Raw genomic sequence first — 57,671 nt, 5'->3', positions numbered from 1 at the left:
GAGGAAATAGTCATGCCTCCAGTCTTGGGAATCATAGGCGGAACAGGTTTCTACAAGCTTTTCGACGACGTCGTTGAGGTAGAAGTAGAGACGCCATTTGGACAACCTAGCTCGCCAGTTAGTATAGGAACGATCAATGGACGCGAGGTCGCATTCCTACCGCGCCATGGAAAGAACCACGACTTTCTGCCATCTGAGGTCCCTTATAAGGCAAACCTCGCGGCGTTAAAGCAACTCGGTGTTAGCCAAATATTAGGCTTTAACACGGTCGGCAGTCTCCAAAAAAGCTATAGAAAAGGGGACTTTGTTGTCACAAGCCAGTTCGTGGACAGAACAAGAAGGCGCGAAGATACAATCTTTAGTGGCAAGCAAGGTGCGCATATCAGCTCCGCGTTTCCATATTGCGAACGTATGAGGGCTGCAGCAATTTCGGCGCTGAAAGACGCTGATGTACCCGCCCATCCTGAGGGTACGGTTGTCGTCATTGAAGGGCCGCGATTTTCGACCGCCGCGGAAAGCAAATGGTTTCATGACCAAGGCTGGCATACCATTAATATGACGCAATATCCGGAGGTGGTGCTGGCCAGAGAGATGGAGCTTTGTTATGCGAACATCTCCTACATTACCGATTACGACGTCGCCGCGAAGGAAGTTATCGCCGATGAAATCGCGAAACCTGTTTCGCATCGCGGCGTCCTGCAGGCATTTGCCGCTGATAGTCCCGCGATCTTGAAGGTGGTTCGCGCCATGGTCGATCATGTAACGGGCCATCCGAATTGTGGCTGCTCTTCTCTTGAAGAGGCACGCACATGAATTCGCTGGACAAAGAGCTTCTGGAAGCCGGTAGGCGTGCACTGAGTAACGCGGCAAAAGAAATGCCGGTTCTGAACGGTTTACTGGAATACGCGACTAGCTCAAGGCCGCTCGAAGGAGCACGCATTGCCGGATGTCTTCACCTCACTAAAGAAACGGGAGTCCTGATCAATCTTCTCCAGGTTGCCGGAGCAGAAATCGTGTGGACTGGAGGTGACGAGGTCTCTACCCAGAACGAAATTGCGGCTGTATTGCGTCAAAGAGGCGTCACGATTTTCGGTTGGCGTAACATGCTGACAGCCGAAGTCCAAGCTGCCCTGAGAAGCACCTTGGATCACTTTGTAGATGGCCCCACTATCATCATCGACAACGGAGCCAGATTGGTGAAAGCTGCGATTGATGCGCCGGAACGCTTTCCTAATTTGAAATTTCTGACCGAGAAAACGACAGAAGGGTGTGCAGAGCTTAGTGTCTGTTCAAGAATGGCGGGCGTGCGCGGGGTTGAGTGAAGGGCGGCAATCAGATTCTTTGTATTTTGCGACAAATACGGAGAGATCGAATGGCCTGGACACCCTTCACCCGGCGTCACCATGACAGAAGCCGCATGCGCTACGCAAGTGATCTGAATGACCGTGAGTGGAGCTTGATCGAGCCCCTCATGCCGAGGCAGCCTCGACTGGGCCGCAGACGCAAGACGTCGCTTCGGGCGGTGATGGACGCGATTTTTTATCTGCTGCAGTCAGGCTGCCAATGGGCATTGCTGCCGCATGATTTTCCACCGAAGAGCACGGTCTACCATTATTTCAAACGGTTTTGCCGGGACGGGACGTGGCGTCGTATCCATGACGCGCTCTACTGCCGAACGCGGCAGCTTGAGGGGCGAGAAGAGCAACCGTCATTTGCCATCATCGATAGCCAATCAGTGAAGACCGGCCCGGATGCTCGTCTCGATATCGGCTATGATGCGGGTAAGAAGATCAAGGGCCGCAAGCGGCACATTCTGGTCGATACTCTTGGCATGCTTCTGAAAGCCGAGGTCCACTCGGCAGGAATTCAGGATCGTGATGGAGCAGCACTTGTTTTCGACAGGCTCGCCAACCGTTTTCCCTTTATCGAGAAAATCTGCGGCGACGGCGGCTATCAGGGCACAACAGTAGAAGAGGCCAGCCCGCGACCGATGGAGATTATCAAACGAAACCAGGCCGGTTTCCAGGTGCTACCAAAGCGATGGATTGTCGAACGAACGCTGGCGTGGCTCGGCATAAACCGCCGAATGGCAAAGGATTTCGAGCGTTTCTCGGCCACAAGCCTAGCCTTCATCCAAACAGCAATGATCAAGCTCATGACAAGAAGGCTCGCTCGATACCCGCTTTCTTGAACAGACTCTTAGGGAGATCGCGAAGCGCCAAGTACTCCCATTTCCGATTCTATTAGTCAATGATGTCGTCACGAAATGGGAAGTGGACAATACTTTCGGCACTGGACAGTCGACAGTAGATGGAATTCTGCGAGCGACCGGAAAACTTCTTGCTGGTAAAGTTTTTGTAGTTTGCGGCTTCGGTCACGTCGGTCGTGGGATTGCCCTACGAGCAGCAGGACAAGGCGCACGGGTCGTAATATGTTGCCGTTCGGCCGAAACAGCAATTAAGGCGACGTTAGCAGGATATGAAGTGCTGCCCTTGGAAAAGGCTGTCTCAAAAGCCGATATTCTCTGCACAGCGACGGGAGTTCCAAACGTAGTACGCAGTGAGCACCTAGCTCTTGCTAAACATAACATCACGCTCTGCAATACCGGACATTCGGTTACTGAAATTGATGTCAGTGCCCTTGAGGCTATGGCCACGGCAAGAACGATCCGTACTGACCTCGTTACATCCTACACTTTGGCAAACGGAAATGAGCTAAATCTGATCGCGCGTGGCGGACTTGTTAACCTAGCTGCTGCTGCCGGTAACCCAAGTGAGGTGATGGACGTAACGTTTTGCAATCAGGCACTTTCCGTATTTGGAGCACAATTCGCACAAGGCGCGCTCGAGCCCAGATTGCATGAAATATCAGATGAACAAGATGAAGATGTGGCCGCTCGGAAGCTCCATGCGATGGGCCTGCGTTGCGACGAGTGAAGCGAACTGCAGAGGAGGTTACATGACCATACATGACGAAACTGGGCAAATAGATATGGCAAACGTGCGGCGAGCTCGCGCGACCACCGAAATGCCGGTGCTCGCTGCCATTAGCAAAAATTACCGAACAGAGATACCTTTCACCGGCGAAAGGATCGCTCTATGTGGTCACATCACGGAAGCAACGGCCGTACAGGTGGATACGCTACGAAGATTAGGTGCAGAGGTCGCGTGGTGCGCATCTAGCACGTCGACGACCGACGAAGGAATTAGGTTGGCCGTGATAGCCGACGGTGTTTTTGTTACAGGACGAAAGGGGATGTCAACCCAGGAATTAGATGCTGGCGTTAGGATGGTCCGAGATTACTGGCCGAGCGGACCAACTTTGATACTTGATGAAGGCGCACGCCTGATTCGAGACTTTCATTTGCCTGGATGTCAAACACCATTGCCACGGCTTGCGGCCGAAAAGACACCCGAAGGAATTTCGGCAATTGCCGGGACCCCCCTTAGAGTCTGTTCAAGAAAGCGGGTATCGAGCGAGCCTTTTTGTCATGAGCTTGATCATTGCTGTTTGGATGAAGGCTAGGCTTGTGGCCGAGAAACGCTCGAAATCCTTTGCCATTCGGCGGTTTATGCCGAGCCACGCCAGCGTTCGTTCGACAATCCATCGCTTTGGTAGCACCTGGAAACCGGCCTGGTTTCGTTTGATAATCTCCATCGGTCGCGGGCTGGCCTCTTCTACTGTTGTGCCCTGATAGCCGCCGTCGCCGCAGATTTTCTCGATAAAGGGAAAACGGTTGGCGAGCCTGTCGAAAACAAGTGCTGCTCCATCACGATCCTGAATTCCTGCCGAGTGGACCTCGGCTTTCAGAAGCATGCCAAGAGTATCGACCAGAATGTGCCGCTTGCGGCCCTTGATCTTCTTACCCGCATCATAGCCGATATCGAGACGAGCATCCGGGCCGGTCTTCACTGATTGGCTATCGATGATGGCAAATGACGGTTGCTCTTCTCGCCCCTCAAGCTGCCGCGTTCGGCAGTAGAGCGCGTCATGGATACGACGCCACGTCCCGTCCCGGCAAAACCGTTTGAAATAATGGTAGACCGTGCTCTTCGGTGGAAAATCATGCGGCAGCAATGCCCATTGGCAGCCTGACTGCAGCAGATAAAAAATCGCGTCCATCACCGCCCGAAGCGACGTCTTGCGTCTGCGGCCCAGTCGAGGCTGCCTCGGCATGAGGGGCTCGATCAAGCTCCACTCACGGTCATTCAGATCACTTGCGTAGCGCATGCGGCTTCTGTCATGGTGACGCCGGGTGAAGGGTGTCCAGGCCATTCGATCTCTCCGTATTTGTCGCAAAATACAAAGAATCTGATTGCCGCCCTTCACTCAACCCCGCGCACGCCCGCCATTCTTGAACAGACACTTAGTTTCCCAGTGCTAAAAAGTGATGATTCACTGGGGAAACGGCTTGTCGACAATCCACATGGAACTAGTCAGTCTCTTATCGCAACAATCCTGGACGTAACTCAGAAACTATTGGCGGGGAAAGTATTTCTTGTCTTTGGTTTTGGTCGAGTCGGCGCGGGATTGGCAGAAAAAGCACGAGGACTGGGCGCTCGCGTAATCGTTGCAGAAACTCGTCCCACGCGAGCGCTAATTGCTGCGCTAAGTGGGTTTGAGGTCAGCCCCTGTATGGAGTCGCTGCCTCTCGCCGACATAGTTTGTACCGTGACTGGGAGACGCGGGGTATTAGGTAGGCCGCATTTCGACCTTCTCAAAAACGGTGTCGTTCTCGTTAATGGTGGTCATTTACCTTTTGAGATCGACGTGGCAGCACTTAAGGAACAGGGGGCGGAACGGCCTTTCTCTCACGGCATGAGTGCGCATGCCCTGTCCGAAAATAGAACAATCTATTTGGTCGCGGATGGACACATCGCCAACCTCACCGTCGGAAAAGGAAATCCCAATGAAGTCATGGACGTGACGTTCGCTAGTCAAGTCATGGCTTTGGTTCACGCGAAAGGTCGAGAGTTCGAAGCGCGTCTCCACGACCTTCCAAAGGACAGTGAATCAGAAGTTGCGCACTATGTGGCGGAAACCTTGGGGCTTGACGTTTCTCGGCTTGCGTAGGGGCATAGAAAATGCGTGAGAGAGGCTCGACTGGAATTAGCTATTGCCCTTTGCCTGTGACATTCAGGCTTGCGATCGTGCGTCACGGCCAAACCAGAGCGAATCTTGAGGGTCGATTTTCTGGAAAAACCGAAGTTAATCTCACGCCTCTAGGACATAAAATGGCGGAGGCTGTGGCCGAGAGCCCATTAATGGCACATGCAAAACGCATTTTTTGTAGCCCGCAGCGTCGGGCGGTCACTACTGCGGGAACGGTTGCCAGGAAGCTCGCATTGCCAACTCCAACAGCACACGACGGGCTTCGGGAACTGGAGTTTGGCGATTGGGAGGGTTGCCGTCCTGCGGAGGTACAAAACACTGTTGCATACGAAAGGTGGAAAGAAAGTCCTTTCTTATTTGGTCCACCAAATGGTGAGGCCGGGCTGGTACTGCTTAGCCGAGCATTTAACGCACTCTGCCTCGCGTTAAATTCGGATCCGGACTGCGCAATCGTCACCCACAAATCGCCGGCCCGCCTATTATCAGCTGTGCTGACAAACAGTAATCTACACCGGTTTCGAGACCTTCCGGGCTACTTCGTTTCATCCGTCACTTACATTGAGATGGTTGACGGAAGGCTCTGTCGTTTCGTTCCGCCAAATGTAGATCATTTGCCAACCGCATGGCGGTCCGACCCCGATCGTCTCTCCCCAGAAGGAAAAACAAATGCAGATTGAACGCCCAATTTCGGCTCCAGTCCTTTTGTTGGGATTCAGCCTAGCACTTCTCCACATGCCAAGCGGCATCCCGGCTCCGTTTTACCCGCTCTACGAAGCTAGATTCGCCATTGGATCGATGACAATCAGCATGTTCTTTGCGACCTATATCTTGGGAGTGGTGCTCGCCCTGCTGCTTGCACCGAAGCTAACGTTCTTTCGCTATATTCTAGTTTTCTCTTGCCTCTTATCTGTCCTTGGAGATCTCGTATTCTTACGGGCTGGGAGCGTTTTCGAGATTTACATGGGCCATTTAATACACGGTCTGGTGCTTGGCGTGTTTACAGTAGTGATCCCGGTGGTGCTCGGCCGTATCGATTTTTCTGGAAGTTCAAAAATTGCGGGGAGGATTACCACGTCTGCTAATGCTATTGGATTAACTGCCGGTCCTCTTTGGAGTGGTTTGATGCTTGCGTATGTGCCTTCCGGAGATAGCTTGATTTGGTGGCTCCAAATCGGAATGACAGTCCTGGTAACGCCATTTATGCGGCTTAACCTAAGCAGAGGCGATCAAATCGCGTCAAAACTGAATGCTTCTCTCAAGTATCGTTGGCGAATTTTTTTTGAAGACCGACTAACTATCGCTGCTGTAATAGTGGGATTTGCATCATTCGCTTCTGGCGGCCTTCTGGCGGCACTTGGTTCTGTTCTCGCAAGCAGTGTGATGTTAGAGTCAAACTCCGCAATTCAGGGTTTCGCCGTCTCAATCGGCTTTGCCATGTCTGCTATTGCAGGCGGTCTTCACTTGCGCCGGTCGGACGCATCAACAATTTTTGTTGGTGTTGTTTTCATAGCGCTGGGAGTTGTCGGCTTGGCAATTGCGATCACGTGGGCTCACCTCCCCGTTTTCTTGCTCTCCGCTGGCATCTGCGGCGTTGGCCAAGGTTTGGGACTGCAAGGCGCGACTCAAGCTGTTGCACACCGGAGTTCGGCAGATCAAGCTAGTAAGTCAATCTCGTCCTTCTTTCTAATCTGCTATTCTGGTACCGTCTGCGCTAGTTTCGGTGTGGGTCTGATTATAGCCGCCAGTGACCTTGAAACCGCGAGTGTTCTATTTTGTGCTTTTCTCCTATTAGTATGCATTGTTGGTATAGCAATTATACCAAAAAACAAAGCAGCAACCTTCGGCCGATAGTAGAGCAACACCGCAGATGAAGGGCTTTGGGCGACTTGGCGACTGATACCAGTCGTCGGTAAGGCTGACTCTCTTGGGGGTTCCCGACGGCGGGCGAATCTGAATCTGTGGTGCAAACTGGAGGTTTGCGATGGGTTCAGCGCTTTCGTTGCGGTCGGATTTCGACGGGGTCAGGTTGCGGCGGCTGGCTCGTCAGACACGCGATGCCGATCAGGCGCGGCGGCTTCTTTCGCTCGCATCGATCTATGACGGCGGTTCACGCGCCGATGCCGCTCGGCTCGGCAGCGTGACAGTCAGATCGTGCGCGACTGGGTGGTGCGCTTCAATGCTCGCGGTCCCGACGGACTGATCAACGGCAAAGCTCCGGGAAAGCCCTCTCTCCTGAACGACGAACAGCGATCGGCCTTGGCGACAGCCATCGAGCGCGGACCTACACCCTATCTGGATGGCGTCGTTCGGTGGCGTCTATGTGATCTGGCCCAATGGATTTGGGAAGAGTTCCGCATTTCGGTGAGCGAGGAGACCTTGGGTCGCGAAGTGCGGGCAATGGGCTATCGCAAGCTCTCGGCTCGCCCAAGACATCATGCGCAGGATCCGGAGGCGGCCGAGGCATTTAAAAAACGTATGGCTCGCCCCGTCTGCAAGCGCTTTATGATCGATGTTTGAACAAGTCTGCGCCAACGTATCCGGTCTCAGGGAAAACCCTGGCCAAGATGGAGCTCCGCGCATTTCGATCCTCATAACTTCCTCGGCGGCTTGCGCCATTTTTTTAACCAGGATTTCGAAATGCCGTTCGACAGTCAGGCCATCTTTCACAACCACATGCAGATATCTTCAGCAGCGTCCGCCAGCGGCGATCGTTGCTGATTATTTGGTTATGCTTGGATTATCGAACCCAAGCCGTTTTCTTTGTAGGGACGGCCGCTTTGCAACACAGCCCACACGATACGCGCTAACTTTGCTGCGAGTGCAACGATCACTTTGTTCTTGTGAGCGCGACCAAGTAGACCCCGTAACCAGTCGCCAAGAGGCGTCGCAGATGATCGTGTCCCGCCGGGTGGTGTAGGTTGTGGAGGGTAGCAAAGGCGAGTGCCCGCGCGCTTCCATAGCGCTGTAGCGGGTGATCGGCTTTGCGGGCGGCCACCAGTGTTTTCCGTTAGGGTCGGGTTGTTGAAGACCAACCTGACGGAAAGATCACCGATGACCAAAGACATGATGGACGTGCGCTCGCTTGTTGAGAAGAGCGCGGATGCAGATTTATTGCGTGAGATGATCGGTTTTGCCGCCGAGCGGCTCATGGAGCTGGAGGTCGGCTCAGCCACAGGTGCCGATTTCGGCGACAAGAACCCGTTGCGGCTTGCTCAGCGCAACGGCTACCGTGACCGTGATTGGGAAACCCGAGCTGGGACCGTGGAGCTTCGCATTCCGAAGCTGCGCAAGGGCAGCTACTTTCCGAGCTTCCTCGAACCCCGCCGCATGGCAGAGAAGGCTCTGACGGCGGTCATCCAGGAAGCTTATATCCAGGGCATCTCGACCCGTTCAGTTGACGACCTGGTCAAGGCCATGGGGATGAGTGGCATATCCAAAAGCCAGGTGAGCCGTCTCTGCGAAGAAATCGACGTTAAGGTGAAAGCGTTCCTCGACAGACCGATCGAAGGCGACTGGCCATATCTATGGGTCGATGCGACCTACCTCAAAGTCCGACGCGGCGGACGGGTTGTCTCTGTCGCTGTCATCATCGCCGTCGGCGTCAACAGTGATGGCCGGCGCGAGGTCCTGGGTATGGAGGTTGGCACGTCAGAAGCCGAACCGATCTGGACGGAATTTCTGCGCAAGTTGAAACGCCGAGGATTGCGCGGCGTCAAGCTTGTCATCTCCGATGCCCATGAAGGTCTCAAAGCGGCCGTGACCAAGGTTCTCAATGCCACCTGGCAGAGGTGCCGGGTTCACTTTATGCGGAACGTCTTGGCGCATGCCGGAAAGAGCGGTCGGCGGGTCGTCTCCGCCTTCATCGCAACGGCCTTTGCCCAGGAAACACCGGAGGCGGCCAGCGCTCAATGGCGTAGTGTCGCCGACCAGATCAGGCCGAAAGTGCCAAAACTTGCCACCATCATGGACGATGCCGAAGACGATGTTCTGGCCTACATGACCTTCCCGAGAGAGCACCGGGCAAAGCTACACTCGACCAATCCGATCGAGCGTCTCAACGGCGAAATCAAGCGCCGCACTGATGTGGTCGGTATCTTTCCCAACGACGAGGCAATCGTCCGTCTTGTCGGGGCGCTGCTGCTCGAACAGAACGATGAATGGGCCGTGCAGCGCGCCCGGTACATGACCCTTGAGACCATGGCCCAAATGAGCGATGATCCCCAAATCAGTTTGCCAGCAGTGGCTCGCTGATATCCCCTCCGACCTCAGTCGGAAAGCACGGCAATCAGCCGCGACCTACACCACGTCCAGGGGCACGATCTCGCAGATTTGGAAAGCATTGGAAGAGCTGCGCGCGCGCCGTGGATGATCATCTTTCTTAGATATCCATTTCCTCGTTTGGTGATACCAAGCAATTTCGGTTTCCCCCCGGTTGTTATCTGTCGTGGCACAAGGCCTAGCCAAGCCGCCAGGTCTCTGCCGCGTCCAAAGGTTTGCGCATCCCCAACTGACGCAACCAACGCAGTTGCGTTCAGAGGTCCAATGCCGGGGATAGTGGCTAGAAGCCGGCATGGCTGATCAGACCGGGCATGGGCTTTGAATTCATCGTCAAATGCTGCGATGCGGCGGTCCATCTCACTCCACTGTGCACGCATATCCGCTATGAGGGTTATTGTCCGGCGACTGAGGGTGGGCTTTCCTTCATCAGTTTTCATGTCAAGCCAGATCTCGAGCTTACGACGACCTTGCGGAACGGTAAGGCCGCGCTCCAAGAGGATCGCTCGCAGTTGGTTGATCAAAGCAGTCCGTTCCGCGACGAGACGGTCACGCGCACGGTGGAGGGTCTGCATATCCAACTGGTTTTCGTCCTTGATTTCCACGAAACGCATCGTCGGACGCGTAGCCGCTTCCGCTATTCCCTCTGCGTCGCGGTCATCATTCTTTTGAGCCTTTATGTAAGGACGCACATATTCGGGTGACATCAGACGAACATCATGACCTTGAGACTGAAGTTGCCGACCAACATGGTGGGCGCCACAGCACGCTTCCATCGCCATTATGCACGTCGGCAGAGTTGAGCCGAGTTTGATGACACCCTCTCGACGCAACCGTCGCCGAAGTACGACTTGGCCACGCTCGTCAAGTCCAACCACACTGCAGCTATTCTTTCCAAGATCAATTCCTAACACAGCTATCTGCATTGCTCTGCTCCTTGTTAAGTCTCTTCATGCAAAATGCACGATGTGGGAGGGAGGGGCGAGCCATTCCATAACTTCACCGCCGCTGTGGCAGAAATCGCCGCCGGTCCCGCCAAGGGCAAAGTGATCGAAATCTGGTTTCAGATGCTATGAGGGCGGACACCAGCTGACCTCCAGGTCATAATGCGGCGTCCACAAACTAAGGAGCCGATCATGTCATTTACCAGTGATACTATCCTCGTTGCTCTCGAACTCAGTAACTCCCTGTGGCTTGTTGGCACTCGCGAGGCGGGTGCCCGGAGCAGCCAGATGCACCGCGTCAGTGCTGGCGATACCGCGACGCTACTGCGGTTATTGAATGGGCTGCGGGCAAGCGGACAGGAGCAAGGTACCCTGTCGCCCATTGCGGTTTGCTTCGAGGCGGGACGTGATGGATTTTGGCTTCATCGTCTACTGATGGCGCAAGATATTCCGACGTATGTGGTGGAGCCAACGAGCATTCTGGTAAATCGAAGGGCGAAACGAGCAAAGACCGATCGTCTGGATGCCGAAGGAATGTTGCGTGTTCTCGCCGCCTACATCGCAGGAGATAGCCAGATATGCAGCATGGTGCGCGTACCAACCCCTGATGAGGAGGATGGCAAACGGGTGCATCGAGAGCGAGATTATCTCGTGCAGGAGCGAACTCGGATCGAAAATCGCATATCAGCTCTCCTTTTCACCCAGGGTATCCGCGCACGGCCATCACTGCGCAGCTGGGAGCGAGACATGGCGCTTCTTGAGACCGGCGACGGACGCAAGCTGCCACAACATCTTACTTCGGAGTTGAACCGATTACGTCGCCGCCTGGTCCTTGTCCGTGAGCTGATCAGCGAGCTTGACAACGAGCGCGATGAACACCTGACGGCTACGTCAGGCGATGCGATCACCACGAAGGTGACCGCTCTAAGCGAGATTTATGGCATTGGTGACAACTTCGCAGCGGTGCTGACACGCGAGGTCTTCTATCGCCATTTTGGAAATAGAAAACAGTTGGCGAGTTACGTCGGCCTTGCGCCCATGCCGCATCAAAGTGGCAATGTCGATAGAGACCGGCGCATCGGTCGAGCAGGCAATGCTCGAGCGCGAAAGACATTGGTCCAGGCAGCTTGGCTTTGGCTGCGGTATCAGCCGAAAAGTGACCTCAGTTCGTGGTTCCACCAGAGGGTCGGCAATTTGAAAGGGCGAGCCCGCCGCATCGCGATCGTCGCGATGGCACGCAAGCTTCTGATCGCGCTCTGGCGCTATACTGAGAGCGGCGAAATCCCGGCCGGAGCCGTTCTCCGAGCAGCATAGAAATCACAGCCAGCATTTGCTGGCTGTGCGAGGAGCACGACCGTCTTCCTCACTGGTCTAAAAAACCGCGTTTCAGGTTGGTCGTGCTCAATGGGGCTTGCCTCGTGCATGAGGCATTATGGTTACAGGTTCCACGTTGAACCCGACCGCATGTAAGGTTACGCAGCCAAGGCTGCCGCACAGCGCCGCCCCAAACTCGCAATGATTGTCTGGAATTGGAGGGTGGAAAAACATGGCAAGATAACGGTTGACGCGCGAACTCTCATGTAAGGATGAAGCCCGGATAGGCCAGAAGAACAAGATCACCCGCCGCTGGGCCAAGCGGGGAACAAGGCGGTCCGCACCGCACGACCAGCGAACCCGATCGGCCTATATCTTCGGTGCCATCTGTCCCAAACAGGGCAAGGCTGCCGCTCTCGTCATGCCGTGGTGCGACACCCATGCCATGAACCAGCACCTCATCGAGATATCCCGCAATGTCGCCGATAACGCACACGCCGTGCTCATCATGGACCAAGCCGGATGGCATATGTCCAACAATCTCGTCGTCCCAGGAAACATCACCATCCTGCCACTGCCGCCCAAATCACCTGAATTGAACCCCGTTGAAAACATTTGGCAATTCATGAGGGACAACTGGCTCTCAAACCGCGTCTTCAAGTCCTACGAGGATATCGTCGATCACTGCTGTTACGCTTGGAGAACGCTCCAGCAACGTCCATGGAAGATCATGTCAATTGGCCGACGCCATTGGGCGCAAGGGTTCTGATCAATGACAGTTGGTATGAGCGACATCGAAGTTACGACTTCACCGGCCACAATAGAGGTTGTGACCCATCCTTTCCTTTTTCTACAGAGTAAGCGGATGCATCAAATTCGGCCGGCAGCAGCAAAACGGTCGGCACCAGGGCATGCATCTTACCCTCAGAAAGAAAGAACCGTGACCGCCAGGCAGAAAGCATCCTTCAGCCGCAGGCGCGCTCGATGCTTTCATTCACGAATTCAACAACCAGCGACCACAGAAGCGCTCGACATGAAAGCCCTTGCCGACATCTACAAGGTATCGACAAGAGCATATAGCGGCTTGCTGGACATCAAATATCCCTTCCATGATCGCGATATCCTGGTGACCAACTGCGGCCGTATCTGCATGCATCGCAAGAAGATAAACATCTCAACCGTCGAAGGAAGTCGGCATCTGGCTCGTCAGCTTCATGCAACATGATCTGGGATATGTTGATCTGCAACAGAGAATTTAGCAAACCATCGACACCCGGTTCCGCAGCACGAGGTTGTCACCTGTGTCTCCGGGTCGAACAGCTCGTGGGATCTGTCGCCTTGAACGGATAAGAACTTACGACCTGCAAATCTCCACTGAGCTCATCACGCTTAGTATCCATCATAGTGTTCTCTATGATGGATAGGAAAGCAAAGAATGAGAAGTGATTGCGAGCTATTGCTGCAGTCCAATAATGTGAACCTGGCGATCCGTTGATCAAGGCGCCGAGTTCATCGATACAGAATTAGACCGAAAGAGCGGCGGGTTGGCCTTGAGCAGTTAAACATATGCCGCCCGGATCAAATCGGCGGCCCTCTCTCCAATAGGCTTGCTCGCAAACCGCAGTGGCGTCGCCTGATCCCTGTAACCCTTTTCGCCGAGGCCGAAGGCGAGAAAGGCAAGATGACGAGGACGTGGTTCTCGCACCGCGACGATCCGATATTCACATGGGCGGGCCTCTGGCGCGTCAGCGATGAGTGGGGCCTGTATACAGCGGCGTGATGACCGACGCGAACGAGGCGATCAAGCCTGTCCACAACCGAATGTAAGTCCTTCTCCAGCAGCTCTAATACGAACAATGGCTTCAAGGTAGCTTCGAAGAGGCACTCGCATTCCAGAAGCGGGTGTTCCCGCCGAATTGATCGTGTTGGATCGCACGAGCGAACTATGGTCCCGAAGGAAGGCGTCCGATACGCCAACCCTGTGGTAAGCAGCGCTACCGCAGCAGCCCGTCGAGGTCGAACTCGGCCCAGTCGTAGAGAGATACGGAGACGTCCTCCGATTTCGTGCTCGCCGACGAATTTTCGGACTGCTTTTACAAAGAGCGCATCAACTTCGCCTTGAACTCCGCCCGACGGCGGTTCTCGCCGCCGTAGCGATGGCGTCCTCTCTCCATTCGTCGACCGCGCCGCTGTCCAAGAGTTCTTCGACGACCTTGGCGTCAAAGACATGGAAGGCAATCTGGCGCGCACGGCCCGCCAGTCTCACAGTCCTTGTTCCCGCGCTGGGTAGGCGCCCGTCCGCTTGCCAGCGGTGCCTCTCGGCGGGCCTGATTGTCCTGAATCTCGCGGGAGATCATGGGGAGGGTTTCGATGTCCTTCATCGCCGATGAGACAATGCCGACTGCGGCCTTGAATTCGGACTTTGCATCTGGGGGCATCGAGAAAACGCGCTCCCCCGCTTCGAGAACCATCAACTTCTTCGACGACACCGGGAGCCACGCCCGCATGTCCGGGAATATACCGCGCGAGCGGACGGACAAACGAACGTTGCCCTTGATGGAATGGCCCACGTTCTCAAGAGTTCGACGTCGTTCTCCGGCCTTTTTGGCATGGATTGCAAATGGGTTCAGCATCTGTTTAAGTAAACGGGGGTCGGCATCGGCTGGCGCGAGGATAGAGGGCCTCGAAACAGTCCGCATACGGCATATTCTTCGCGAGACGCCTGTTGTAGTCCAACGCTCCGTCATCCCACCAGACCTCACCTCGCTCGCTGAAAGCTGATTTTGCATCGTTTACTCGGCTCCGCGCTTCTACAGTGGCATCATTTTGGTACTTGACGTGCGGACTGCCCTGCGCGCTGACATGAGGTCGCCGACAAATCGCGCCCGGTCCTCCGCCGATAGGCCCGAGTTGCTCTTTCGCCAGAGGCAACCTCGGACAACGAAGTATCTGCCGTCAGGTAGCTGGGTAGCCGTCCGCCTTCGCCTCTATCGCCCTTACATCCGCGGCATCCGTCACCGCAACATCGACGTTCCATGGCGGTCGGACGCGGCTTCGATCTGGGCCATCGACGCGCTCATCCGCAGTTCCAGGCCTGCGGGATGGTAGAGGACATCGACCGATCCCATCGAACCAAGGCTCGACTTGATCAGTCTCGAGCCGAAACCCTTGTGTTCCGGAACCGCCACCACTGGACCGCCTGTCTCCGACCATTTTAGGTGAAATGCTTCCCCGTTGTCTTCAAGGGCGACCGACCATTCGATGTCTACGTACCCGTGGTCATTCGACAGGGCTCCGTATTTCACGGCGTTGGTCATCAACTCGTGCAGCACGAGGCCGAACGACATTGCGGCTTGTGGTCCAAGTACGACCCTCTTTCCACGAACCCGTATGCGGTCGCTGTCTTGCATGCCGATGTTGCATACGGTGTTGGCAACGACATCGTTGAGCGCTGCGCCTCGCCAGTCGTCCTGCGTCAGGACATCGTGCGCCTTGGCGAGCGCTGCCAGGCGGGCATGGAGCTTCTGACCCGCATCTTCGACCGACGACGCGTGGCGCAAAGACTGCGTCGTGATCGCCTGCACCACGGCAAGGGTGTTTTTGACGCGATGCGCCAGTTCGTGCATCAGCAACTTCTGTGTCTCTTCGGCCCGCTTCCGATCGGTGATCTCGACCGCCGCACCCGAGAACCGAATGGGTGCTCCCGCACCGTTCCTGATCAAACGTCCACGAGCATGGACCCAGCGAACACCGCCGTCTGGCTGAACAATCCTGTATTCGGCCTCGAAGGTCGGTTGACCGCAAAACACCCTTGCAAGTTCGGCTTCGAACTCCGGCATGTCGTCGGGGTGGAAGTTCCGGGTGTATTCCTGGAGTGGTGCTCCAGCTACCGCCCGCTCTGGTTCGACCGTATAAATTTCGGCGAAATTCGGGTCGGCGTAAATCAGGTCCGTTTTCAGGTCCCAGTCCCAGATGCCTACCATCGTTGAGGCACCGAGAGCGAGTTGGAGGCGCTCCTCGCTTCTCGCAAGCCTGTCCTGCATCGCCTTGAGTTCCGTGATATCCAGGGATACCCCACACATCGCCACTGCCTGTCCGTGCTCGTCGCGAACAAGCTGACCGCGCGCAAGCACCCACGAGATGGTATCGTCGGGACGGACGACGCGGTACTGGACATCATAGTCAGCGCCGTTCTCCATCGTTTTGTTAACAGCCGACAGCATCGTCGGCAGGTCATCTGGATGGATGGCGCTCAGGAGATCGTCGTAACTGAACGGATGGCCCCCGTCGCGGCCGAAGTTTTCGCGGCACACGTCAGAGGTGTCGAGGACCATGGTCTTGAGATCGAGTTCCCAGTAACCGAGACTTCCGGCCTTGAGCGTGTCTTTCATACGCCGTTGTGATCGAAGGGCGGCTTCTTCCGCTTTCTTCGTGCCGGTGATGTCGCGAGATATGGACAGGATGCGGTCCGGCTTTCCGTCTTCTCCCAAGATCGGGGATACCTTGACCTCCCACCATCTTGGATTGCCCTTGACGGTGTCCGCCGTGCCGATGAAACCCTGACTTTTGCCAGCCCGTGCGGAAGCCAGAGCGTCCAGAGCCGCCTTGTTGCCTTCGTCCTTCCAAAAATCCGGCCAAGGACAGTTTCGGACGGTTTCGAAATCGTCGACCTCCATCACCCTCATGCCGCCGGCGCTCATGAATGTGATGTTGCCGTCGAGATCGATAACCTTGATGCAGTCGTCACATGCGGAGAGTATTTCCGCCACGAGCGCTACGTCCAGTGTTTCCGACCCGTCGATCACGAGCGAAGTGCGCTGGGATACCCCTGTCATTTCGTCGCCAATCGGTTGGACTCAGGAACAATGGTTTTCAGGGACATCGGCAACCGTTTCATCATGGAGTGCGGGGGTAGCCGGGCAACGGCGGTATATGTTTTTTCACGTAAGATTGCCAAGCCGCTAACGCAATAAACGAGCGGTGCTGCAAACTCGTCTTTTCCGGTCGGAAGCGGCCAGTGTCAGGCCACCGACGGAGCAACAATCAGGCTTGGCGGAGCGGCCAATCCGACGTCGCCGCGCAGGTGGCGTGCGATGTAGTCAAGAGCATTCTGGAGGCCGTTCATGGTGTAGGGCTTCTCGATAACACCGAGCGCCCCGACAAAGTCTTCGGGAATGCGCTTCAGGTTGCCCGTAACGAACACGTACGGAATGCCGCACTCCGCGAGATGCTTTCCAACGTCCAGCCCCGTGGGTCCGTCCGTGAGATGCACGTCTACGAAGGCGAACTCGGGCTTCTGGTCTTCGAGGATGGCGAGTGCCTTTGTCCTGTTCATAGCCTGGCCGATGACCAAATGGCCCGCCGCTTCGACTTCCTCTTCGAGTTCGAGTGCCAGTAAGGCCTCATCTTCGACGATCATGATTTTCAAACTATGCTCCATGTCAGTTGTCCACCATCAAGGTGACGCTGACCGTTGTCTGCCGACCCTTCACCTCTCGTTCGATCGCAGCCTCGACCTGACGGCAGCAGGTTTCCAGCATAAGTCGCCCGAATTCGTCGTCTTCCTCGTTGACTGCAACCGGATCGGCCGTGTCGGTCACCGCTATGAGGAAATGGCCGTTTGGACGATTGACCGTCAGGTGGATTTCCCCGCCGCCGTCCCGCAACCCGCGCCTAACCGCATCGCCGACGAGTTCGTTGACGATCAGCGCCAGCGGAGAGGCCTTAGCGGCAGGTACCAAGACGGGCGATAGGTCCATCGTGATCCTGATGTCGTCACGTCGGAGCGATCCCACAAGATCGACCACCATATCGCGGGCGAAGTCGGCGACGTCGAAGCGTCCGACATCATTGGAGGTGAAGAGTTTGCGCTGAACCGTGCTGAGGGCCTCTACGCGGTTGAGCACAGACAGAAGGGTATGGCGGACGGTTTCGTCCTTGGTCTTCCTGGCCTGAAGCTTCACAATCGACGAGATGGTCAACAAGTTGTTCTTAACCCTGTGGTCCACTTCGTGAACCAATGTTGTCTTCGCGTTGAGCGCCTGAGTGAGTTCGCTGGTGCGAGCCGCAACTGCAGCTTCGGCCTCCCTGCGCGCCGATGCAGACTGCATCTGCTTCATCTTGTCGTCGGTGAAATCAAGCTGGGAGGCAAAGTAGTAGATTGCCTCGCCGTGTTCCTCAAATACCGGGCTGATGAACAGCGCGTTCCAGAAGGTTGATCCGTCTTTCCGATGATTGACGACATCGATGGCTATTGAACGCTGCTCCTTGATAGCGTCCCTTATCATCTGGACTGCCGCTGGATCGGTCTCTGGGCCCTGAAGAAAGCGACAGTTCCTTCCGACAAGTTCGTCCGCTTCGTAGCCCGTCAGATCGCTGAAAGCCTTGTTGGAGAAGATGATCGGATTGTCGTTCTGGCGGGGATCGGTGATGATCATAGGCATGCGAGTGGCTTTGAACGCCGCCGCGAAGGGGTCCTCGGATGGGTGCTCGGCGAGGAGCTTGTCCCCGGCGCTTTGTGCGCCCCTTTTCGCCGAGATTGTATCGTTCATTGGGATCCCTACTTTATCAATCAGCTGACAACGCATACGCCACCCAAATGTTCCTGGTTGCCGGCCGGGTTCTTCAGAAGCGGATGGCGCGCCCCTCGTGTTTCAGGTTTAGACGACGAAGCTAGCCCGTCAACGCCATGTCCCGCGCCTTGATAGGAATGGAACCATTGCTCCTTACTCGAAGAGCGCCTTTTCCAACGAAAACAACGGATCGAGGCATTTGTGAGCAGATGTTCCCCCTATTTCGTTCATATCCTATGTTCGCCGGAGCATGCATTATTCTTCGACATCGTATAGCCGGTGCCATTTCGAGAATGTAATTATACCGAGTATGTTTGCCGTAGCTTGTCCCCGCAAAATTGTAATATATTCGAATGAGTGTCCGTCAGGATCATTGAAGTAAACGCTGGAGGCTGGCATCCAGGGAAACACGGTGGGCTCCTGGATTTGGTCTCCTGCGCCATTTCGAGGAACAGTGCCCTTTGAGCGCAAGTAGGCAGGAGCCTCGGTGACTTCATCGATCGTCGTCCGAAAAGCAATGTGCAGCTTCATTCGTAAGGGAGAGCTCTGGATGGACCAGAGACCCAGAATGGATCGTTCACGCCCGCCGGTCCACAGGAATGCCACGTTTCGCTCCGGGATAGTGTGCGCCAACTCCAGACCTGCAATGTTTTGGTCGAAATCAACTAAGCTAGCACAGCCTTCTTCTCGGTTGCAGGCAGGGCTTATGGAAAGCGATATGCTGGCACGTCTCGGTGGAGACACGTTCGCTATTTTCATTGACAGCATTAATGACCGGTCCAAGGCCGAAGAGGTCGCGGAACGCCTGCTTGTTTGCCTTTGCACACCCCTGACCATGCTCGGCGGCGAGTTGCTCGTGTCCGCCAGTATTGGTATCGCGATTTTTTCCTGACGATGGCGATAGTATCGACGTTCGTCTTTTAGGCACTGCACTCGTTGGCCCAACTCGACGTCCGGCCCCTCGCCGATGGCGTATCAATGGAAGCGCTACCACTAAGCCACTATCGTCGAGAGCTTCGGTTCGCGAGGTCTTCTAATGCGCTTCATGGCACTTGCTGTAACTGTTTCGGTGTCGCTGAGCGCGCCACGGATCGCATCCGATATGCCTGTGACCACGAAATCAGCGTCGATTTCAGCCGCTGCGACCGGACTTTCCAGCTGGCCTTCGATGCCGGTCATGACGATCCCCACCCGCAGCGACGGCTTCTGTCGTTTCAGGCGACGCACGGCCTGTCTGGCATGGGCCTTGGAGCCAGAATTGAGGAACGCGATGAGGACGGTATTGACATCTGCGAGACGCAGGAGGTTGACGGTTCTGCCACTAATAGCCGAATGCTCCGCCTGAGACACGGTCGCGCCCTGAATGGCCAGGACCTGCGATATCATCGACGCGGCTGCGTCGTCGATCGGGCCCCTGCCACCGATGCAGAGCACGGACTTGCCGTCGCCAAGCGGCAGATGTGGTCCTCCAAGGCTTCGTTCCGGCGTGGCTGGTTCGTTTTCAGCCAGCCCGTCTTCGCCTCCCTCTTCGATGGCAATGTCAGCCAGATTGCCAATCAGCGTCTGCGTCGTCGAAGCAAACAATGTGACCTGCGCTTCTGTCATTACCCCCCTTTGCCGATCCAATTCGCCAAGCCGAAGTGCAGGAAGCCCAACCTTCTCGTAGTAGTCGATCAGATACTCGTTCTCGAGGAAATCTTCGGCGTTGTCCGTTGCCTCGTTCGGGTCGCCGGCAAGCAGTCTTTGGTAGAGCTTCTCCTGCGGTTGGAGGACGGGCTCGTTTCCAAGGAGAACATCGAGGAAGCTGAATTGTGGAACATACCGGCCGAGAACGACAAGGCAGACTGTCAGTGGGGTCGACAGCATAAGGCCGACGGGCCCCCAGAGCCATGACCAGAAAATGGCAGATACGATAATGGCGAGCGGCGACAGACCCGTATGGCTTCCATAGAGCCATGGTTCGACAACATTGTTGCTTATCAGTTCCGTGACGATGAACAGCGCGGCGACCCAGGCGACCAGCGACCATCCCGGGGCAATTGCGAGCGCCAGGAAAAGCGGTAGGGTCATGCCGATAACGGGTCCGATGTAGGGAACGAAACGCAGAACGAGCGTCAGCAGCCCCCAGAGGATGGCGTTCGGTATGCCGAGCAACCAAAGCCCGATCGCAATGGGAAGCGCGTAAAGCGTGTTCACAACCAATTGCATCAACAGGTATTTGCCGACACGCTTGCCTGCATCCTGAAGGGCCGCCGTCGTCCGATGCAGATCTCCCAGTCCGACGAGACGAATGAATCTGTCACGAAGCTCCTCCCGTTCCAACAACATGAAAATCACGAGGACGATGACAAGGCCTGCCGTCGCAAACGGGCTAATCAGCGGCAGGATGAAGTTGCCCAGGGTTGCGACCGGATTGGAGCGCGTGACAATCTCCACCGGCATCGGGTCGCGGCGGCTGGTGGAAGGTGGGGCGTCTTCCTTGCTCTCTTCGGCGGTGTCCTTCATTTCCGAGCCTATGCGCTCAACGACCTTGCTGAGATGTTCAACGACGCCGTTGCTCGACCCCGCCTGGCTGAGGGCGTGGACCTTGCCGACGATGTTGCGCTGATAGGTCGGAATGTTGTCGGCGAGGTTGGCAACCTGTCCGGCGACTATGAAACCGAAGGCTGCGATGACGAGAAAAGCCGTCGCGACCGCTAGAAGGACTGCAGCAATCCTTGGCACGTATCGCTTGCGCAGGAAGCTGACAATTGGAGCGAGCGTAAAAGTCAGCAGAAGGGCGAGCGCCAGCGGAACGAACACCTCCTGCCCAACGTAAAGTATAGCCGCAACGCCGATGAGAGTAAGGATCGTCCTACCCGAAAGCGTCGGGGCTGTCAGGGAACCTGATGCAGTCGCAATCGCCGTTGCTCCGCTGGTTTTAATATCCGTGTCGCCCAATGCCGCCTCCTGCTCGAAGTCTTGTCGCCGACGATCCGGCATCGACGCTTAAATGCGTCAAGGCGGAGACTTATCGAGGCATAGAGCAAAATTTATTCTGAGCAGCCGATGCCGACCGAGGAACCGTCTGAAAGGCAGATCGAAGCAAATCGTTTGAGGGCGAACCACGGCTCCTGGCAGTCGAAAAGAGTGGCCTCCGCCATCGTCGTATCGGGCGCTCTTGAAATTTTTCAGATCTCCGATTTTGCCGCGCATACTTTTTGCAGTCTCGTGCGTTTACGAGCGATTTCCAACGAGCGAGGGTATTCATGCGGCTTTACCAATGTGATGTGAGCGGCTTGCCTCTGTATTTTGACAACCACTTCAGCGTCGGGGCTAACAATGCGCCCGTCGGCTTTGCAGCCGACACGCTAACCCTTCACACCCTGACCAATGCGGGAGACAGGACCTACACAATAGCCTGCCGGCCCGGCGAAGTGTTCCGGCTGTGCTCGAACGCGGCAATCGATGGCAGTAACTGGCTGGTTGCCGCCGACGACACGAACTTTCTCGGCATTCCCGCACGGTACAACCGCGTCATTCCGAACACAAACACGCCTCAGGGCTTCGAGCGCTTCCATAAGATCGGTGCTGCCCAGCGCCATCTTTTCTATTCGATACTCCGTTTCGGCATTCCATGCCCTGACAGGAAAGCTGATCCAAAGCGCGGCCTGGTCTTCGATTTTCTTGACGACGCCGTCGACTCGGTCGGTAACCTCGTTCCCGCGATGACCGGCCACGAGGACGGGTTGATCAATCTGCGGGCCGCCGAGGCCGATGACGTGGTTCGCGAGACTGTTCGGGTGTCCATGGGCGAGCCGTACCGTACGCTGCTTGAGCACTTCCGCCACGAGATAGGCCACTTCTTCTTCGACCAGCTTCTGCTTGAGAGCGACATGCTCGAAGAAGCACGTCACCTGTTCGGAGACGAGCGAGAGGACTACGATGCCGCGCTTAGGAAGAACTATGAGGAAGGCGCACCTGCCGACTGGCAGCAACGGTTCATCTCGACCTATGCAAGCTGTCACCCTGCCGAAGACTTTGCCGAGTGCTGGGCACACTTCTTCCATATCATCGATACGTTGGAATCTGCACGCTCGTTCGGTCTGTCAATCGAGCCTTTCCGCCACCGCGATCTCGATGCCGAGGTCTCTTTCGACCCGTATCGTGCCGATAGCGCGCAAAAGCTTGTCGACGCGTGGATTCCGATCAGCCTGGCGCTAAACACTTTCCAGCGCTCAATGGGGCAGAATGACATCTACCCCTTCGTCATGCCGCCGGCTGTCGTCGAAAAATTGGATTTTATCAATCGCGTAATCGAGGCTGCGCGAGAAGGTACGCTGGGGAAGTCGGTCGCATCACTCGGACAGCCTGCGAATATCCAGTCCGCCGCTGTTTAGAGCGGTTCCCTGACTAATTGAATCTTTGGGGCTTTGCAAATCGGTCCGGGTCTGATTCAAGCTATCTGCCGATGGAGGTCGGCGGATATGTCAAAATTCCTTTCTGTCGATCTGCGCGTTCGTGTTGTTGCTGGGGTTTCTGCTGGTGCAACGCATCGAGAAGCCGCCGAACGTTTCGGTGTGAGTGCCGCAAGCGTCAGTCGCTGGCGAAATTTGCAACTGCGGCAGGGTGATGTGCGGCCTGGCCCGCTTGGCGGGGATCGCAATTCCCGCAAAACCGAGGCGCATGGGGAACAGATCATGACCTGGCTCGCCGAACATCGGGACGGAACCCTGTTTGAACTCCGCGACGCGTTGGCGGAGCAAGGCATCACGATCAGCAAGTCGGCCTTGCACCGCTTCCTTGTCCGGCACGGCCAGACGCGTAAAAAAAGACTGGCCACGCGATAGAGCAGAGCCGGCCCGATGTCTTGGAGCAGCGCCAGCGCTGGTTCGACGACCAATTGGATCTCGATCCCGCCAAGCTCGTCTTTATCGACGAAACCTGGACTGCGACGAACATGGCTCGCAGCCATGGACGCTGCAGGAAGGGAGAGCGCCTGCGAATGGGCTTTCCTCACGGCCACCGCAAGACGACGACGCTGGTGGCGGGTTTGCGCAGCACAGGCATGGTTGCGCCGCTCGTGATCGACGGGCCGATAAACGGAGACTGGTTCGAGGCCTATGTCGCACAGGTGCTGGTTCCGACATTGAAGCCTGGCGATGTTGTCATCCTCGACAATCTTTCCAGCCACAAAAGGCCCGCTGCCCGCGCGTTGATCGAGACTGCCGGTGCACGCATGCTGTTCTTGCCGCCCTACAGCCCCGACTTCAACCCTATAGAAAAGGCATTCTCAAAGCTGAAAGCACTCCTGCGCAAGGCGGCAGAACGCACTGTGGCAGGCCTTTGGGACAGGATTGGAAAACTGATCGACCTCATTGAACCTCAAGAAGCCCGAAACTTCTTCACCTCCTGCGGATATGATCCAGAATGAAAGGGAAACGCTCTAGCGCATTTCTTGCAAGCAATTCTTATCCCCGCCGGCGGGGCGTGGTCTAGGTTCGGGATGCCGCAGGTCAGGCAGGGTCGAAGATCGGCGGCAAATTGGTGCTATTTCCGCTGACTGCTAGGTCAGAGACGAGGCAGGTGCGGTGAACACAGCATAGAGTCCTGCTACGCAAAAATCCAAATGCACGTTCCTCGCACCATTAATTCCTAGGCTGATCAGCCGAGACCCAAAACCACGACGTGCCGGGGGTGTAGCTGGCGGTCCACCAACTTCCCGCCACGTCAACTTGAAGACATCGGTCTCGATCGACCAATGGACTTCGACCTTTCCTCCATCGACCGACAAAGCTCCATACTTGACCGCATTGGTTGCCATCTCGTGCAGCAGCAGTGAAAGCGACAGGGCCGTCCTCGATCCAAGAGTAATGTCAGGTCCGCTCAGCTCAAATCGTTCCGATCCCGTCTGCGGAAGAAGTATGCGTTCGACAAGATAGTGGATATCTGTCGCTTCCCAATTGGTCTGCAGAAGAACATTATGAGCGTTTCCGAGCGCTGCTAGTCTTTGAAAGAAACTTGTGGATGCCGCTGGATCCACCTGCCGGAGGCTCTGCGAGGCAATGGCTTGCACGACTGAGAACGTGTTTTTCACTCGGTGTGCCATCTCCTCCATCAGCAACTGCTTCTGCTGCTCGGCATATTTGATTGCAGTGATGTCGACGGCCGTGCCAGAGAACCGCGGAGGTTTTCCGTCGACCTGCACGAGCTTGCCCTTACATTCGACCCAGCGGACATCCTTCCCGGGAACTGCAATTCGATAGTCGCTGACGAAGTCGGCTCCGAGTTCGAACACATCGCGTATCTTTTCGTTGAGCTGCTGCAGGTCATCCGAATTGACAAACTTCTGGTATTCCTCGACCGTCACTCCGGAGGCCGTTTTTTCCGGGTTCAGACCATACATGGCTGCAAAATTGGCATCACCGTGGATAAGCTCGCTCTCGAGCATCCAGTTCCAGATGCCGACGCCCCCGGAAGCGCCGAGGGATACTTTAAGCCGCTCCTCGCTTTCTACCAGCAGAGCCTCAGCTTCCTTACGGCCTGTGATGTCGAAAAACAGCGCTGAGAAGCTCTCACCCGTCTCTTTTTTGCTTCGCACCTCCAGCCAAAGGTCAAGTTCGGTAACAAAAAACTCAAACGACTGAGACACCCCGGTATCAACCGTGAGCGCGAACCTCTCGATAAGCCACTGAGGGATGTGCGTGGAAAGATCGCGGATAGTCTTTCCGACACAAGTAGCCGAAAGCCCCAAAAGCTCCATGAAAGCCGGGTTGATCTCCATGAAGCGGTAGTCGACAGCCCTCCCGTGGCCATCTCTTATCAATTCGCCGAGAAAGAACCCTTCTCCCATGTTTTCGAAAAGTTCCCGCCAGCGCTTTTCGCTCGCCTTTACCTGATCTTCGGCCACGCGCTGCGCAGTGCGATCACGCAAGATCTTGATGAAGCCGACGGTCGAGCCATCGGCCGCCTGCAATGGCATCATCTCGCCATTTGCCCAAAACCGCTCGCCGCCCTTGCGTAAATACCACCGTTCGTCCGCCCCTCGACCGCGTGCCAAAGCGTTGCTCATCTCGACGTCTGCGACATGTTCAGCCCGATCTTCGGGAGTGAAAAATAGTGAGACATGTTGGCCAAAAGCTTCCTCTCGGCTCCAACCGAGAATTCTATTCGCGCCTTCGTTCCAGTCGGTAACTAAACCTCCGAGATCGAGTACAACGATCGCGTAGTCAACGGCGCTCTCGAACACCGCCCGATATCGCGCTTCGCCGCTTTGGGCCAGTCGACGCGAGTTCGCTTCTGACTGCAACGCCTGCCGTAGATCGAGCTGGGCCATGACCTGCTTGGCCAACACGCGTAGAGTCCTCTGCTGCATCTCGTTCAAAACACGAGGCTCATAATCCAGAACGCAGACTGTCCCAATCGGCAGGTTGTCGGGGGTCTTCAAAACGGCCCCTGCATAGAAGCGAAGATGCGGATCACCAGTCACGAGCGGGTTGCAGTCGAAACGGTGATCCTTCGTGGCATCCGGCACCATCAAGAATTCGTCCTCGAGAATGGCCTTGGCGCAGAAAGAACTGCCGAACGGCGTCTCCCGGACGCCCAGTCCGACCTCCGCTTTGAAGAACTGTCGGCTTTCCCCGATCAGGTTGACGACAGCGATCGGCGTCCCGCATATTTCGGACGCAAGCTGAGCAATGTCGTCGAAGTCCTTCTCGCGGGGACTGTCCATTATACCATAGCGTGCAAGCGCCTCGAGACGAGCTCGTTCTGTAGCTTCGACGTTGACTGCGACTGTGGACAATGGTGGCCCCTGGGATACCAAGACCAACATGGCTTAGCTTTCCGATACACTCATAAGCGGATCTTAGGCGTTGGCAAGCCGGTCGACGCCTCCGTCATACTCACTGAGCAAGACCAGTATCATGGGCGCGTCTGCAAGTTTTGATGGGCTCGCACACATTTTGAGATTAATTCGTCTCTAACAAGTTGAGTAAAAGCTTTGCGCTTGGAAAGATACGAACTGCCGACCTCGCAAAAGAACTTAAAACGTGCGCAAAATCAAAGGTCCGAGGCGGAAAGCATATCTATGGAACTCATTTGCATGGTGGATGTGAATGTATTCAGATCTATGCCTGATGCGCTTGCCTCAACGGTTGTCAAAAAGAGACTTGAGCTCCGTAAAATCGATCTTCGACCGTAACGCCATTGGCTTGGCATTGGCCATCATACCAACCACATGAATCCAACATCCGTTGCGACTGTTTCGAATGCCGCAAATTTGATGGATTGGAATAAAATACGTCTCGACAAGATCGCCTTTGAAGCCAAACGATTCAACTTCTACGAGGATGCTCATTAAAAATCTCTACCCATGCCAATTCCAGGAAATTTAGCCAATCTTATACCCGCCCGCTTCAGCATGACATGCTGTTGACAGCCGTGTCGCTCCAATTCGACACCTCATTGTCTATTGCACCAGCTTCGGTTTGGTACCCTTCGGTGGCTGTGGAGCGCTTGGGGTTTCTGCGGGTGCGAACTTTGCTATGCGATCCGCAAATATCGAAACGTCTTTGCCAAGTCCATCGGTATTTGCAGTGAGAATTTCGGTGATCATCTCGCGCATTCGATCCGCAGCCAGTGCTGCGTCAATAAGACTGGACCCCGCGAGTTGTTCGATAACAGACAACACGGCAATCTGCGTGGTGGCGATCATGGCGAACTGCTTTCGCGAAGCCTCGATGACTGATCGGAGCGCTTTATGAATGTCATCTAAAGTCTCTTTGACGTCGCTCACCGGTCATCCTTTCCTGGAGCACGAGGAAAACAGCTTGTGCACTTTGAATCTGAGAGTGCTGCTTCTGGCACGCTGAGGTATCAAACCATGTAGCATCCGAGGAAGAATGGGCTGAGTGGCCGGCGGCTGTATATCAGAGAGTTGTTCAAACACCCGTCTCATGAATACCAAACCCTCTGAAATAGGTCCGTTAGATGCGTTGCGACAACCCATCCGCGGATCTCGCGGATGGCGAATATGCAGCCACAAAGTTTTTGCTCTCGAGTTTAAGCCCAACATTCTCCTGCACATAAAAGTCTGTCGCGAACGTCAGAATTCTGTCCACTCCTCCTGTTTCAAAGCTGTGTTTCCACGGGAAGTGACCCGTGGCAAGGGCGTCGCCCGTTGCGACTTCATTGCGGACGCTGTTTGGCGAAGTCCAGCTGTTTGCGATCTTGCGCTCCCGCCCAGTTGAAACTGGCTGATTAGCTCACGCAGGTGCCCGGCTTCTGAGGCAAGGGTGGCGCTGGCAGCGTTGCTTTCCTCGACCATGGCTGCGTTCTGTTGCGTAACCTGGTCCATTTGGTTCACCGCCGTGTTGACTTCCGCCAACCCCACAGATTGTTCACGGGCTGATGTCGCAATAGCATCCATGTGTTGGTTGACGGTTACGATGTAACCCTCGATGGTCTTCAGCGCATCTCCGGTCTCGCTCACCAGTTTGACACCGCTTTGCACTTCGAGCGAGGAATTGCGGATGAGTTCCTTGATTTCCTTGGCGGCTTTTGCGGAGCGCTGGGCAAGTTCCCGGACCTCCTGTGCCACGACTGCAAATCCCTTTCCAGCTTCGCCTGCACGAGCGGCCTCAACGCCTGCGTTCAGGGCCAGGAGATTTGTCTGGAAAGCGATTTCGTCGATCACGCCAATGATGTTGGAAACCTGGCTGGAGGATTCCTCAATTTTCTGCATGGCATCGACGGCGTTCGCGACGACCTTGCCAGACTGGGCAGCACTCGAATTTGCTTGGATAGCAACAGATCTAGCTTCTTCGGCACGCTTTGATGAATTAGACACGTTGGCTGTGATCTGATCGAGTGCAGCGGCCGTTTCCTCGAGGGACGCGGCCTGTTGCTCGGTCCGCTTTGACAGATCCTCGGTGCCTTGGCTGATCTCGCTTGTCCCATTTTCGATTTGCCCTGCGACCTGCGCAACGGACCGCAGTGTATCTGCAAGCTGTCCTACCGCACCGTTCAAGTCATGACGAAGGGCGTCGAAATCAGGAGCGAATGCTTCATCTATTTGAAAGCTAAGGTCGCCGGAAGCGAGACGACGAAGACCGCCGGCGAGACCTGTCGTCGCTTCCTGCAAACGGATCTGTGCCGCACTTTCAGCCTCGGCTGTCAAACGAACTCGATCTGCCTCGCCTTGAATCCGCGCGGCTTCAGCCTCATCTTCAAGACGTTTGTTGGAAATTGCCGCCAAGCGGAACACTTCGACAGCACTTGCCATCTCGCCGATTTCATCGGCGCGGCCGACGAAGGGAACGGAGCTCGTTCTATCCCCACCAGCCAGTTTGGTCATAGCCGCCGTGATCTTGGAAATTGGCCGGCTAATGCCTGAAATCGCAAACCACACTGCGCCAAAGATAATCGTAAGAATGCCGCCAATCGCTGCATAGGTGATTTCGATTGTGGATGAGAACTCGACCGCACTGTCACCGGCCGCTTTTGTTGCGCCGTTTTTGTTCACAGCGACGAGCTGGTCAACAAGATCAGCCATCTTGTCGGCAATTGGGGACATTTCTTTATTCATGACCGCCTTGGCGTCATCATCCTGCGAAGCCGCAGAAAATTTGACGAAACGCAGTCCTACCGCGCTGAGGCGTGAAAGATTATTGCGAAGGTCTCCGAGCAGGCCTCGATCATTGTCATCCAGACCAAGAGCTTCGTAGTTCTTGAACTCGTTGGCGATCCGCGCCGTCCCCGTATCGATAGAGGTCTGCGCCTCACTCTGTGTCTTCTCGTCGGATGCTGCGAGATGCTCCAGATATGCCACACGCAAGTCGGATAAGGCTGTATCGATTTCCTTCGCGGTGGCGACGCTTGGCAGCCAGTTGGTCGATATTGCGATGACGTTGTCATTGGTCGCCGTCAGCGAGCGAACTGCAAAATAAGAGAAAGCGACAATTGCAAATGCTACGACGGATAGAACGCCAATCAAGGCGGTTTTGATTTTAGGGCGTGTCACGGGGAAGCTCCTTAACGGCATGGGTGTGCATATCGGCGAAATATGCTGGCCAGAAGCAAACCATCTGCTTAGGTTCAGCTCAAAACACACAGCCATCGTGTGCTATCGAGTTGGAAACATAAGGGGAATATTTCAGACGATAGTTAAATTATACGTAAGATGCAGCTCTGTATCGAACGTCCGCGCAAGTCAGACGCAAACCAAGCCTATGCTGGGTGGTACAAACATGACCTGGTTCGTTTCGTTACGGATGAGATATAGGATTTATGTGATCAATTGGGCCATCACATGGTCAAGCACCTCATAATGAGCAAGTCCCTGACTCCCCGACGTGCTCATTGGGGCAGCTGCAAGGCTGCTGCAAGCCCGCAAATGAGCGGCGCAACTGCACAATCAGTGGGGCGGAGCCGCCGCAAACGGTTTGTCCGGGGCCACAGACTTCATTGCTGGACGTCCATGACTGCATTCGCCGCGAGTCTGAGCCTCTGCCGGTCGGCTTCTAGGTCGAGGGCCAGCTCGGCGCGCGCAAGCGCCTCCTTCGAGTGGCGCAAGGCATTGTCGCGATAACGAGGCTGGGGGAACCTTGCCAGGATAGCGAACACCTTCTGCAGCCTCAGGCCGATCTCGACGAGGGCAGCGCCGTCGCGCGCGATCGGTGTGAAGAGATCGTCGAAGAGGTCGTCCAGATCGATCGCCGGAACATAGATGTCTGGAAAAAGAACATCGCCCTGGACCTTTTCATCGACAGGCTCTGTCCAAACAGCCAGGACGCGCAGCGCCCGTGAAATGACGTCGATCGCTGTGCCTGGGTCGTTAACCGCGGGAGAGAGGGCGCGCGAGGCGATTTCCGCCAGAACAGATGCCCCGAAACGAGGGTCCTGATCGTAGGATCGGGTATCCTCAATGGAAAAGCACTTCACACAGGCGGCTGTGACATGCTCCTTCTCTTGGTTCAGGCCATCAATCCAGGCAATCGGACTTGTCGGATCGACAAGCTTGCCGGGAATCATCCTCACGTAGATACGCACCTTCGATTCCGTGGCGATCGATGACAGCGCATTCGTGTCGAGATGCTGCACATAGCCGATGCGATTGATAAAAATTGGCTTCGCTGATGAAGGGATCTCGTTGGCGTTCGGCAAACGGTTTCCGCCCAGATAAGGCCGTTGGCGCCGAGCCCGCATCGCTTCGATAGCGACCTTTTCGACCCGTTCCGTCGTCTCTGTCACGCGTCCCAGCCTCGACAGATGGTCTATCCAGCGTAGCAGCGTGACAACGATCAGAATGATCACGCCGATCGTTACGACGAACAGCACAACCCGGCCGCTATCTCCATAAGCCCCAGTGCTGAGCGCGATGATGCCCACCAGACTGAACAGGAACGAGCCCATGAATGTCGCAAGGACATTTTGAGTGGTGCTGTCCTCCATGACCAATCTGGTGGCGCGTGGCGTCACATTGCTGGTCGCTGCGGAATATGCCGAGACCATGGTGCTGAGCGAAAATGTCGTCACCGTCAGCATACTGGACGCGATGATTTCCAGAATGTTGTCGACAGCGTCAGCACCGATCTGCGTGGAAAGATGATCTGGGATAAATGGGCCAACGACAATGGCAAGGAGAGCGGTGGCGATCGCAAGAATGGAAAATAGCGTTGCTCTAAACCAGATGCGGCGGGCAATTTGGGAAAGAAGCCAAACCCAGCGAGAATTCATGTAGTTGGATCCAGTTTGAGTGAATAGAAATACATAGTGCACGACGACCAGAAGTCACTGCAGCGGACGATGCCCGGCATACAGTGTCCAAATGTGGAAGTTTCACAAGAAATTACATCTGGGGCGTTGCAGCCTACTCAAGCAGATCCTTTCTGCGGATCGAGTGATGACTATTGGGTCGACCCTAGCCGGATCGGCATTGGTGGCCGCCGCGATCTCGCCATTAAAAAGACCTTCGTCGTGGCTTTGGTTGCCACGCAGATTGCCGCTAATTCCGCTCAATAAGGGGCTGCCTTCGCCCTTCTCCTCCAGCTCGGCCCCAATGTCGCCCATCCAAAAGCTTCAGGCGCGATTAGCTGCCCTATCAAGCAACATGAACTTCTCACCGGGAACAGCTGGTCGGTCCTCGGTGGCGTCCTTAAGGTTGGTCAAAAGCAACCCGACCCTACCGGAGTGCTGATCGTGATCCAGCTCTTATGGCGCAACAAAGGCGGAGGTAGCACCCGGCCTTGACCGTTGGTCCCCGAAGGTCTCAATAATCGGGCCGAAAACAGCCATCTTCCATCTCGAAAACGAGAACGAACCATGCTAGACTTCCGGTTACCGGGAGTGCTTCAACAGTTCGTCGCCATGCACTCGGTTACCCGCAATTGTTTTTCAGTTCCATCCCGCCGCCGTACTGCACAAATAATTCGCTACCTTCGCCTCTAAGCTTTCGACGCATGGAAAATTGCGGCCTGCATCGCCTGAAAAACTTGACGTGACAGCAACCCCGAAGGCCCCCCAATCCGCAGGTCAGTTTTGCTCGAGCCGCAGGCGCAGCATCTCCAGGAAGGGGATGTTCTCATATTGATCAGGCTGGACCATGTCCCAGGCAACTCCGGAGGGGCGCGGCATATCGTTGTGGGTTGCAATCAATTCGTGCTCGGTGGCGATGTAGTCGAGAGGGCTGTCATGGGCAAGCATGGTCATCTGCTCCTCGGGCACCAGCTGGGATGAATGAATGCTGGTCGCCATCGGCGTCTCCGGTCCGATGATGCCCAGTTCTCGGAAGATGCCGGTTTCAAGATCGGCGAAGCCCGCGCCCTTGCCGGTTCGGCCGCCCGAGCGGCTGACGGCCACCGAGCCGACGATGCAGAAATCAAGCTTCGGCACATCGTCGAAATCGATGCGCTCCCCATGGGCCATATAGCCCTCGGCGGTTGCCGCCAATTCGAAGGTCACGCCCTTTTCGATCAAGTTTGCGGGGTCGATGCGCAGATAGGGAAAGGATTTTGTCAGCTCGGGAACCGGGCAGAACAGGGTCTTGCCGTCGTAAAGCGCCCGCATCCGCAATGGGATCTGCGGCGGGTCCGGATTGCATTTTACCATGCGTGCCGATTTCCAAGCATCCGTCTGAGCCAGCCTCCAGGCGGCCAGGTCGGCGCCCACAAAGTTCGGGATGTGGCTGACTGCAGGGCCGATGGCGACTCCTGTTTCTTCGAGGAGATGCCAGATAGCGTTGCGCACTTCGTCCTTTTTCAGGCTGCGCCCAGCCCAGCGTCCATGATCGTTCATTCCTGAATTCCTTTTCCGTTTCCAAGGGGTTCGTTTATGTCAGCGGCGACACCTGTCATGGCCGACAAGCGCGTCTCGTCGAAGGCGGCGATGTCGCCGATCACCTGGATCAGACGCTCCGCGGCACGTTCGACCAGCGCATTTCCTTTTTCCACTGTTGCCTGCCGCGCATCGCCGGAAGCACCCGATGGGTGCAGATCCTGCATCATCCAGCCGAAGCCTGCCATGCGGCCATTGCCCGGATCGGTCTGCAGCAGCGAAAACGCTGTTTCCAGGTCTTTGGCGCGGGAGGGAAAGTCGGCGATATGGTCGGTTGCGACGAGATGCGGATAGAGATGCAGCATCATCGAGGTTTCGATGGCGCCGCCATGGATGCCGAAGGCGATTTCATCGTCGCTGAATAGTCCTTCCGGATAGCCGGCATCGAACCAGCTGGCGTAAAAGGCCATGGCGCCGAACCGCTGGCGCAGCATAAGCGCCGTCGGCTGCAACTGCTTGACCTGGCCACCATGGCTGTTGAACAGCAATACTTTGGTGATGCCGGCCCGCAGGGCGCCTTCCAGCACCGTTCCCCAAATCTCCATGGTCGCAGCCGCCGTATGCGACAGCGTGCCGGGAAAGCTCAGATGCTCCATCGAATTGCCGATCATTTGTTCCGGCAGGATGACGACGGGCATATCGGGCGCCATGCGCTCGATTGCGTGGGCAAGAATGCCGCGATTGATCAGCGCATCGGTGCCGACAGGCAGATGCGGGCCATGCTGCTCGACCGCCGCAACCGGAAGGATGGCGATCGTGCCGGGCGGCAGCGCCGCGATCTGGCGCGTCGACAGTTCGATCCAGTAACGGCAATCAGACATGGGCGACCTCCGCCAGTTGGGCTGCAAGATCGCCAAGCGTCAGCGCGTTGACACGCTGTACCTCGGCTGTGACATCAAAGTCGAGATCGTCCGTACCGAAGGCCGCCGCGACGGCGCCGGCGAACATGGCGATAGTGTCGCTGTCATTGCCGCCATTGACGGCCGCAAGAATGGCCTGCCAGGGCGAAAACTCCGCCGCGATGACGAGACCGAAAGCCACGGGAACGGCTTCCACCATGGCTACGCCGTTGCCGATCACCGCTTCGAGCTCCGTCATTGCCGCCCGCGGGCGCCCGATGAAGCACCGGCCGATATCGACGGCCATTTCCAGCCGCCGTACCAGGTCGGCGCCGCCGGTCACGCGGCCGCTGCGTTTAGCTTCGGCCTCGCCGATCCGTGCTGCTTTTATGGCTGCGTCCAGCAAATTGTCGCGGTTGCCGCCGCCAAGGCCGTGGGCAATCGCACCGGCAATGGCGGCGGCACCTGCGTAGGCGATCTGCGTGTTGTGGGTCGGTGCGGAAAACGTCACGGCGATTGCGGCCGCGCCTTCGATGTCGCCTGGTCGGATGCATCCCGCCACCGGCGCCCGCATGGCAGCACCGTTCGAGGTGCCGAAGACGCAGGAATAGACTCCGGGATCGGCCACATCCTGCGGCCCGGTGCCGAATTGCAGCTTTTCCAGCGCGATCCGTGTGGTCGGGCCCGCAAACCGGGTAAACATTTCCGTGTCCGTGGTCCACAGAAGCAATCCGTCTATGGCATCGTTCAGTGTCGGATTGCCCTTGGCGCGGATGGCCATTTTCGCCATGCACAGCATCTGGGTTGCGTCGTCGGTCAGGCGGCCGGGCTCCAGACCCCGTGCAAATGGTGCAAGCAGCGGCGGCGGCGTCAGCCTGGTGACGGGGCCGCCGAAGACCGCGCCAATTTCGTCGCGATGCATGCCCTCGGTGGCGGCGCCCAGCGCGTCGCCGACGCAGGCGGCCAGCAGAACGGTGTGAATGTTGGAAACCAGTGTCAATTGAGCCTCGTCGTCGTCGGTGTCATGTCGGATGCCGCGGCGGAAAGTGCGGCAAGATCGAAGGTGCGTCCGGCCAGAAACCAGCCGGAGGCGCAGTTGGCCATAGCGGCGGCATGGAAGGGCGCGTGGCTTTCGGCGAGCGCCAGTGCAAAGGTGGCAATGAAAGTGTCCCCGGCTCCTGTCGTGTTGTCCGCTTTGACGCGCCATGCTGGCAGATGCGCCAAGTTGCCGTTGGCGGCGACTACCACGCCTTCGGCGCCCAACGTCACGCAGGCAGCGCGCCGTCCCTCCGAAAGCTTTGCGGCAAAAGCATAGGCAGCATCGACGTCGCGGCTGCCCATGCGGGCCGCCAGCAGCTGCCCGTTCGTGCAGATAACGTCGATGTCGCGGACCGCCTCCATCGCGGTATCGAAACCCCAACGGTCGACTTCCGGCCATTCCAGGTCGAGCAGTGACAGGCCACCGACAGCGCGCACCCGCTCGGCGGCGAGCCGGACCGGCTGCGGATGGAACATATGAGTGACGAGAATGGCGCCCTTTTCGAAATGCGACTGGGCGCCGTAGCGCATCAGCCATTCCTCGGGGATCGGCACGAGAATGATCGCCTTTTCTCCGGTATCGTCGATGATCAGCACGGCGACGGGCGTGCGCTCGCCGGAAAGGCGCAGCACCGAATCCGTGCGGATGCCGGCTGCCTCGTACGCTGCGATCAGCTGGTCGCCGGCCGCATCTGCGCCAACGGCAGTCTCCAGCACCACTTCGGCGCCAAGCCTTGCGGCCGTCCTCGCAACGAAGGAAGCCGGGCCGCCGGGAAGGAATTCAGTCTTGCGCGTGAACACCTTCTCGTCATGGCGAGGAAGGTGCGGCACGAAATACAGGCTGTCGAGCACGACGACGCCAAGCACGTGGAGGGAAGCAGGCATCAGGCGATCTCACTCATTGGGGTTGTGTGGAGGCGAAACCCGGTTTCCGGGTCGAAGACCGGCGGCATGGCATCCGGCATCAGAACGCCGATGTCCGGTCCGGTGAACGTCATGGTCCCGGTCGTGCGCACGAGAACCGTCTGGTCGCCGATGGCGACATGCGCCAGCCTGTCGCTGCCCATATATTCGACTGTGCGGAGAGTGCCCGGCAGACTGTGCCGCGTATCGCGCGGCACCAGCATCAGGGACTCCGGCCGAAGCGCCAGATGAAGGGCACGGCGATTGAAGGTGCCGAGTGCTGCTCCGACCCCTGACGGCGGCGACCAAACGATGTCGCCGTCGAGCAGGATCTCCCCGGTTACGGACTTCCTGACGAGAAAGAGACTGGCCGGAGGACTGCCGACGAAAGCGGCGACGAAGGCCGTCTGCGGCTGCTCGTAGATCACTTCCGCTGTATCGTGCTGGAGCACACTGCCCTGTGAGAGAACCGCGATCCGGTCGGCCAACGTCAGCGCTTCCGCCTGATCGTGGGTGACCATGATCGTGGTAAGGCCGGTGCGCTCGTGCAGTTCACGCAGTTCGACGCGCACCGAGTTGCGCAGCACCGCATCCAGGTTGGAGAGCGGCTCGTCAAGCAGGAGCAGTCGCGGCTTGATGGCGATGGCGCGGGCGATCGCGACGCGCTGCTGCTGCCCGCCTGAAAGCTCGGAGGGTCGGCGCTCGGCATAATCGCGCAGCCGCACCACGTCGAGCGCCTCGTCGACCAGCGGTACGATCGCACGCGCATCGATCTTGCGCATCTGTAGGCCGAAGCCGACATTTTCACGCACGCTCATATGCGGAAACAGGGCATAATTCTGGAACACCAGGCCGATATCGCGCTTCCACGGTGGCAGGTCGGTGATATCTAGGCCGTCAAGCACGATCTTTCCGCCATCGGCGTTCAAGAGGCCGGCGATGATCCGCAGCAACGTGGTCTTGCCGCAGCCGCTCGGGCCGAGCAGCGCCAGAAACTCGCCGCGCGACACGCCGATGTCGATCGCCTCCAGCGCCTTGGCCATGCCATAGCGTTTGCCAATTCCTTCGATCGAAAGATAGTCGCTCATGGTTTCCCTCCGCGGACACGATCGGCTCTGGCAAGCCGCGCAAGGCCCGACAGGCCGACCCTGATCGCCTCCTGATGTCCGGCGCCAGAGCGGTGCGCCTCGCCGGTCACGACATTGTCGCCGACCGAGCAGACGGATCCGCCACGGTGGCCATAAAGCCGGGCGAGAGTCAGGATGGCGGAGGTTTCCCGATCGGTGTTCAGAATGCCGGCGCGGCGCCAGTAGTCGATGATGCCCGCATGCTCGTCCTGCAGATAGCCGCCCGGTCCAGGGCGCCCCCATCCGGTATATTCGCTATCGCCCGAGCGGGTTATGCCGATATGGTGGGGGCTCGCGATGTCGCGGGCGGCATCCGCCAGAAATCCCACCAGTTCATGGTCGGCGACCGCCGGATATTCGGCCCGCACATGCGCCTTGCTCATGCCCTCGTCGCGCACGGCACCGGCGCTGATCACCAGATCGCCGACCTTAACCCTGTCGCTCCAGGCGCCGCAGCCGCCGATACGCAAAACGGCGCTGGCGTCTGTATAGTTGAACAGGTCCATCAGCGCCAATTCCACCTCCGGCGCGCCGCTTCCGCCGGACACGACGCTGATCGGCACGCCCTCATAGGTGCCGGTGACGGTGGAAAACAGCCCGGTCAGCGCCACGGTTCGCGCATCGTCGAGAAATGAGGCGATGTCGCCGTCGCGGCCGGCGGCCGATACCGTCAGCGGATCGCGGACGGCGAGCACCACGTAAGGGGCGACGTCGGCGCGCTGAAAGCCCGTCAGGGTCGGAATGCCGTCGCGGGCGAACTGGGGCATGGTGGCTTCGTAAGGATAACCCATGTCTAAACTCTCCTGGACCATTTGAAGATAAATTCGCCGAAAACGACGACGAGGAGGATGACGCCGATGATCATGGCGCCGACAGCCAGTGTGATCGGGTCGATGCCCTGGCCGCGCAGCTGCGAATAGAGCCGTACGGGGAAAGTGATCCAGGCAGCACCGGCGATGAAGGTGGAGACGATCACATCGTTGAACGACACTAGGAACGAAAAAGCGGCACTGACGAGAAGCCCCGGCAGCACCAGCGGCAGCGTTACGCGCCTAAAAGCCGTCAAAGGCGGCGCGCCGAGGCTCTTTGCGGCCAGTTCAAGATTGGGATCGACTTGGCCAAGCGTGGCGATCATGATGCGGACCGTAAACGGCAGCGTGATCGTCGCATGCGCCAGCACCAGCCCACTGAGCGACCCGCTGATACCAAGGCGCGAATAGATCTGCAGGAGCGCGATGGCCCAGACGATCAGCGGAAGCGTCAGCGGCGCCAGCAGGATCACCTCGAAGACCAGTTTGCCCTTGAGGTTGCCCCGCACCAGCGCGATGGCCGAAAGCGTGCCAAGAACCAGCGAGACGATGGTGGCGAGTGTGCCGATGAGCGCGCTGTTTAGGAGCGCCCGCTGGTATTCTGCACTGGCAAAGGCCGCCTGAAACCAGCGGGTGGACAGAACCTGCGGGGGAAAGCGGAAGAACTTGCCATCGTCGAACGCCGAGAAGATCAGTACAATGATCGGCGACATCAGGAACACGAAGACGAGTGCCGTTAGGATCGTCCAGAGGACATGGATGCTTCGCGACTGTCTCATGCGACCGCCCTTCGATGCGCCATCCGCTTTTGCGCAAGCGATGCAGCAAGCGCGATCAGCGCCAAGATCGCCAGCATCACAACGGCAAGCGCCGAGGCGAACGGCCAGTCTAGCACCAGCGAGGCCTGCTGGAAGGCCATGGTGGAGAAGGTTGCGACCTTGCCCTGCCCGAGGATCTGCGGCGTGACGAAGGAGGTCAGTGCCGCGCAGAACACCAGCAGGGCGCCGGCCAGCAGACCCGGCATCGACAGCGGCAGGAGAACGCGCCGCCAGACGTTGCGGCGCGATGCGCCAAGGGACATCGCGGCATCCTCGTAGTCGGCAGGAAGCCGGTCGAGCACGGTGACGAGCGGCAGCACGGCGAGCGGCAGGAAGGACTGCACCAGTCCAATCAGAATGCCCGTGCTGTTGCCAAGAAAGGAAATCGACTTATCAATCAGCCCCAGCGCCTTCAGCGCGCCGTTGACAACGCCGAGCGTGCTCAAAAGATTGACGAGGCCGAGCGTCGGCAACAGGGCGCCGCTCACAAGCGGAATGAGCATCAGCGCCATCAGCAGTCCGCGGGCACGGCCGGCTTTCTTTACCATGAAATAGGCGACTGGCAGCGCGATGGCGAGACAGATCAGGGTGGTTGCGGCGCTCAGCCACAGGGTTGTCAGAAGCCCGCGCAGATAGAGATTGTCCCCGAAGATGCGCTGGTAGTTAATCAGCGTGAGCTGCGTGTCCAGCAAGAGAGAACCCGGCTTCTGCGTCCAGAAACCCATGACCAGCAAGAGGATGAAGGGAACGAGAAACACGCAGCCGATCAGAAGCGTCGCCGGCGCAAGGAGGAGATAGGCAAGGGGACGGCTGGACATGGTTTGCGTGCTTTCGGTTGAGCCCTGCGCGCAAGGAGCGCGCAGGGAGGGGACGGGTCCGTTATTGGCGGAGGATTTCCTTGTTCCAGCGTTCGGTCCAGGCGCCACGCTGGCTGATGATGTAGGGCCAGTCGAGCTGTACGAGGCTCTTGACCTCTTCCGGCGTGTTGATCGTATCAGCGGCGGCCTTTTCCGACAGCACGACCTTGGAATTGGTCGGGCCGAAGAAGATTTCCTCGGCATAGGCGGTCTGGTTGGGAACGCCGAGCGCCAGATCGATGAACATTTTTGCAAGCTCTGGATTTGGGCTATGGGCCACTTGGCAGATCATATCGCGAACCAGAACCGGGCCAGGATTCTTCGGGAAGGCGAAGCCGATGTTCTTAAATTGCTTCAGACCTGCAAGCACATAGCCACTGATCATCGGTGCCATCGCTACTTCTCCGGAATCCATCAGTCCAAACACTTCATCGAGACTTGTGTAGGTGAGCTTGGGAGGTCCAAGTTCGGCAAGCTTGGCAAAGGCGGCGTCTGGATCGTGTTCGTCCTTGCCGGCGAGCTTTGCTGCAATCCCGAGGATTCCATCGCTTTCCGAGCCAGGATATGCGGCCTGTGCAATCATGCCTTTATATTCCGGCTTCCACATATCGACCCATTCGGGCGGTGTCTTGACCAGCTTCTTGTTGTAGGCGATGCCGAGGCCGACCAGCGACATGGCGTAGCAGCCCTGGTTCATGCCCGGCCAGATGTCGGCATAAACAGGGTCCTTCTCGTCAGGGGCGACGACGAGACCATCCTTGAGGGCCTGCGGCGCCTCGTAGATGTTCTGGAAGGTCACGTCCATGGTTGGATTGCCCTTTTCGGCCACCATTTTCGACATGCGGTCGCCGCTACCGCCGAGTAGGAATTCGACCTTCGCGCCGGTCGCCTTTTCCAGCGGCTCGGCAGCATTTTTACGCAGTAGGCGCTCGATATCGCCACCCCAGGTGCCGACCACCAGAGTCTTGCCCGTGAAGTCCTGAGCTCCCGCAGGCAGAATGCTCATGGTCAGAAATGTGCCGGCCATCACGCAGGCTATGGAACGCAGTCGAGTATACATCGTGAAGTTCCCTTTTATGATTGTGTTCTGGTTTCAAGTTTCAGTTTTGGACGTCGGTGCCGCTGCCAAGCATCTGTGTCAGCTCAGCTTTGGCGATCTTGCCGGTGGGAGTCATCGGCATCTCCTTGACGACAACGATCTTCAGAAAATCGATATCGTAACTGGTCGTGTTCGAAAGATGCGTCTTGCAGGCAGCAGCATCCAGCGGCCCCACGCCCGAGAGCATGACGGCTGCAACCAGGCGCAGGCCGTTGTCTCCAGGCACGCCGACTAGGGCGGCGTCCCGGATGGTCGCGATCGCGCAGAGCGCTTCCTCGATATCGCGCGGGTACCAGGAACGATCCCCAATCCGCATGAGTTCGGAGCGACGGCCGAGCATGGTGATGGCGCCCTCGGCGTCCATCGTGCCGATATCGCCGGTCATCAGAAAGCCGTTGCGCAAGACCTCTGCGGACTTATCCGGCTTGCCCCAGTAGCCGGCCATAAAGCCGCCCGTCAGGACAATTTCCCCGACGGTGCCGACCGGCACCTCCGTGCCTTCGGGCGACAGGATGCGGACGTCCTTGTCCGGCAGCGCCGGGCCGGTGCGGCATGAAGTCGGGTCGCTTTCGGCAAGGCTTGGATAACCAAGCGCCACGAAGCCGCCGAGCTCGCTCTGCCCATAGCTTTCGACGAGCGGCAGGGAAAGTTCCGCCGTCCAAGCCGCCTTCAGCGTCGGGGGAACCGGCCCGCCGCCGGACAGGCCCATGCGCAAGCTGGCCACCCGCTCGCCGGATGCCCGGCTCTGGTCGAGATAATCGGCGAGCACGGGCGGGTTGGCGATCAGCATGGTCGCGCCGCGCGCCTTCAACGCCGCAAAGCCGGTTTCCCGTGTCCAGCGGCCCATGACGTTGATGGCGGCTCCCTTCGACAGCTGCGGCAGAAGGTTGCCGACAAGCTGGTAGGAACTCGACAACGCCGTTGGCCCGAACGAAATATCTTTCCCCGTAATGCGCAGCCGCTCGGCGATGACGCGTATGGCGCGCACCGTCGGCTCGTGCCTGAGCCCGGCGCCCTTCGGCTTGCCGGTGGTACCCGACGTATAGGCGAGATGGGCGATGGCAATCTCGTCGCTGGCTATGCCGGGCGCGTTGAGTTTGGCTGCAAGCATGTCCGGAAGGGACACTGCCCCCTGCTGCGGACCGTCCATGCACACCAGCGCGCGGATGCCGGGCATGTTCGCCGCTGCCGCCATGACCTTCTCGGCCATGTCATGGGTGTAGATCACCACGGTCGGAGTGTGATCCTGAAAGTAATAGTCGAGTTCATCGACTAACTTAACGTTCACCAGTGCTGCGATGGCGCCGATCTGCCAGGCGCCGAACATTGCCATCAGGTAGTCGAGGCCATTATTCGCAAAAATCGTCACCCGGTCGCCGGGGCGAACGCCCAGCTCATGCAGCAGGCCTGCGAAATCGCCCATGAGTTCGGCGGCTTCGCCATAGGTCAGGCCGCGGTTACGGTCGACCCAGTGGAAACAGTCGCGGTCGGGATGACGTGTGGCGCCGTCCAGAAGAAGTCCATGCATCAGCATTGTGAAGAACCTCGCATGATTCAATTTGTGCACGGAAAATGTGCAGAAACTGTCGATGCTTTAATTAGAGGCGCTTTTGGGCCGGCTTGGAACCGTGCTGGCAGGAATAGAGGTTATCAGGATTTTCATATGACCGGGCGGGATGGCGGATCGGTCCGAAGGGGCGCGATCGGCTCCTGCGCCGCCGTCGGCGTGACGACGATCGACGGCTGCGGCAGGAAGAGATCGGAGCTCTTAGCCACGCGGCGCACGAGCGTGCGCAGCCAATGGTGATATTTGCTGAACTGGCTGCGCTCGTGCCACAGAAGATAGAACGTCATGCTGCCCAGCTCCGGGGGCGCATCGACGGTGCGGAAATTGCCCTGCCGCGCCATGTATTCGGCATAGGGCCGGCCGGTGGTGAAGACCAGGTCGGAGCCCGGTAAAACCTGTTTCACGAGCCCGTATTCCGGCACCGAAACCACCACGCGTCGGGATAGCTGCATGGCTGCCAGATTGGCGTCGATCGGGCTGATCGAAAATTGCCGTCGCGCTGTCGGCGATACGTGGTTGAGCGTCAGATATTGATCGAGGGTGATCGCCTTCTGCCGGGCCGCCGGGTGGCTTGCGCACATGATGCAGGCGATGTCCGATTTGATCAGCGCCATATGCCGCAGGTTCTGCGGGGGCACCGGCCAGTTGCCGATTACCGCATCCAGTTGGCCGGTTTCAAGATCATGGGCGAAATCGCTCTGCATTGAATGCGGGGTGAATTCGATCGTCGCGTGCGGTGCTTCCATGCGGATGGCCTGTATCAGCCGTGGCACCAAGAAGACCTCGAAACAGTTAGCCGCGGCGATCCGGATCTGCCGCCGCGCCCGCCCGGGATCGAAAATCTCGTCGGCATCCAGCAGTTGATGCATGTCGTCCAGTAGCTGGTCGACCATCAGACGGATCTGCTCCGCGCGTTCGGTCAGCACCATGATCTGGCCGCTACGCACCAGAAGCGGATCTTTGAAAATCTCGCGCAGGCGCTTGAGCTGGGCGCTGACGGTCGGCTGGCTCTGGCGCAAAATCCCGGCAACGCGCGAGACGCTGCGCTCGGCCAGAAGCATTTGCAGCACTTTCAGCTGCCGCACATCCAGATTATCGGCGTTGATATTCTCTGACATGACGCGTCCCGGTTTGGCCCTCCTTCGACACTTCACCCCATAAGGCGGCATCGCGCAAGTGTGCGGAAAACATTCCTAGCTTGATGGAAGGTGCTGACAGAGATGCTTGACTGGTTCGGCTCCCATGGCCCACGCTTGGGGTCAATCAACATCGAAATCCCGGAGACCTGACATGCCCATCCTGATCCGAAACGGCCGGGTTCTGACCAATGACGCGGCACGCACCGTTCACGACCGTGCCGACATTCTGGTCGAAGGCGAAAAGATTACGGCGATCGGACAGGACATCGACGTCAGCCGTTTTGCCGACATCGAGATCGTCGATGCCTCGAAATCGCTGGTCATGCCCGGTTTCGTCGATGCCCATATGCATTCCAACGAAGGTTTCGAGATGGGGCGATACGACAATCTGCCGCTGGATATCTGGCTTTTGGAAGTCTATCCGCCGTTCAACGCCCGCCAGTTGAGCTGGGAGGAACATTATCTGCGCGCCATGCTGGTGGCCATCGTCTCTGTCAGATCGGGCGTGACGACGCTACAGGACGATTGCATCAACATGTTCTTCGACGAGAACGCGCTCGATGCCACCGCTGCCGCCTACCGGGATATCGGCCTACGCGCCTCCATCACGTCGTCCATGTGGGACCATTCGTTTCTGGGTGGGTTACCATTTCTCCACGAGATCATGCCGGACGATCTGAAAGGGCGCCTCAACGCCTTGCCACAAGTGCCCTGGCAGGACCAGATTGCCTTGTTCAAGCACCACTCGGAAAAATGGCACGAGAAGGACGGCATCCGCATCATTCTGGGTCCCTGCGGGCCGCAACGCTGCTCGGACGTACTAATGCACGAAGTAGCGATAATCTCCGCAAAGCGGAACCTGCCGATCCATTGCCATGTGCTGGAAACCAAGACCCAAGCCGTCACCGGCCAGGAATTCTATGGCACGACGCTGGTCCAGCATCTCAAGGACGTCGGCGTAATGACACATCGCCTGACGATGAATCATGCGATCTGGCTGACGGAAAAAGACATCGAGATCATGGGTGCCGCCGGCTGCTCGACAACCCACAATCCGCTGGCAAACCTCAAGCTCGGTTCCGGCGTGTCGCCAATCCGCGCTCTGAAGTCGGCCGGCGTCAACGTGGCACTCGGCTGCGACGGCGTCGCCTCTGCCGATACAGCAGATATTTTCCATGCGGTCAAAGCGGCCGCCATGCTGCACAAGATCGGCTCGCACGACTACACGACTTGGGTCTCCGCTCATGAAGCCTACGAGATGGCCACTCATGGCGGCGCACGCTCGGCGATGATTTCCGACCGTGTCGGCGCGCTGAAGGTCGGCATGGATGCCGACATAATTCTCCTTGACCGCTATGATTGGGGCTTCCTGCCGCTTCATGATCCGATCCAGCAGATCGCCTTCAGCGTCAATTCCGATGCCGTGAAAACCTCGCTCATCCGCGGCCGCATCGTCATGCGCGACAGGGAGCTGGTACTGGTCGATGCAGAAAATCTGCGCGAACGCATCTCGCAGGCCGCCGAACACTTCCGCCGCGAGGATTGCCCGCGCATGAGCGAAGCCGCCGCTATTGTACGTCCCTACATCGACACCATGTACAACCGGGCGATTTCGCGCGACATCGAAACTCTTGACCGGGTTCAGCGCTCGCCGCCGCTTATCAAGGCTGGCTAGGTGACCTGTCAACGACGTCGCTCGCTAATCCAAACCCACCGTCTTGTAAACGGCCTTCAGAAAAGGCGGACAGCTGGGTAGCTCCTGCAAGCTGCCTGCCATGAGAGATAGGTGAATGAAACGGCATGGCATAGAGACGGGGCTCGATCTCAAGTCGAAGTCTCTCGCCTTCCTTCGGCAGCATTTTGGCAAGTCCGGTCCGCTTCTACGGCATTGCCCGTGGGATCGACGAACGGCAGGTTAGACCTGATCGCACGCGGGAATCCGTCGGCGCGGAGACACCTTCGTAGAAGACATCGACAATTTCGATCTCGCCAAAGCCGAGTTGCGGCCACTAGCCGAGAAAGTCCGGCGCTACTGCGAGGCGCACGACATCGCGGGAAAAACCGTAACAGTCAAAATCAAATATTCGGATTTCAGCCAGGCGACACGCAGCCAGACAGTGTCGGGAGCCATCTCGGACGTCGACCAGATGCTGGAGATTGCGGAGTTCCTGCTTGCCTCGGTGTTCCTGATAAAACGTCCAGTGCGGCTCCTGGGGATCACCCTGTAGTCCCTTAACACGGAAGAAAGCGGACAAGAACCTCAGCTAGCTCTCGGGCTTTGATCAGCCAGTCCGCAAAACGAAAAAGCCTGCCGCGGGAGGAGGGGCGGCAGGCTTTCCGAAAAGAACCGAACAGCGACTGGGAGGAGGAGTGCCGCCGTTCCTACAGACGTCCCTGGGAGGAGGAGTGGGCCGTCTGAAACTCGAAGCTCTGCGGGAGGAGGTGCATCGCTTCGGTGAAAATCAAGATAGCCGTTCGCACCGCACATTAAATAGACTTTTCTGCAGTGAAGCCATGCGCAAAATGCATGGCATCGTTCTGAGGCGAGAAGTCCCCAGCACAGCGTTTCGCGGCGGGTCAGACAAAGATACGCCCGCGTCTGACCCGCTGGCGGATGATGCTTGCGGCAAACCGCTTAGCCAATGAGGGCATGACTATTTCTCTTGTCGCGCCAACGGTTGGGTACGAATCGAAAAGTGCATTTGGCGCAGCTTTTAAGCGGGCTTTTGGCTATTCTCCGAAGCAGTATGCAAAGGGCGCCGGGCGATAGCGCTAGCGGCATCTCTGTAGTCGAAACGGTCCTGCATCTCGTCGCAGCTCAAATAGTCCTTATGGGATGTCTCGGCAGTATAGGTCTCAAGAGCACAATTGTAGACGCCGGCAAGAGGCGGCACGACCGATCCCATGAAGCAGAAGGCCCAAGTTGATGCGTAATTGCTTCGCGGCGTGCGACCCTCTCAATGCGTGATGCGTGATCCGCCTTGGATGTTGCTGGGCCTTGGCTGACAACGCAGCGGCTCACGCCCTTGCCGGAATGCCGCCGTTGACGATCGAGATGGACCATCATCGGCGCCAGAAAGACCGGCTACCTGCCGGCCGCCTCGCGGCAGAACGAATTTTCGGCGGGGACGCTTGGTCGCTAGAGATGGGCGATTTCGTCATCTACTACAGTAATGGACGCGTTCCTCAGCTGGGTATCGCTATCCTTGGTGAAATCGAAGGCGATGTCTCGATGTTTGACCGTTCCGGCAAAGTCACCGTTAAAGTCGAAAAGGCAAACTTAATTCACCCTGCGTGGCAATCGTCCGCGTTTCGATACAGGCCGCGAGTAACCGAGCACTCCAGGTCGGTCAATTATGGGCGTATGGGTCGATTTGGGTACGCGGATACGGCTCGCATGGCAAGCTATAGCGGGCTGTCGATAGTGACGAACTGCCCTATAATCCCGTAGTATCGAGTGATCGTATTGCGGAGGGTGGACGTGGCTGGCGAGAATGGATTGAATTCCGGTGAGGAGGCAGCATCAGACGCTGCTGGGTTGTTTGCTGGTCCTGGCGAGGTTCGTTCGCTTGCGAGAGGTCTTGATTGGTCACGGACCCTCCTCGGACCGACTACGGTTTGGTCGCCAGCGCTCCGGATGATGGCGCGGTCCATTTTCGATTCACCATTTCCCATATGCTTATGGGCGGGTCCGCACTTCGCTCTCATCTACAATGATCCCTACCGACGCATCCTTGCCGCAAAACATCCTGCTGCCCTTGGGCAGCCTGGGGCAAAGGTTTGGGCGGAGATATGGGACGAGCTGAAGCCACAGTTCGAGGGCATTCGTGCGGGCGGAGACCCGCTTTATTTCGAGGATGCTCCGTTCGTCATGGCGCGGCTCGAAGGCGGGGGAAAAGAGACCGCCTGGTTCAACTACTCGCTTTCAGCCCTGCGAGACGAAGACGGAAGTGTGGCCGCTGTGCTCAATATCACGCCTGAGACGACGACCCGCGTCGTTCTCGAGCGCCGTCTGACCGAAGAACAGGCTGCACTGGCCATGAGCGAGGAGCGCTTGCGCCTTGCCGTCTCCAATGCAGATGTCGGCCTCTGGGATGTCGATTTGGTCAATGACACGCTGGTATGGCCTGCGCGCACCAAGGCGATGTTCGGTATCTCCGCCGATGTCCCGGTGACCATGGACGACTTTTACAACGGACTCCATCCCGACGATCGCGAACCGACCACGGCAGCTTTCCTCGCTGCTGCCGATCCGCAAGGGCGAGCCTTGTATGATGTCGAATACCGTACGATCGGAAAGGAAGACGGTATCGTGCGGTGGGTTGCCGCGAAGGGGCGTGGCGTGTTCGACGCGTCGGGCGGCTGCTTGCGTGTCACCGGGACTGCGCTTGACATTACAGCCCGCAAGGCCGCGGAAATCCGCCGCGATGCACTTGTGGACCTGACGCAGGCTATCCGCGAACTGGAAGAGCCAGCGGATATCGCCTACGCCGCCGCCGAGGTCCTCGGTCGAACGATGGGCAGCACCCGGGTGGGGTACGCCGCCATCGATCATGATGCCGAAACATTGCACACAGGCCGCGATTGGACCGCGCCGGGGGTAGACACCCTCGCGGGCACTTTATCCTTACGGGATTATGGGTCGTTCATTGACAGTCTGAAGCGTGGCGAGTTTACAGTGATCGACGACGTGCGCACCGATGCCAGGACAGCTGGTCTAGCCGCGGTAACCCTGGAAGAAAAAAACACTCGGGCCTTCGTGAACGCCCCTGTCCTCGAACAGGGAAAACTCGTCGCCGTGTTCTTCGTCAACCACGGCGAAAAGCGCAACTGGAGCGAAGGTGATCTCGCGTTGATCAAGGAGTTTGCGGAGCGCACGCGGATCGCCGTAGAGCGCGCACGCGGCGGGCATGCATTGCGCGAGAGCGAAGCGCGTCTGCGCGAACTGAACGAGACGCTCGAGGCCCAGGTCGAGGCTCGCTCAGCGGAACGCGATCGGTTGTGGAACCTCTCCCAGGACATGCTGGCGCGGGCCGACTATAGCGGCATGATGTCGGCGGTCAGTCCTGCGTGGACGCAAGTGCTTGGCTGGAGCGAGCGCGAGTTGCTCACGCGAGGCTACGCCAGCTTCATGCATCCCGATGACGAGCCACCGACGATCGAGGCAATCGGCCGTATGGCGGAAACCCGGCAGCCAGCTCGCTTCGAAAACCGGATCGCCACCAGCGATGGCGGCTGGAAGCATATCGAATGGACCGTTGCTCCTGAGCTCGATGGCGTCAACTTTATCGCCGTCGGGCGCGACCTGAGCCATGTGAAGGCACGCGAGGCGGAACTGGAGCAGGCCCAGGAAGCATTGCGGCAAAGTCAAAAGATGGAAGCTGTCGGGCAACTTACGGGCGGTCTTGCTCATGATTTCAACAACCTGCTCGCGGGCATCTCCGGTTCGCTTGATCTGATGCAGACCCGTATTGAGCAAAGACGGTTCGACGAACTCGATCGCTACATGACAGGCGCTCAAGGTGCGGCAAAAAGGGCGGCGGCCTTGACGCACCGACTGTTGGCCTTCTCGCGCCGACAGACACTGGAGCCGAAGCCGACGGATGTCGATCGCTTGGTGGCTGGCATGGAGGATTTGATCCGCAGGACAGTGGGTCCGCAAACCGCAGTCGAATTCCATGGCACCGAGGGACTTTGGTCGACACTCGTCGATCCGAACCAGTTAGAAAATGTCCTCCTTAACCTCGCCATCAACGCTCGCGACGCACTTCCCGATGGGGGGAATATTTCTATCGAAACCGCCAATCGGACAATCGACAAGCAGGGGTCGAGGATGCGGGACATGCCGGTCGGAGACTATGTGTCACTGGCGGTGTCCGACAATGGTGTCGGTATGACACCTGATGTCGTAGCGCGTGCATTCGAGCCTTTCTTCACGACCAAACCGATTGGTCTCGGTACCGGTCTCGGTCTGTCGATGATCCACGGTTTCGTAAACCAGTCAGGCGGGCGTGTAAGGATTCATTCCGAAGTCGGGAAAGCACCACCGTGACGATCTTCCTGCCTCGTCATGCGACGGTGGAAGATGCCTCCGCCGATGCCGACACCAAAACTGTCCTACCTCATGCGGTAGGTGGCGGAACTGTTCTTGTAATCGATGACGAGGCGTTGATCCGCATGCTTGTTGTCGATTCGCTTGCGGATCTTGGCTACCGTACCTTGGAGGCGGGCGATGGACCCGAAGCGCTGAAAGTCCTTCGTTCGGACGCGAGGATCGATCTTCTGATTACCGACGTCGGCTTGCCGAACGGCATGAACGGGCGCCAGGTCGCCGACGCAGCCCGCGCACTACGCCCTGGGCTCAAGGTCCTGTTCGTGACGGGCTATGCTGAATCGGCTGTCCTCAGTCATGGCCATCTCGATCCCGGCATGCAGGTCGTCACGAAACCGTTCGAAATGAGCGCCTTCGCCCAACGCGTACAGGAGTTCATCAAATCCTCAGTTTGAGGGGAATTGCAGAGCGAGTATCTACAGCCGAAAGAATAGTCTGACGCCTTGAAGGGGTACGAACCATCGACGATCTGTTACATTCTCCAAATGACTGAAAACACTTGATTTACTGATCGCAAAGCGCGGCGGTCGCGTTCAGCGGCGACCAGCATTCTCCCGATCGGCAATCGCCTTGACGACGTAAGACTACAAATTCGCGAACAATCCCTATTTGAAGTTTGGAATTACTTTTGTGTTGGGTCTCGAAATCGTAGGATGCCGGCATTGATTTGATGATTTCGAGAGAAGCCATGAGCGATGAGACACAACAGCCAAACCGGGAACATCATTTCTACGTTTCGATCGCCAAATTACTATTTCACCATCCTCAACACGGCATTGTGGCTGTTCGCGATCCCATAAGACTGGCGGATGCAAAACAACGCGGGCTGGATCCTATTATACTATATGGCGTCACGGTCGCCGGGTTGCCGATCCGTTGGTTGACGTTCTCTGCGATCGACAAGCCTAAATCGTTGAGAGAGGTGCTGTTGACAGCGTGGAGAGTTGCTGAGGGTTTGCGCGGCATACCCGATGTCCTGCGCGTAAACCGCTACGTAGCACATGCAGATCCGGGGTTGGCGACTGATCTGGCCAGAATCGGCACCCGCCTTGAGATTGCTGACGCCAAGGATAAAACAGTTCCTGCATCTCTGCGATCAGCCCAAGATGCTTCTGTGTGGCTTTTGAAGAAACACGCCCCGGCAGACATGTCGCTGGCCGCATCAGTTGAATCCCTTTGTCGCGACGCACATGAGGATCACGACTGGAGAGCAGACCGCGGTCCTCTCAGGCTCAGCTATCGAAAGTTGGAGGGCAGCATTCAGCAATGGCTGGACTTGCCTATGCGCGATCCATCGTCTGTTCTCCCCGCATACTGCGGCTGGGAAGCAGGCCCATGGCTCTCTTCCTGGGAAACAGCGCTCCCACCCGATCAGCCCCGCCATTTTCATTACGACGGTATGAGCCGAAGGACTTGGCTGATTTCGGGAGAAGACCCGTCAGACGATGACAACGATGATGACGACGAATTCCCGGCCTACGAAGAGCACGACAATACGGTTGAAATCGCCCGGAACCTGGTAGCCTGCTGGCCCAACCCACCGAAAGAAATCGCAGCCGCAGCCGGGATCACCCTGCGCCAACTGCAATGGTTTACCTCAGAACGTGCGTCCCTCGACCAGTCGACCCACTACGACGTGAGGCGTCTATTGGGTATCGATTACGACGAACGGATGGGCGGCTATATGCCCGCGGGACCTTACGTTCTGATCGCCAGAAAAGCCAAGGCGATCGAGGCGATCTATCAGGAGATTTCCGGAGGCGGTGATGCCTGCCCCTGCGAGCTCGTTCCGGCTCATGGACAGGCCGATCCGAGCTGGAGGTACGTCTTGATAAACGCACACAGTACGCCGCCGACCATTGTCATGGCTCCTCGCGGCGAGGCGGTCACGGAACGGCTTCCCGACCTACTTCTAAACTATGAGGGTATCCGGCCAGTTTCTCAGACTTTTTACCGCGATGTGGTCATCACTTGCGCCCGAGCCTGCCAGACACCTCAGGCCAATGTCCGTGAGATGACGGAATTCGCGAAGCGGCATGAACAGCAATGGATCGATTGCGCATGGCTTCCGGACTAGACGTTCTGGTAGATCTTAGCCCTGATGTCTGATCGTGTTCAAACATACCGGCCTGGTTTCGTTGCGCGCTTCCTTCCGCAAGGGAAATGGAAGGTGATGCTGCGCCTGTCCTTCCCTGCGACCATACAAATTACCCAGAACGGCGCCAACAATCTCGCTTGCCTGGATATTGCAGCCATTTTCGTTGGCAAGGCGTTGCTCTGGCATTCGGTCGAAGTCAGGACTGGCAACCATGTCTATAGCCTACCTTGCCTTGGAGAAGAGGCCGCAACCCAGCTGGCGACTGATCTCCACAGTTTTGTCAACAACCACCTTTTCGATCTGATCGGGTCCAATACCCAGCATCTGAACGCGGTGCATGCGAAGCTGATGGTTATTCGTGGAGGGTCAACGGCAATATCTAGCCCATGCTGACCTTGCGCGGGCCATTGCCAGTGTGGAGGGTGATGCCGCCGCGGCGCTTTCGCACCCTCTGTTCGATCCGGAATTGATGCCAGCGACTATGAAGGCGACACTTCCCCGATCGCTCGCCTTCATCACCGATCCGGATGTGCGCCATAGATATAACGATGCGTTTGTTTCGGCCGAGCTGGCGAGATACCGATCGTTCTTCGGCGATCTGGACGGCCGCTCGTTGTCCGATCAGCAGCGCGAAGCTTGCATTCGACTAGAAGACAACAATCTTCTTGTCGCCTCCGCCGGATCGGGCAAGTCCGCCACGATGGTCGGCAAGGTTGCATATGTGCTCGACAAACAGCTTTATCGCCCGGAAGAGATCCTGGTGCTCGCCTTCAACAAGAGCGCGGCCGACGAGCTGAAGGAGCGAATAGCGCGTCAGTTGGCAGTCGAGCCGGACGATCTGGAAAGCAAGGTTACGACGTTTCATGCGCTCGGTCGCGGCATTATCGAAGAGGTCGATGGCCGCCCGCCTCAGCTAGCCGATTGGGTGGAGCATCCCGCTGGCGAGGCGAAGGTCATTGAACAGATCATTGACGAGTTACTGCGGTCGGATCCGGAATTCGCCCGGCTCTGGGTCAATCTCCTCGTCCTTCATCTCAAGGCGGATATTCCGGCAGAAGTGTTCGATTCCAAGGCGGACTACGAGCGGTACCTCTCCGCACGTCGAAGAAAAGGCAATGCGACCATTGGCACGATGGCTGGCATCTATGTAAAATCACTTCAGGAACAGACGATCGTCAATTGGCTCTGGTTGCAGTCCGTCGAATTCGAATACGAGCGTCAGATCCCCATTGAAGAGGATAATGGCGAGATCCGGCATGTGCATCCAGACTTCCACTACCCTGCCATCAACACCATCCATGAGCACCTCGCCATCAATGGGGACGGTTCCTCCCCGTTCGACAACGACATCACCAATGCCGAACATAAGATGACAGCCTACCGCAATGCCGGCATCGACGTATTCCAGACGACATCGGCGCAAGCGCGCGACGGATCGCTGCTCACAGCCCTACAGGCAGAAATCACGAAACGAGGCATTCCGCTCCAACAAAAAAGCTACACGGCAATCGTCAAACGTCTCGAGCCAGTGGTCATCAAGCACTATCACAAGCTGATAGCGGTCTGTATCAAGCACATCCGGGCTAGCCACCTCACCCTGGACATGCTGTTTGAGCGGGCCAAATCGCTCCATGACCGGACCCGCGCACGAGAATTCGCTCAGGTGATCTGGAAGATCACGGAATCCTATTCACGGAAGCTGGACCAGGCCAAACGCATCGACTTCGACCCGATGATCGCCAACGCCACACGTCTCGTGGAGACGGGGCAATTCCGGAGCCCCTACTCGCTGATCCTTGTCGATGAGTTCCAGGATATATCGGAGCCGCGCGCGAATCTGATCAAGGCGCTGAAACACCAGAAGCCGTTCACCAAAATCTTTGCCGTTGGTGACGACTGGCAGTCGATATATCGTTTTGCCGGTTCTGACATTACCATTTTCACGCAGTTCGAGGCGAACTTCGGATCGAGCTGGCAAGGTCGTCTGGGGCAAACGTACCGTTGCAATCAGCTCATATCTGAGACGGCCGCCAGCTTCGTGCAGCGAAACTCGGCTCAACTGAAGAAGTCGGTACGCTCGACGCGACCGACCATCCCACGATCGATCCTGGTCATTCCGATCAGTGGTGAAGGGAGCAAGCCGGAATTCGGCAAGGCGTGTCACCAGCTCTTGCAACGGCTAAATTCGTTCCTGGGTGGGATTTCGGGGCAATGGCGGACAGAGGGGCGCGAAAAGCTCAACGTCATGGTCCTATGGCGCTATAACCAGCTCGATCCGTTCAGGGGTACACCGCCAAAATTCGAAAGTATCGAGGTTTCGGGACTGTCGTTCCATCGCGCCAAGGGGCTCGAGGCCGACTACACAATCCTGCTCGACATCAGCGAAGGCGATTACGGTGTGCCGAGCCGGATCGAGGACGACGAACTTCTCAATCTGGTCATGCCACGACCAGAAACCTTCGAGTTTGCCGAAGAGCGTCGCCTTTTCTATGTCGCATTGACTCGGGCAAGCCGCGGCGTTTTTTTGCTTACGAATAGCCGCGAGCCTTCGCGATATGTCCGCGAACTCTCCGACATTGCCGGCGACAATCTGCGATTTGAATCGATCGATGGCGATCGCCTGCATCGATGGCCCAAATGCCGGGTCGGCCAGTTGGTCGAAAGGAATGGTCGCGGTAGCCGCCGGTTTCTCGGATGCAATCAGTATCCAGAATGCGAGCACACCGCACAGTCGCACTGAACCGTCTAAGGCGATCCGAGTCCGTTACGCCCAAGGAACATCGAACCTCTCACGTCACTTTTCCGTTGCCGCAAATAGTCAATTTAGAGTTGACAAATTGGTTTACTTATAAAGTTTCATTCGCACCTGCTTTAATTTTGTGGCATAACGTCAAACATGAATGGACAATCAGAGACGAAGTTAAAGCAGCTTCTCCAGCAAGTCCCTCCCGGCTTCCTAGTGGACTCGAGGTGGATGGCCCGCCATACCATCTCGCGACAATCCGTGTCAGGCTATCTCAAGCAGGGCTGGCTTGAGCCGGTCATGTCTGGCGTGTACCGCCGCCCATTCTCCTCAGATACCAATCCAGAAGCTGTCGGGGGCTGGAAGATACCCCTGCTGTCAGCCGTCTGGCTCATGCGGCATGAGTTCCATGTCGGCGGTTCGAGCTCCCTCTCCCTGCGGGGACATGCTCATTACCTCTCGTTCGGCAGCGAATTTGCCCTCTATCTCTACGGATCCGATATCCCGACATGGCTATCGAAGCTGCGGACGGACGCTGATGTGAAGACCAGGAGTAACGCCCTGTTCGGCGAAGGGGCGACCGCTGTCGAAAACGCGGATTTCGACCTTTCCAACGACGAGGATCCAGAGCTGGCACAAAGCCCATGGCGCTGGCCAATGCCGATGTCCTCACCCGAGCGCGCGATCCTTGAAATGCTAGACGAGGTCCCGAAGGGCGAAAGCTTCCACAAGGTGGACGTAGCGTTCGAGAGCCTTGCAAATCTGCGCCCGAGACTATTGACGACGCTCCTTACCCTATGCCGAAGCGTCAAAACCAAGCGCCTCTTCTTCGTGTTTGCTGACAAGCACAATCATGCCTGGCGCCGGCACATCGACGTCTCCTCCGTCGATCTAGGCAAGGGCGACCGGGCGATGACACCGGGCGGGCGGCTGCACCCCATCTATCGCATCACAGTCCCGAATGACTTGATGCCAAAGGAGGCCCCTTATGGCCCGTGACCAATACATGCGCCAGGTCGACCTCCTAGTGCGGACCCTTCCATTCATCGCCCGCCACGAGGCCTTCGCCCTGAAGGGTGGAACGGCGATCAACCTCTTCTATCGCGACATGCCGCGGCTCTCGGTCGATATCGATCTGACCTATCTGCCGATCGAAGACCGTGAAACGACGCTGAAAAACATTGACACGATTCTTGATCACATCCGCGAGGACCTTCTGCGCAATCTGCGGAATACGAGCGTTCAGAGGATCGCAGGCGGCGGCAACAATGATACCCGCCTCCTTGTCCGGCAGGGCAACGCCGAAATCAAAGTTGAGACCTCTCCTGTTGCGAGGGGCACCGTTCATCCGCCAGAACGACGGCGGGTGAGCGAGAAAGTCGAGGAAGCGTTCGGGTTCGCCGAGATGCAAGTCGTCTCGTTCGAGGATCTGTTCGGCGGGAAGCTGCATGCAGCAGTTGACCGTCAGCATCCGCGTGATCTGTTCGACGTGAAGCTGCTCTATGAAAACGAGGGGCTGACAGACGCGTTGTTTCGGACATTCCTGATTTATGTCGCAAGTTCCGGGCGGCCACCGCACGAGTTGGTCAGGCCCTCCCTAGCAATGCTAGAAGAGGCATTCGTGAAGGAGTTTGAGGGAATGACGACACAGCCCGTCAGCCTCGATGAGTTGAAAACCGCGAGAGAGCAAATGACGGCGGATCTTCTTGCAAGGCTCGACGACAACGCACTGCGCTTCTTGTTGTCGCTCCATGATGGCGAACCAGATTTTGAAGCCATCGGGTTGCCACAAGCGGCCGATCTGCCGGCCGTTCGTTGGAAGGTTCTCAACCTCGAGAAGCTGAAGGCGCAGAACCCCGAAAAACATGCTGAGCAACGGCGAGAGATCGAGGGGCTTCGGTCAAAAGATTAGGCTCAGTGCCAGCACGAAAGTCTGACGATCATCGCCTTGATCCGATCTGAACCCTTGACCACTCACGATGTGAGACGTTTTCTAAGCAATATCATGGAGTTGGCGCGTAAAGGTGATTTATGGAACTGATTCACATGTTGGGTGCATGTGTATTCGGATCTATGCCTGACGCGGTTGACTCAAAGCTGGTCAAAAAGAGACTTGAGCTCCGCAAAATCGATCTTCGACCGTAACGCCATTGGCTTGGCATTGGCCATCATACCAACCACATGAATCCAACATCCATTGCGACTGTTTTCGAATGCCGCAAATTTGATGGATTGGAATAAAATACGTTTCGACAAGATCGCCTTTGTAGCCAAACGATTCAACTTCTACGAGGGCGCGCATTACTAATCTCTACCCATGCCAATTTCAGGAAACTTAGTTAGTCTTACACCCGCCTGCTAGAACTCCTCCCAGTTCTCGCTGGCCGTGGCGACTGCCTGAGCGCCGCCGTTAAAGGCACCGGCAAGTTTCGAGCGCAGGGATCGCGCCGGAGACGCAACGGGCGCCACTCCCCCATGAGCGGGCCTTACCTGAGTGGCACGAACAGGCGAGTGAACTGATGCAAGGTGAGGAGCTGAGCGGCTCATGCCCCTAGCGGTCGGCGATGCATTCGCAGCGAAACCTCCTGAGGTGGCTCCTAGTTTGAACTGGCCGAGCAGGTCGTTCAGCGCAGCCACCTCCTTGGTGAGGCTGTAGCTGGCGGCCGTCGACTGCTCAACCATCGCCGCATTCTGCTGGGTGCCTTGGTCGATCGTGTTGACTGCCGTGTTGATTTCCGCCAGCCCTGTCGACTGTTCGCGCGCCGCTTCCACGATAGCACGAACGTTTTGGTCGATCTCCTCGACTTCTTTGACGATCTGTTCAAGCGACTGTCCAGTTCGTCCTACAAGCTCAACACCATTTTTGACCTGAGAACCAGATGTCGAGATCAGCGCCTTAATTTCTTTGGCGGCTTGGGCGGAGCGCTGCGCCAATTCGCGCACCTCCTGCGCAACAACTGCAAAGCCCTTACCGGCCTCGCCTGCTCGTGCGGCTTCCACACCGGCATTGAGCGCCAGTAGGTTTGTTTGGAAGGCGATCTCGTCGATTACTCCGATGATGTTGGATATCTCACTGGAGGACTTTTCGATGCCCTGCATGGCGGCAACTGCGTCGCGCATGACTTCTCCCGACTTCAACGCACCCAACTTCGCGCGCCCGACCAGCTGCCCCGCATCTTCGGCGCGCTTGGTGGAATCTTTCACCGTCGTGGTGATCTCTTCCAGGGCGGCAGCGGTCTGCTCCACGGAAGCGGCCTGCTGCTCGGTGCGCTTAGACAGATCATCAGCTGCCGCACGGATCTCGTTGGCGCCGGAATCGATTGCCTGAGCATTTTCGGCAACGGCCCTGAGGGTGTGCTGAAGCTTGTCCATCGAGCCGTTGAAGTTCTCCCGCAACCCGTCGAGATGGGAAACGAACGCGGTCTCAATGCGGTAAGACATGTTTCCGCTGGAAAGCTCGCCCAATCCGGTTCCCAAGCTGTCGACCGCTAGGCGAGTAGCTTCGGCGTCATGCGCTTTCTGCGCTTCTCGCTCTGCGCGCTCCTGCTCTGACAGCGTGCGGTTGGATTGCGCCTCCCGTTCAAGGCGGATGCGCTCGATAGCGTTGTCGCGAAACACGGCGACAGCTGCAGCCATCTGGCCGACTTCATCACCGCGTTCCAGCCCAGCAATGGGCTCTTCAGTTTCGCCGCGCGCCAAAGCTTCCATGCGGCTCTTCAGTTTGACAATGGGCGTAGTAATGCCGCGCGACGAAACAACAAGTCCTGCAGCAAGCGCGGCTGCAAAAACGAGGCCGAGTATCACGAGAGTGTAGAAGATAGTGCCTTCTGTGACGGCAGTTAGCGCATCGCTTTGATCTTCAACACTTTTACTTTTGTGCTCGATCCATCCACGAACGTTCAGGATCTCCTCTTTGACCTTCACGTCCGCCTGCTTCAGTAGCGACTTCGCTTTATCATTGTCGTCAGCCAGACCTGCCTTTACGGCTTCGT

49 protein-coding genes and 5 pseudogenes (1 of these 54 only partly in view) are annotated in these 57,671 nt (G+C 57.3%); 28 read left to right on the top strand and 26 right to left on the bottom strand.

From position 1 onward, the window contains the following. Positions 1-12 precede the first annotated feature (12 nt). From J5289_RS18760 to J5289_RS29895, 5 genes are read left to right on the top strand one after another with little or no spacing between them, the layout of a single operon-like run. Complete coding sequence (locus J5289_RS18760) at positions 13-813, top strand: MTAP family purine nucleoside phosphorylase (RefSeq protein WP_209186985.1); 801 nt, start codon at positions 13-15, stop codon at positions 811-813. After that, positions 810-1,322 (top strand): adenosylhomocysteinase, encoded by a 513-nt coding sequence (locus tag J5289_RS18755; RefSeq protein ID WP_209208088.1) that lies wholly within the window; start codon positions 810-812, stop codon positions 1,320-1,322. Before J5289_RS18760 ends, J5289_RS18755 begins: the two co-directional genes overlap by 4 nt. Positions 1,323-1,372: 50 nt before the next feature. Beyond that, the gene (locus tag J5289_RS18750) at positions 1,373-2,191 is read left to right on the top strand and encodes an IS5 family transposase (RefSeq protein WP_219276561.1); all 819 of its coding nucleotides are present in this window, start codon (positions 1,373-1,375) and stop codon (positions 2,189-2,191) included. 16 nt (positions 2,192-2,207) lie between these two features. Next, positions 2,208-2,936 carry an adenosylhomocysteinase gene (locus tag J5289_RS18745; protein WP_219276634.1) on the top strand — a complete coding sequence of 243 codons (729 nt, stop codon included), beginning with the start codon at positions 2,208-2,210 and terminating at the stop codon, positions 2,934-2,936. Beyond that, complete coding sequence (locus tag J5289_RS29895; protein ID WP_374108602.1) at positions 2,860-3,525, top strand: adenosylhomocysteinase; 666 nt, start codon at positions 2,860-2,862, stop codon at positions 3,523-3,525. The genes J5289_RS18745 and J5289_RS29895 overlap by 77 nt, the downstream gene beginning before the upstream one ends. On the opposite strand, the gene J5289_RS18735 is transcribed toward J5289_RS29895, so the two are convergent. After that, positions 3,457-4,275, bottom strand: coding sequence for an IS5 family transposase (locus J5289_RS18735; RefSeq protein ID WP_219276585.1), 819 nt, complete (start codon positions 4,273-4,275; stop codon positions 3,457-3,459). The two genes, J5289_RS29895 and J5289_RS18735, sit on opposite strands and share 69 nt — an antisense overlap. Between J5289_RS18735 and J5289_RS18730 the strand changes: the two genes are divergently transcribed. The 4 genes from J5289_RS18730 to J5289_RS18715 all read left to right on the top strand — a co-directional run bounded on the left by J5289_RS18730 (position 4,243) and on the right by J5289_RS18715 (position 7,629). Then, positions 4,243-5,073 (top strand): NAD(P)-dependent oxidoreductase, encoded by an 831-nt coding sequence (locus J5289_RS18730; protein WP_219276593.1) that lies wholly within the window; start codon positions 4,243-4,245, stop codon positions 5,071-5,073. The genes J5289_RS18735 and J5289_RS18730 overlap by 33 nt on opposite strands. A gap of 11 nt (positions 5,074-5,084) precedes the next feature. Then, a complete protein-coding gene (locus tag J5289_RS29890; protein ID WP_209188304.1) occupies positions 5,085-5,789 on the top strand; it encodes a histidine phosphatase family protein in 705 nt (234 codons plus the stop codon). Next, positions 5,779-6,963, top strand: coding sequence for a hypothetical protein (locus J5289_RS18720; protein WP_209208090.1), 1,185 nt, complete (start codon positions 5,779-5,781; stop codon positions 6,961-6,963). Before J5289_RS29890 ends, J5289_RS18720 begins: the two co-directional genes overlap by 11 nt. Positions 6,964-7,263: 300 nt before the next feature. Next, positions 7,264-7,629, top strand: a complete 366-nt coding sequence (locus J5289_RS18715; protein WP_209188303.1) for a winged helix-turn-helix domain-containing protein — start codon at positions 7,264-7,266, stop codon at positions 7,627-7,629. 209 nt (positions 7,630-7,838) lie between these two features. Here J5289_RS18715 and J5289_RS18710 read toward each other — a convergent pair. Then, positions 7,839-7,991, bottom strand: a pseudogene (locus tag J5289_RS18710) (IS110 family transposase); the annotation flags it as partial. Positions 7,992-8,163: 172 nt separating this feature from the next. Here J5289_RS18710 and J5289_RS18705 point away from each other — a divergent pair. Next, entirely contained in the window at positions 8,164-9,363 is a 1,200-nt protein-coding gene (locus J5289_RS18705; RefSeq protein WP_209207809.1) for an IS256 family transposase, read from the top strand. Positions 9,364-9,377: 14 nt separating this feature from the next. Here the strand turns inward: J5289_RS18705 and J5289_RS18700 are convergent, their stop codons facing one another. Next, positions 9,378-10,313, bottom strand: a complete 936-nt coding sequence (locus J5289_RS18700; protein WP_374108601.1) for an IS110 family transposase — start codon at positions 10,311-10,313, stop codon at positions 9,378-9,380. A gap of 210 nt (positions 10,314-10,523) precedes the next feature. On the opposite strand from J5289_RS18700, the gene J5289_RS18695 reads away from it, so the two are divergent. The 3 genes and pseudogenes from J5289_RS18695 (at position 10,524) to J5289_RS29305 (ending at position 12,870) form a co-directional block, all read left to right on the top strand. Continuing rightward, positions 10,524-11,645, top strand: coding sequence for an IS110 family transposase (locus J5289_RS18695; RefSeq protein ID WP_209208105.1), 1,122 nt, complete (start codon positions 10,524-10,526; stop codon positions 11,643-11,645). A gap of 256 nt (positions 11,646-11,901) precedes the next feature. Then, positions 11,902-12,414, top strand: a pseudogene (locus tag J5289_RS18690) (IS630 family transposase); the annotation flags it as partial. 15 nt (positions 12,415-12,429) lie between these two features. Beyond that, positions 12,430-12,870, top strand: a complete 441-nt coding sequence (locus J5289_RS29305; protein ID WP_247749503.1) for a hypothetical protein — start codon at positions 12,430-12,432, stop codon at positions 12,868-12,870. A 769-nt stretch (positions 12,871-13,639) separates the two neighbouring features. On the opposite strand, the pseudogene J5289_RS18680 reads toward J5289_RS29305, so the two are convergent. The 4 genes and pseudogenes from J5289_RS18680 to J5289_RS18665 all read right to left on the bottom strand — a co-directional run bounded on the left by J5289_RS18680 (position 13,640) and on the right by J5289_RS18665 (position 18,196). Continuing rightward, positions 13,640-14,256, bottom strand: a pseudogene (locus tag J5289_RS18680) (hypothetical protein). 403 nt (positions 14,257-14,659) lie between these two features. Continuing rightward, positions 14,660-16,480, bottom strand: coding sequence for a PAS domain-containing protein (locus J5289_RS18675; protein ID WP_209208019.1), 1,821 nt, complete (start codon positions 16,478-16,480; stop codon positions 14,660-14,662). 185 nt (positions 16,481-16,665) lie between these two features. Next, on the bottom strand, positions 16,666-17,073 hold the full coding sequence (locus J5289_RS18670) for a response regulator (RefSeq protein WP_209188300.1): 408 nt from the start codon (positions 17,071-17,073) through the stop codon (positions 16,666-16,668). Positions 17,074-17,086: 13 nt separating this feature from the next. Further along, positions 17,087-18,196 (bottom strand): PAS domain-containing protein, encoded by a 1,110-nt coding sequence (locus tag J5289_RS18665; protein WP_209208018.1) that lies wholly within the window; start codon positions 18,194-18,196, stop codon positions 17,087-17,089. A 538-nt stretch (positions 18,197-18,734) separates the two neighbouring features. Here J5289_RS18665 and J5289_RS18660 point away from each other — a divergent pair. Beyond that, positions 18,735-19,109 (top strand): diguanylate cyclase domain-containing protein, encoded by a 375-nt coding sequence (locus tag J5289_RS18660; RefSeq protein WP_307877438.1) that lies wholly within the window; start codon positions 18,735-18,737, stop codon positions 19,107-19,109. A gap of 101 nt (positions 19,110-19,210) precedes the next feature. On the opposite strand, the gene J5289_RS18655 is transcribed toward J5289_RS18660, so the two are convergent. Then, the gene (locus tag J5289_RS18655) at positions 19,211-21,199 is read right to left on the bottom strand and encodes an AI-2E family transporter (RefSeq protein ID WP_209208017.1); all 1,989 of its coding nucleotides are present in this window, start codon (positions 21,197-21,199) and stop codon (positions 19,211-19,213) included. A gap of 66 nt (positions 21,200-21,265) precedes the next feature. Here J5289_RS18655 and J5289_RS18650 point away from each other — a divergent pair, with 66 nt between their 5' ends. The 3 genes from J5289_RS18650 to J5289_RS18640 all read left to right on the top strand — a co-directional run bounded on the left by J5289_RS18650 (position 21,266) and on the right by J5289_RS18640 (position 23,630). Then, the gene (locus J5289_RS18650; protein ID WP_209186938.1) at positions 21,266-21,490 is read left to right on the top strand and encodes a hypothetical protein; all 225 of its coding nucleotides are present in this window, start codon (positions 21,266-21,268) and stop codon (positions 21,488-21,490) included. Next, complete coding sequence (locus J5289_RS18645) at positions 21,466-22,596, top strand: putative zinc-binding metallopeptidase (RefSeq protein ID WP_209208016.1); 1,131 nt, start codon at positions 21,466-21,468, stop codon at positions 22,594-22,596. Before J5289_RS18650 ends, J5289_RS18645 begins: the two co-directional genes overlap by 25 nt. Before the next feature lie 87 nt (positions 22,597-22,683). Further along, positions 22,684-23,630 (top strand): IS630 family transposase gene (locus J5289_RS18640; protein ID WP_219276589.1). Its coding sequence is split into 2 segments (ribosomal slippage): positions 22,684-23,023 and positions 23,023-23,630, totalling 948 coding nucleotides; the frame shifts between segments, so codons are not numbered across the junction. A gap of 132 nt (positions 23,631-23,762) precedes the next feature. Here J5289_RS18640 and J5289_RS18635 read toward each other — a convergent pair. The 5 genes from J5289_RS18635 to J5289_RS18615 all read right to left on the bottom strand — a co-directional run bounded on the left by J5289_RS18635 (position 23,763) and on the right by J5289_RS18615 (position 30,934). Then, complete coding sequence (locus J5289_RS18635) at positions 23,763-26,000, bottom strand: PAS domain S-box protein (protein WP_247749320.1); 2,238 nt, start codon at positions 25,998-26,000, stop codon at positions 23,763-23,765. A 345-nt stretch (positions 26,001-26,345) separates the two neighbouring features. After that, positions 26,346-26,555, bottom strand: a complete 210-nt coding sequence (locus tag J5289_RS18630) for a hypothetical protein (RefSeq protein ID WP_209186072.1) — start codon at positions 26,553-26,555, stop codon at positions 26,346-26,348. A 111-nt stretch (positions 26,556-26,666) separates the two neighbouring features. Further along, positions 26,667-26,993 (bottom strand): hypothetical protein, encoded by a 327-nt coding sequence (locus tag J5289_RS18625; protein WP_209186071.1) that lies wholly within the window; start codon positions 26,991-26,993, stop codon positions 26,667-26,669. Between the two features lie 309 nt (positions 26,994-27,302). After that, the gene (locus J5289_RS18620) at positions 27,303-29,219 is read right to left on the bottom strand and encodes a methyl-accepting chemotaxis protein (RefSeq protein ID WP_209186070.1); all 1,917 of its coding nucleotides are present in this window, start codon (positions 29,217-29,219) and stop codon (positions 27,303-27,305) included. A gap of 440 nt (positions 29,220-29,659) precedes the next feature. Beyond that, on the bottom strand, positions 29,660-30,934 hold the full coding sequence (locus J5289_RS18615; protein WP_209207640.1) for a DUF2254 domain-containing protein: 1,275 nt from the start codon (positions 30,932-30,934) through the stop codon (positions 29,660-29,662). A gap of 36 nt (positions 30,935-30,970) precedes the next feature. Between J5289_RS18615 and J5289_RS18610 the strand changes: the two genes are divergently transcribed. Next, positions 30,971-31,219, top strand: coding sequence for a hypothetical protein (locus J5289_RS18610; RefSeq protein ID WP_209186068.1), 249 nt, complete (start codon positions 30,971-30,973; stop codon positions 31,217-31,219). A gap of 510 nt (positions 31,220-31,729) precedes the next feature. Here J5289_RS18610 and J5289_RS18605 read toward each other — a convergent pair. From J5289_RS18605 to J5289_RS18555, 11 genes are all read right to left on the bottom strand, one after another. Continuing rightward, positions 31,730-32,491: a 5-formyltetrahydrofolate cyclo-ligase gene (locus tag J5289_RS18605; RefSeq protein ID WP_209187856.1), complete on the bottom strand. Its 762-nt coding sequence runs from the start codon at positions 32,489-32,491 to the stop codon at positions 31,730-31,732. Next, positions 32,488-33,351 carry a creatininase family protein gene (locus J5289_RS18600; protein ID WP_209207639.1) on the bottom strand — a complete coding sequence of 288 codons (864 nt, stop codon included), beginning with the start codon at positions 33,349-33,351 and terminating at the stop codon, positions 32,488-32,490. Before J5289_RS18600 ends, J5289_RS18605 begins: the two co-directional genes overlap by 4 nt. Further along, positions 33,344-34,369 carry an ADP-ribosylglycohydrolase family protein gene (locus J5289_RS18595; protein ID WP_209207638.1) on the bottom strand — a complete coding sequence of 342 codons (1,026 nt, stop codon included), beginning with the start codon at positions 34,367-34,369 and terminating at the stop codon, positions 33,344-33,346. The genes J5289_RS18600 and J5289_RS18595 overlap by 8 nt, the downstream gene beginning before the upstream one ends. Continuing rightward, positions 34,366-35,292, bottom strand: a complete 927-nt coding sequence (locus tag J5289_RS18590) for a carbohydrate kinase family protein (RefSeq protein WP_209207637.1) — start codon at positions 35,290-35,292, stop codon at positions 34,366-34,368. The genes J5289_RS18595 and J5289_RS18590 overlap by 4 nt, the downstream gene beginning before the upstream one ends. Next, positions 35,292-36,398: an ABC transporter ATP-binding protein gene (locus J5289_RS18585; protein ID WP_209207636.1), complete on the bottom strand. Its 1,107-nt coding sequence runs from the start codon at positions 36,396-36,398 to the stop codon at positions 35,292-35,294. The genes J5289_RS18590 and J5289_RS18585 overlap by 1 nt, the downstream gene beginning before the upstream one ends. Next, positions 36,395-37,228, bottom strand: a complete 834-nt coding sequence (locus J5289_RS18580; RefSeq protein ID WP_209207635.1) for a nucleoside phosphorylase — start codon at positions 37,226-37,228, stop codon at positions 36,395-36,397. The genes J5289_RS18585 and J5289_RS18580 overlap by 4 nt, the downstream gene beginning before the upstream one ends. A 2-nt stretch (positions 37,229-37,230) precedes the next feature. Further along, positions 37,231-38,025 carry an ABC transporter permease gene (locus J5289_RS18575; RefSeq protein WP_209207634.1) on the bottom strand — a complete coding sequence of 265 codons (795 nt, stop codon included), beginning with the start codon at positions 38,023-38,025 and terminating at the stop codon, positions 37,231-37,233. Further along, positions 38,022-38,882, bottom strand: a complete 861-nt coding sequence (locus J5289_RS18570; protein WP_209207633.1) for an ABC transporter permease — start codon at positions 38,880-38,882, stop codon at positions 38,022-38,024. The genes J5289_RS18575 and J5289_RS18570 overlap by 4 nt, the downstream gene beginning before the upstream one ends. Before the next feature lie 61 nt (positions 38,883-38,943). Further along, entirely contained in the window at positions 38,944-39,981 is a 1,038-nt protein-coding gene (locus tag J5289_RS18565) for a PotD/PotF family extracellular solute-binding protein (protein WP_209187853.1), read from the bottom strand. Positions 39,982-40,021: 40 nt separating this feature from the next. Continuing rightward, positions 40,022-41,554 carry a class I adenylate-forming enzyme family protein gene (locus J5289_RS18560; protein WP_209207632.1) on the bottom strand — a complete coding sequence of 511 codons (1,533 nt, stop codon included), beginning with the start codon at positions 41,552-41,554 and terminating at the stop codon, positions 40,022-40,024. Positions 41,555-41,679: 125 nt separating this feature from the next. Next, positions 41,680-42,705: a LysR family transcriptional regulator gene (locus tag J5289_RS18555; protein ID WP_209187851.1), complete on the bottom strand. Its 1,026-nt coding sequence runs from the start codon at positions 42,703-42,705 to the stop codon at positions 41,680-41,682. A gap of 172 nt (positions 42,706-42,877) precedes the next feature. On the opposite strand from J5289_RS18555, the gene J5289_RS18550 reads away from it, so the two are divergent. The 10 genes and pseudogenes from J5289_RS18550 to J5289_RS18505 all read left to right on the top strand — a co-directional run bounded on the left by J5289_RS18550 (position 42,878) and on the right by J5289_RS18505 (position 55,591). Then, on the top strand, positions 42,878-44,401 hold the full coding sequence (locus J5289_RS18550; protein ID WP_209207631.1) for an amidohydrolase family protein: 1,524 nt from the start codon (positions 42,878-42,880) through the stop codon (positions 44,399-44,401). 115 nt (positions 44,402-44,516) lie between these two features. Then, positions 44,517-44,954, top strand: a pseudogene (locus J5289_RS18545) (DNA polymerase IV); the annotation flags it as partial. 359 nt (positions 44,955-45,313) lie between these two features. Next, complete coding sequence (locus J5289_RS18540) at positions 45,314-45,496, top strand: AraC family transcriptional regulator (RefSeq protein WP_307877437.1); 183 nt, start codon at positions 45,314-45,316, stop codon at positions 45,494-45,496. Positions 45,497-45,697: 201 nt separating this feature from the next. Next, positions 45,698-46,177, top strand: a complete 480-nt coding sequence (locus tag J5289_RS29885) for a cyclophilin-like fold protein (protein ID WP_374108600.1) — start codon at positions 45,698-45,700, stop codon at positions 46,175-46,177. A 186-nt stretch (positions 46,178-46,363) separates the two neighbouring features. Beyond that, positions 46,364-49,233: pseudogene (locus J5289_RS29880) on the top strand (PAS domain-containing protein). A gap of 293 nt (positions 49,234-49,526) precedes the next feature. After that, positions 49,527-50,915: a hypothetical protein gene (locus J5289_RS29290; RefSeq protein WP_247750779.1), complete on the top strand. Its 1,389-nt coding sequence runs from the start codon at positions 49,527-49,529 to the stop codon at positions 50,913-50,915. A gap of 24 nt (positions 50,916-50,939) precedes the next feature. Further along, positions 50,940-51,329 (top strand): hypothetical protein, encoded by a 390-nt coding sequence (locus tag J5289_RS29285; protein ID WP_247750778.1) that lies wholly within the window; start codon positions 50,940-50,942, stop codon positions 51,327-51,329. A gap of 76 nt (positions 51,330-51,405) precedes the next feature. Next, positions 51,406-53,676, top strand: coding sequence for a UvrD-helicase domain-containing protein (locus J5289_RS18515; RefSeq protein WP_247750777.1), 2,271 nt, complete (start codon positions 51,406-51,408; stop codon positions 53,674-53,676). A gap of 156 nt (positions 53,677-53,832) precedes the next feature. Continuing rightward, positions 53,833-54,678 carry a type IV toxin-antitoxin system AbiEi family antitoxin domain-containing protein gene (locus J5289_RS18510; RefSeq protein WP_209186052.1) on the top strand — a complete coding sequence of 282 codons (846 nt, stop codon included), beginning with the start codon at positions 53,833-53,835 and terminating at the stop codon, positions 54,676-54,678. Continuing rightward, the gene (locus J5289_RS18505; protein ID WP_209186051.1) at positions 54,668-55,591 is read left to right on the top strand and encodes a nucleotidyl transferase AbiEii/AbiGii toxin family protein; all 924 of its coding nucleotides are present in this window, start codon (positions 54,668-54,670) and stop codon (positions 55,589-55,591) included. The genes J5289_RS18510 and J5289_RS18505 overlap by 11 nt, the downstream gene beginning before the upstream one ends. A gap of 189 nt (positions 55,592-55,780) precedes the next feature. Here the strand turns inward: J5289_RS18505 and J5289_RS18500 are convergent, their stop codons facing one another. Together J5289_RS18500 and J5289_RS18495 are read right to left on the bottom strand one after the other, a co-directional pair. Further along, entirely contained in the window at positions 55,781-55,981 is a 201-nt protein-coding gene (locus J5289_RS18500; RefSeq protein WP_209207630.1) for a hypothetical protein, read from the bottom strand. Between the two features lie 56 nt (positions 55,982-56,037). Beyond that, positions 56,038-57,671, bottom strand: the 3' portion of a protein-coding gene (locus J5289_RS18495) for a methyl-accepting chemotaxis protein (RefSeq protein ID WP_209207642.1). 388 nt of this gene lie beyond the right edge of the window; the window shows 1,634 of its 2,022 coding nt (coding positions 389-2,022); the start codon falls outside the window, past its right edge; its stop codon occupies positions 56,038-56,040.

The organism is Rhizobium sp. B230/85 (assembly GCF_019355735.1).
GTDB classification, from domain to species: domain Bacteria; phylum Pseudomonadota; class Alphaproteobacteria; order Rhizobiales; family Rhizobiaceae; genus Rhizobium; species Rhizobium rhododendri.
The sequence above is the reverse complement of the archived record's forward strand: the minus strand, read 5'-3'. Positions and strand labels throughout refer to the sequence as shown.

Bases quoted from the DNA above. Each gene is read 5' to 3' on its own strand.
- J5289_RS18760 (WP_209186985.1), top strand. From the start codon at position 13: ATGCCTCCAGTCTTGGGAATCATAGGCGGAACAGGTTTCTACAAGCTT.
- J5289_RS18755 (WP_209208088.1), top strand. From the start codon at position 810: ATGAATTCGCTGGACAAAGAGCTTCTGGAAGCCGGTAGGCGTGCACTG.
- J5289_RS18750 (WP_219276561.1), top strand. From the start codon at position 1,373: ATGGCCTGGACACCCTTCACCCGGCGTCACCATGACAGAAGCCGCATG.
- J5289_RS29895 (WP_374108602.1), top strand. From the start codon at position 2,860: ATGAAATATCAGATGAACAAGATGAAGATGTGGCCGCTCGGAAGCTCC.
- J5289_RS18730 (WP_219276593.1), top strand. From the start codon at position 4,243: ATGGTGACGCCGGGTGAAGGGTGTCCAGGCCATTCGATCTCTCCGTAT.
- J5289_RS18735 (WP_219276585.1), bottom strand. From the start codon at position 4,275: ATGGCCTGGACACCCTTCACCCGGCGTCACCATGACAGAAGCCGCATG.
- J5289_RS29890 (WP_209188304.1), top strand. From the start codon at position 5,085: ATGCGTGAGAGAGGCTCGACTGGAATTAGCTATTGCCCTTTGCCTGTG.
- J5289_RS18720 (WP_209208090.1), top strand. From the start codon at position 5,779: ATGCAGATTGAACGCCCAATTTCGGCTCCAGTCCTTTTGTTGGGATTC.
- J5289_RS18705 (WP_209207809.1), top strand. From the start codon at position 8,164: ATGACCAAAGACATGATGGACGTGCGCTCGCTTGTTGAGAAGAGCGCG.
- J5289_RS18700 (WP_374108601.1), bottom strand. From the start codon at position 10,313: ATGCAGATAGCTGTGTTAGGAATTGATCTTGGAAAGAATAGCTGCAGT.
- J5289_RS18695 (WP_209208105.1), top strand. From the start codon at position 10,524: ATGTCATTTACCAGTGATACTATCCTCGTTGCTCTCGAACTCAGTAAC.
- J5289_RS29305 (WP_247749503.1), top strand. From the start codon at position 12,430: ATGAGCGACATCGAAGTTACGACTTCACCGGCCACAATAGAGGTTGTG.
- J5289_RS18675 (WP_209208019.1), bottom strand. From the start codon at position 16,480: ATGACAGGGGTATCCCAGCGCACTTCGCTCGTGATCGACGGGTCGGAA.
- J5289_RS18665 (WP_209208018.1), bottom strand. From the start codon at position 18,196: ATGAACGATACAATCTCGGCGAAAAGGGGCGCACAAAGCGCCGGGGAC.
- J5289_RS18660 (WP_307877438.1), top strand. From the start codon at position 18,735: ATGTGCAGCTTCATTCGTAAGGGAGAGCTCTGGATGGACCAGAGACCC.
- J5289_RS18655 (WP_209208017.1), bottom strand. From the start codon at position 21,199: ATGCCGGATCGTCGGCGACAAGACTTCGAGCAGGAGGCGGCATTGGGC.
- J5289_RS18650 (WP_209186938.1), top strand. From the start codon at position 21,266: ATGCCGACCGAGGAACCGTCTGAAAGGCAGATCGAAGCAAATCGTTTG.
- J5289_RS18645 (WP_209208016.1), top strand. From the start codon at position 21,466: ATGCGGCTTTACCAATGTGATGTGAGCGGCTTGCCTCTGTATTTTGAC.
- J5289_RS18630 (WP_209186072.1), bottom strand. From the start codon at position 26,555: ATGAGCATCCTCGTAGAAGTTGAATCGTTTGGCTTCAAAGGCGATCTT.
- J5289_RS18615 (WP_209207640.1), bottom strand. From the start codon at position 30,934: ATGAATTCTCGCTGGGTTTGGCTTCTTTCCCAAATTGCCCGCCGCATC.
- J5289_RS18605 (WP_209187856.1), bottom strand. From the start codon at position 32,491: ATGAACGATCATGGACGCTGGGCTGGGCGCAGCCTGAAAAAGGACGAA.
- J5289_RS18600 (WP_209207639.1), bottom strand. From the start codon at position 33,351: ATGTCTGATTGCCGTTACTGGATCGAACTGTCGACGCGCCAGATCGCG.
- J5289_RS18590 (WP_209207637.1), bottom strand. From the start codon at position 35,292: ATGCCTGCTTCCCTCCACGTGCTTGGCGTCGTCGTGCTCGACAGCCTG.
- J5289_RS18585 (WP_209207636.1), bottom strand. From the start codon at position 36,398: ATGAGCGACTATCTTTCGATCGAAGGAATTGGCAAACGCTATGGCATG.
- J5289_RS18580 (WP_209207635.1), bottom strand. From the start codon at position 37,228: ATGGGTTATCCTTACGAAGCCACCATGCCCCAGTTCGCCCGCGACGGC.
- J5289_RS18575 (WP_209207634.1), bottom strand. From the start codon at position 38,025: ATGAGACAGTCGCGAAGCATCCATGTCCTCTGGACGATCCTAACGGCA.
- J5289_RS18570 (WP_209207633.1), bottom strand. From the start codon at position 38,882: ATGTCCAGCCGTCCCCTTGCCTATCTCCTCCTTGCGCCGGCGACGCTT.
- J5289_RS18565 (WP_209187853.1), bottom strand. From the start codon at position 39,981: ATGTATACTCGACTGCGTTCCATAGCCTGCGTGATGGCCGGCACATTT.
- J5289_RS18560 (WP_209207632.1), bottom strand. From the start codon at position 41,554: ATGCTGATGCATGGACTTCTTCTGGACGGCGCCACACGTCATCCCGAC.
- J5289_RS18555 (WP_209187851.1), bottom strand. From the start codon at position 42,705: ATGTCAGAGAATATCAACGCCGATAATCTGGATGTGCGGCAGCTGAAA.
- J5289_RS18550 (WP_209207631.1), top strand. From the start codon at position 42,878: ATGCCCATCCTGATCCGAAACGGCCGGGTTCTGACCAATGACGCGGCA.
- J5289_RS29290 (WP_247750779.1), top strand. From the start codon at position 49,527: ATGAGCGATGAGACACAACAGCCAAACCGGGAACATCATTTCTACGTT.
- J5289_RS29285 (WP_247750778.1), top strand. From the start codon at position 50,940: ATGTCTGATCGTGTTCAAACATACCGGCCTGGTTTCGTTGCGCGCTTC.
- J5289_RS18515 (WP_247750777.1), top strand. From the start codon at position 51,406: ATGCCAGCGACTATGAAGGCGACACTTCCCCGATCGCTCGCCTTCATC.
- J5289_RS18510 (WP_209186052.1), top strand. From the start codon at position 53,833: ATGAATGGACAATCAGAGACGAAGTTAAAGCAGCTTCTCCAGCAAGTC.
- J5289_RS18505 (WP_209186051.1), top strand. From the start codon at position 54,668: ATGGCCCGTGACCAATACATGCGCCAGGTCGACCTCCTAGTGCGGACC.
- J5289_RS18500 (WP_209207630.1), bottom strand. From the start codon at position 55,981: ATGCGCGCCCTCGTAGAAGTTGAATCGTTTGGCTACAAAGGCGATCTT.